Origin of the sequence: Longibacter sp. (assembly GCF_051155795.1) — a bacterium.
Classification (GTDB): Bacteria; Bacteroidota; Rhodothermia; order Rhodothermales; family Salinibacteraceae; genus Longibacter.
Map to the genome: position 1 here is coordinate 1 of NZ_DAXETW010000013.1, position 57671 is coordinate 57671.

43 protein-coding genes and 2 pseudogenes are annotated in these 57671 nt (G+C 63.8%); 31 read left to right on the top strand and 14 right to left on the bottom strand.

Features of this window, described 5'->3' with window-relative positions:
• Positions 1 to 1674 (top strand): annotated as a pseudogene (locus ACFCU0_RS02420) (glycogen debranching protein); the annotation flags it as partial.
• A gap of 139 nt (positions 1675 to 1813) precedes the next feature.
• Positions 1814 to 3508, top strand: a complete 1695-nt coding sequence (locus ACFCU0_RS02425; RefSeq protein WP_434972068.1) for a sodium:solute symporter — start codon at positions 1814 to 1816, stop codon at positions 3506 to 3508.
• A gap of 79 nt (positions 3509 to 3587) precedes the next feature.
• Here the strand turns inward: ACFCU0_RS02425 and ACFCU0_RS02430 are convergent, their stop codons facing one another.
• The gene (locus ACFCU0_RS02430) at positions 3588 to 4685 is read right to left on the bottom strand and encodes a glycosyltransferase (RefSeq protein WP_434972069.1); all 1098 of its coding nucleotides are present in this window, start codon (positions 4683 to 4685) and stop codon (positions 3588 to 3590) included.
• A 298-nt stretch (positions 4686 to 4983) separates the two neighbouring features.
• On the opposite strand from ACFCU0_RS02430, the gene ACFCU0_RS02435 reads away from it, so the two are divergent.
• The 15 genes and pseudogenes from ACFCU0_RS02435 to ACFCU0_RS02505 form a co-directional block, all read left to right on the top strand.
• Positions 4984 to 5784 carry a CDP-alcohol phosphatidyltransferase family protein gene (locus ACFCU0_RS02435; RefSeq protein ID WP_434972070.1) on the top strand — a complete coding sequence of 267 codons (801 nt, stop codon included), beginning with the start codon at positions 4984 to 4986 and terminating at the stop codon, positions 5782 to 5784.
• A gap of 100 nt (positions 5785 to 5884) precedes the next feature.
• Entirely contained in the window at positions 5885 to 6859 is a 975-nt protein-coding gene (gene ftsY / locus ACFCU0_RS02440) for a signal recognition particle-docking protein FtsY (RefSeq protein WP_434972071.1), read from the top strand.
• Positions 6860 to 7211: 352 nt separating this feature from the next.
• Positions 7212 to 8168 (top strand): methionyl-tRNA formyltransferase, encoded by a 957-nt coding sequence (gene fmt, locus ACFCU0_RS02445; protein ID WP_434972072.1) that lies wholly within the window; start codon positions 7212 to 7214, stop codon positions 8166 to 8168.
• A 195-nt stretch (positions 8169 to 8363) separates the two neighbouring features.
• Positions 8364 to 9644 carry a hypothetical protein gene (locus tag ACFCU0_RS02450; RefSeq protein WP_434972073.1) on the top strand — a complete coding sequence of 427 codons (1281 nt, stop codon included), beginning with the start codon at positions 8364 to 8366 and terminating at the stop codon, positions 9642 to 9644.
• Positions 9645 to 9693: 49 nt separating this feature from the next.
• Positions 9694 to 10689 carry an AAA family ATPase gene (locus ACFCU0_RS02455; RefSeq protein WP_434972074.1) on the top strand — a complete coding sequence of 332 codons (996 nt, stop codon included), beginning with the start codon at positions 9694 to 9696 and terminating at the stop codon, positions 10687 to 10689.
• Between the two features lie 57 nt (positions 10690 to 10746).
• Entirely contained in the window at positions 10747 to 11742 is a 996-nt protein-coding gene (hprK, locus tag ACFCU0_RS02460; protein ID WP_434972075.1) for an HPr(Ser) kinase/phosphatase, read from the top strand.
• Between the two features lie 663 nt (positions 11743 to 12405).
• Positions 12406 to 13437 (top strand): M23 family metallopeptidase, encoded by a 1032-nt coding sequence (locus tag ACFCU0_RS02465; RefSeq protein WP_434972076.1) that lies wholly within the window; start codon positions 12406 to 12408, stop codon positions 13435 to 13437.
• Positions 13438 to 13702: 265 nt separating this feature from the next.
• A complete protein-coding gene (locus ACFCU0_RS02470) occupies positions 13703 to 16297 on the top strand; it encodes a BamA/TamA family outer membrane protein (RefSeq protein WP_434972077.1) in 2595 nt (864 codons plus the stop codon).
• 182 nt (positions 16298 to 16479) lie between these two features.
• Positions 16480 to 17061, top strand: coding sequence for a Crp/Fnr family transcriptional regulator (locus tag ACFCU0_RS02475; protein ID WP_434972078.1), 582 nt, complete (start codon positions 16480 to 16482; stop codon positions 17059 to 17061).
• Positions 17062 to 17305: 244 nt separating this feature from the next.
• A complete protein-coding gene (locus ACFCU0_RS02480) occupies positions 17306 to 19108 on the top strand; it encodes an ABC transporter ATP-binding protein (protein WP_434972079.1) in 1803 nt (600 codons plus the stop codon).
• A 105-nt stretch (positions 19109 to 19213) separates the two neighbouring features.
• Positions 19214 to 20185, top strand: a complete 972-nt coding sequence (rnz, locus tag ACFCU0_RS02485) for a ribonuclease Z (protein ID WP_434972080.1) — start codon at positions 19214 to 19216, stop codon at positions 20183 to 20185.
• 203 nt (positions 20186 to 20388) lie between these two features.
• A complete protein-coding gene (locus ACFCU0_RS02490; RefSeq protein WP_434972081.1) occupies positions 20389 to 22362 on the top strand; it encodes an ABC transporter ATP-binding protein in 1974 nt (657 codons plus the stop codon).
• A 267-nt stretch (positions 22363 to 22629) separates the two neighbouring features.
• Entirely contained in the window at positions 22630 to 22965 is a 336-nt protein-coding gene (locus tag ACFCU0_RS02495; RefSeq protein ID WP_434972082.1) for an arsenosugar biosynthesis-associated peroxidase-like protein, read from the top strand.
• Between the two features lie 52 nt (positions 22966 to 23017).
• Positions 23018 to 24157 carry an arsenosugar biosynthesis radical SAM (seleno)protein ArsS gene (gene arsS, locus ACFCU0_RS02500; RefSeq protein WP_434972083.1) on the top strand — a complete coding sequence of 380 codons (1140 nt, stop codon included), beginning with the start codon at positions 23018 to 23020 and terminating at the stop codon, positions 24155 to 24157.
• Positions 24158 to 24253: 96 nt separating this feature from the next.
• A pseudogene (locus ACFCU0_RS02505) lies at positions 24254 to 24402 on the top strand (methyltransferase domain-containing protein); the annotation flags it as partial.
• A 90-nt stretch (positions 24403 to 24492) separates the two neighbouring features.
• Here the strand turns inward: ACFCU0_RS02505 and ACFCU0_RS02510 are convergent.
• Positions 24493 to 25305 carry a tetratricopeptide repeat protein gene (locus tag ACFCU0_RS02510; protein WP_434972084.1) on the bottom strand — a complete coding sequence of 271 codons (813 nt, stop codon included), beginning with the start codon at positions 25303 to 25305 and terminating at the stop codon, positions 24493 to 24495.
• Positions 25306 to 25629: 324 nt separating this feature from the next.
• On the opposite strand from ACFCU0_RS02510, the gene ACFCU0_RS02515 reads away from it, so the two are divergent.
• From ACFCU0_RS02515 to casB, 7 genes are all read left to right on the top strand, one after another.
• On the top strand, positions 25630 to 26634 hold the full coding sequence (locus ACFCU0_RS02515) for a metal ABC transporter solute-binding protein, Zn/Mn family (protein WP_434972085.1): 1005 nt from the start codon (positions 25630 to 25632) through the stop codon (positions 26632 to 26634).
• Between the two features lie 39 nt (positions 26635 to 26673).
• On the top strand, positions 26674 to 27408 hold the full coding sequence (locus ACFCU0_RS02520; protein ID WP_434972086.1) for a metal ABC transporter ATP-binding protein: 735 nt from the start codon (positions 26674 to 26676) through the stop codon (positions 27406 to 27408).
• A 103-nt stretch (positions 27409 to 27511) separates the two neighbouring features.
• Positions 27512 to 28369: a metal ABC transporter permease gene (locus ACFCU0_RS02525; RefSeq protein ID WP_434972087.1), complete on the top strand. Its 858-nt coding sequence runs from the start codon at positions 27512 to 27514 to the stop codon at positions 28367 to 28369.
• A 45-nt stretch (positions 28370 to 28414) separates the two neighbouring features.
• A complete protein-coding gene (locus tag ACFCU0_RS02530) occupies positions 28415 to 29632 on the top strand; it encodes a metal ABC transporter permease (RefSeq protein ID WP_434972088.1) in 1218 nt (405 codons plus the stop codon).
• Positions 29633 to 30076: 444 nt separating this feature from the next.
• A complete protein-coding gene (locus ACFCU0_RS02535) occupies positions 30077 to 31042 on the top strand; it encodes a rhomboid family intramembrane serine protease (RefSeq protein WP_434972089.1) in 966 nt (321 codons plus the stop codon).
• A gap of 138 nt (positions 31043 to 31180) precedes the next feature.
• Positions 31181 to 32350, top strand: coding sequence for a flavodoxin-dependent (E)-4-hydroxy-3-methylbut-2-enyl-diphosphate synthase (ispG, locus tag ACFCU0_RS02540; RefSeq protein ID WP_434972090.1), 1170 nt, complete (start codon positions 31181 to 31183; stop codon positions 32348 to 32350).
• 484 nt (positions 32351 to 32834) lie between these two features.
• On the top strand, positions 32835 to 33428 hold the full coding sequence (gene casB / locus ACFCU0_RS02545) for a type I-E CRISPR-associated protein Cse2/CasB (protein WP_434972091.1): 594 nt from the start codon (positions 32835 to 32837) through the stop codon (positions 33426 to 33428).
• 55 nt (positions 33429 to 33483) lie between these two features.
• Here the strand turns inward: casB and nadC are convergent, their stop codons facing one another.
• The 3 genes from nadC to ACFCU0_RS02560 all read right to left on the bottom strand — a co-directional run bounded on the left by nadC (position 33484) and on the right by ACFCU0_RS02560 (position 35933).
• Complete coding sequence (nadC, locus tag ACFCU0_RS02550) at positions 33484 to 34380, bottom strand: carboxylating nicotinate-nucleotide diphosphorylase (RefSeq protein WP_434972092.1); 897 nt, start codon at positions 34378 to 34380, stop codon at positions 33484 to 33486.
• 83 nt (positions 34381 to 34463) lie between these two features.
• Positions 34464 to 34883 (bottom strand): acyl-CoA thioesterase, encoded by a 420-nt coding sequence (locus ACFCU0_RS02555; protein ID WP_434972093.1) that lies wholly within the window; start codon positions 34881 to 34883, stop codon positions 34464 to 34466.
• 51 nt (positions 34884 to 34934) lie between these two features.
• On the bottom strand, positions 34935 to 35933 hold the full coding sequence (locus ACFCU0_RS02560) for an acetyl-CoA carboxylase carboxyltransferase subunit alpha (protein ID WP_434972094.1): 999 nt from the start codon (positions 35931 to 35933) through the stop codon (positions 34935 to 34937).
• A 374-nt stretch (positions 35934 to 36307) separates the two neighbouring features.
• On the opposite strand from ACFCU0_RS02560, the gene ACFCU0_RS02565 reads away from it, so the two are divergent.
• Both ACFCU0_RS02565 and ACFCU0_RS02570 read left to right on the top strand, forming a co-directional pair.
• The gene (locus ACFCU0_RS02565) at positions 36308 to 37795 is read left to right on the top strand and encodes an MATE family efflux transporter (protein ID WP_434972095.1); all 1488 of its coding nucleotides are present in this window, start codon (positions 36308 to 36310) and stop codon (positions 37793 to 37795) included.
• A 69-nt stretch (positions 37796 to 37864) separates the two neighbouring features.
• Positions 37865 to 38551, top strand: coding sequence for a sulfotransferase family 2 domain-containing protein (locus ACFCU0_RS02570; protein ID WP_434972096.1), 687 nt, complete (start codon positions 37865 to 37867; stop codon positions 38549 to 38551).
• 72 nt (positions 38552 to 38623) lie between these two features.
• Here the strand turns inward: ACFCU0_RS02570 and ACFCU0_RS02575 are convergent, their stop codons facing one another.
• The 4 genes from ACFCU0_RS02575 to ACFCU0_RS02590 form a co-directional block, all read right to left on the bottom strand.
• A complete protein-coding gene (locus tag ACFCU0_RS02575; protein WP_434972097.1) occupies positions 38624 to 41152 on the bottom strand; it encodes a patatin-like phospholipase family protein in 2529 nt (842 codons plus the stop codon).
• Positions 41153 to 41333: 181 nt separating this feature from the next.
• Complete coding sequence (locus tag ACFCU0_RS02580) at positions 41334 to 41849, bottom strand: DUF4442 domain-containing protein (RefSeq protein ID WP_434972098.1); 516 nt, start codon at positions 41847 to 41849, stop codon at positions 41334 to 41336.
• Between the two features lie 51 nt (positions 41850 to 41900).
• Positions 41901 to 43400, bottom strand: coding sequence for an alkaline phosphatase (locus ACFCU0_RS02585; RefSeq protein WP_434972099.1), 1500 nt, complete (start codon positions 43398 to 43400; stop codon positions 41901 to 41903).
• 243 nt (positions 43401 to 43643) lie between these two features.
• Entirely contained in the window at positions 43644 to 44492 is an 849-nt protein-coding gene (locus ACFCU0_RS02590) for a hypothetical protein (RefSeq protein ID WP_434972100.1), read from the bottom strand.
• A 312-nt stretch (positions 44493 to 44804) separates the two neighbouring features.
• Here ACFCU0_RS02590 and ACFCU0_RS02595 point away from each other — a divergent pair, with 312 nt between their 5' ends.
• The 4 genes from ACFCU0_RS02595 to ACFCU0_RS02610 all read left to right on the top strand — a co-directional run bounded on the left by ACFCU0_RS02595 (position 44805) and on the right by ACFCU0_RS02610 (position 48950).
• Positions 44805 to 46478 (top strand): M1 family aminopeptidase, encoded by a 1674-nt coding sequence (locus tag ACFCU0_RS02595; protein ID WP_434972101.1) that lies wholly within the window; start codon positions 44805 to 44807, stop codon positions 46476 to 46478.
• Between the two features lie 174 nt (positions 46479 to 46652).
• Positions 46653 to 46973, top strand: a complete 321-nt coding sequence (locus tag ACFCU0_RS02600; RefSeq protein WP_434972102.1) for a hypothetical protein — start codon at positions 46653 to 46655, stop codon at positions 46971 to 46973.
• Between the two features lie 86 nt (positions 46974 to 47059).
• Complete coding sequence (locus tag ACFCU0_RS02605; protein ID WP_434972103.1) at positions 47060 to 48382, top strand: FG-GAP repeat domain-containing protein; 1323 nt, start codon at positions 47060 to 47062, stop codon at positions 48380 to 48382.
• Between the two features lie 25 nt (positions 48383 to 48407).
• Positions 48408 to 48950, top strand: coding sequence for a nuclear transport factor 2 family protein (locus ACFCU0_RS02610; protein WP_434972104.1), 543 nt, complete (start codon positions 48408 to 48410; stop codon positions 48948 to 48950).
• A 46-nt stretch (positions 48951 to 48996) separates the two neighbouring features.
• Here ACFCU0_RS02610 and ACFCU0_RS02615 read toward each other — a convergent pair whose 3' ends face one another.
• Both ACFCU0_RS02615 and ACFCU0_RS02620 read right to left on the bottom strand, forming a co-directional pair.
• A complete protein-coding gene (locus ACFCU0_RS02615) occupies positions 48997 to 51102 on the bottom strand; it encodes a M28 family peptidase (protein ID WP_434972105.1) in 2106 nt (701 codons plus the stop codon).
• 49 nt (positions 51103 to 51151) lie between these two features.
• The gene (locus ACFCU0_RS02620; RefSeq protein WP_434972106.1) at positions 51152 to 51625 is read right to left on the bottom strand and encodes an NUDIX domain-containing protein; all 474 of its coding nucleotides are present in this window, start codon (positions 51623 to 51625) and stop codon (positions 51152 to 51154) included.
• A 412-nt stretch (positions 51626 to 52037) separates the two neighbouring features.
• Between ACFCU0_RS02620 and ACFCU0_RS02625 the strand changes: the two genes are divergently transcribed.
• Complete coding sequence (locus tag ACFCU0_RS02625; protein WP_434972107.1) at positions 52038 to 54413, top strand: S49 family peptidase; 2376 nt, start codon at positions 52038 to 52040, stop codon at positions 54411 to 54413.
• Positions 54414 to 54481: 68 nt separating this feature from the next.
• On the opposite strand, the gene ACFCU0_RS02630 is transcribed toward ACFCU0_RS02625, so the two are convergent.
• The 3 genes from ACFCU0_RS02630 to ACFCU0_RS02640 form a co-directional block, all read right to left on the bottom strand.
• The gene (locus ACFCU0_RS02630) at positions 54482 to 55837 is read right to left on the bottom strand and encodes an ABC transporter permease (RefSeq protein WP_434972108.1); all 1356 of its coding nucleotides are present in this window, start codon (positions 55835 to 55837) and stop codon (positions 54482 to 54484) included.
• Between the two features lie 241 nt (positions 55838 to 56078).
• Positions 56079 to 56930, bottom strand: a complete 852-nt coding sequence (hisG, locus tag ACFCU0_RS02635; protein WP_434972109.1) for an ATP phosphoribosyltransferase — start codon at positions 56928 to 56930, stop codon at positions 56079 to 56081.
• Between the two features lie 83 nt (positions 56931 to 57013).
• On the bottom strand, positions 57014 to 57277 hold the full coding sequence (locus ACFCU0_RS02640; RefSeq protein WP_434972110.1) for a phosphoribosyl-ATP diphosphatase: 264 nt from the start codon (positions 57275 to 57277) through the stop codon (positions 57014 to 57016).
• Between the last annotated feature and the right edge of the window lie 394 nt (positions 57278 to 57671).

Genomic DNA, 57671 nt, shown 5'->3' on the forward strand with positions numbered 1-57671 from the left:
ATCTACCCGATCATCCGGCGGTCGGCGGAGGCCGATCAGCATGCTCTCTACGACGCCGAAACGGGCCTTGTCCACGGCGAGTCGTCGTTCATGGACTGGCGCGAGCAGTCGTACCCCGACTGGATGGACCCGCGCGACATCTACCTGTCGCAGACGCTCAGCACGAACGTCGTTCATGCACGAACGTATGGGATTCTCGCCGAGATGGCCGAGGAAATGGGGCGAAATGGCGATCGCTGGCGGGAGATCGCCGGCTCCATTCGCGACGGCATTAACGAGCATCTCTGGCTCGACGATCAGGGCCTCTACACCGAGTTTCGCTACGGCCGCAATGCGTACTCGACGGTTCCGCGGACAGAAGCGCTGGGGTCGGCGCTTGCCATCCTGAGCGGGGTCGCGCCCGAGTCCCGTCGCGAGGGCATGGCGAGGAATCATCCTGTCGTGGAGTTTGGCGTGCCGAGCTTCTGGCCCTACATTCCGGACATTCCGCCCTATCACAACGCCGGCTACTGGCCGTTCGTCGGGGCGTACTGGACCTGGGCGAGCGCCGAAGCGGACAACACACCCGGGGTCGAGCACGGCCTCGGGACGATGTACCGCGCCGCCGCCCTGTTCCTCACCAACAAAGAAAACCTGGTCGCGCAGACGGGCCACTTCGAGGGGACGCAGATCAACTCGGACCGGCAATTGTGGAGCGTCGCCGGGACGCTGGCGTCCGTGTACCGCGTGCTCTTCGGCATGCGCTTCGAACGCGAGGGGCTCCGCATCCGGCCGTTCATTCCGGAAGGCTATACGGGCACGCGGACGCTCCGGGGGGTCACCTATCGAGAGGCGACACTGGATATCACCGTCCGCGGGCATGGATCCCGGATCGTGCAGATCACCCTCGACGGGGAGGCGCTCGACGAGCCGGTGATCCCGGCGGACCTGACCGGCGAGCATGAGGTCCGCGTGGTGATGAACGGCGGCCTGCCGAACGGGCAGATGCGCCTGGTGGAGAACCGCTACACGCCCGCTACTCCGGACGTGGAGCGCGATGGCGACAGGCTGATGTGGCCTGCCGTGGACGGAGCCGTCGCGTACCGCGTCGTCCGCAACGGCGAAACCATCGATACGGTGGAGGAGCCGCGGTTCCGTCTACCGTCGAGTGCACCGGGCGCGCTCCACGAGTATCAGGTTGCCGCAGCCGGGGAGGAGGGACTCGAGTCGTTTCTGAGTGAGCCGCTGCGCGTCGTGTCGGAGGATGCTGTCCGAACAATTCCTGCCGATGTGTTCGGTCAGGCCCTCGCGACGACCGATCCCGGGTTTACCGGAGATGGCTATCTGCCGCTATCGAAATCCGAGAATACGTCCGTGGAGGTCGACGTGACGGTGGAGGAGTCGGGCATGTACGCTATCGACGTCCGGTACGCGAACGGGCACGGCCCGGTGAACACGAGCAACAAGGCCGCGATTCGGACGCTCCAGCTGGGCGGGACACGAGACATCATCGTAATGCCGCAGCGGGGGGCCGGCGTGTGGAACGACTGGGGATACAGCAACCCGGTTCACGTACGGCTGCCTGCGGGGACCCACACCCTCCAACTTCGCTACACGGATCTCGATGAGAATATGAACCGCGAGACCAATGCGGCGCACCTTGACCACGTTCGAATCACCCGGGTCGGACTGTAGGGACGGTGACGTGATCGTGTGCTGATGCGTTAATGTGTTTTTCTGTTGATGCATGGGTACCGGTCGTCCTGCCGTTTCAGTCCGATAACCCGCATCCCTCATACCCCTTTCCTCACCCCTCGCCAAATCCCTCAGCAACATGGATCTTTCCCTCGGTGCGCTCGACTGGACGGTCATCGCCCTGTACTTCCTCATCGTCTTCGGTGTGGCGGGATGGGCGACCTGGACGGAGCGGCAGGGGGAAGAGTCGTCTGTTGATTACTTTCTGGCCGGGCGAAACGTCGGATGGTTCGTCGTCGGCGCCTCGCTATTCGCCTCCAACATCGGGTCGGAGCACCTCATCGGGCTTGCCGGCACCGGGGCCAGCAGCGGCGTTGCCGTGGGGCAGTTCGAGGTGATGGCTTCGCTCGTCCTGCTCCTCCTGGGCTGGGTGTTCGTGCCGTTCTACGTCAAGAGCGGCGTCTACACCATGCCCGAGTTTCTCGAAAAACGGTACTCCTCCACCGCACGGTGGTATCTGGCGGCGATCTCGATCATCGGCTACGTACTGACCAAAATCAGCGTCACGATTTACGCCGGCGGCGTCGTCTTCGAAGCAATCGGGGTATCGTTCTGGACGGGTGCGCTGATCGTGGTGGGGGTGACGGGCGTGTACACCGTCCTTGGCGGCCTGCGCGCGGTGCTCTACACCGACCTCATGCAGGTCTTCGTGCTTATCGGGGGGGCCCTGTCCGTGACCTTGATTGGCATCTCCGAACTCGGCGGATGGGGCGCGCTGACCTCGACCGTACCCGGCTCCTTCTTCGACATGTGGTTGCCGAGCGACGACCCCAATTTCCCGTGGACCGGCATTCTCTTCGGCGCGCCAATTCTGGGCGTCTGGTACTGGTGCACGGACCAGTTCATCGTACAGCGGACCCTGTCGGCGAAAAACGTGGACAACGCCCGCCGTGGGTCGATTTTTGCCGGATACCTGAAGCTGCTTCCGGTCTTTATTTTCGTGATCCCGGGCGTCGTCGCATACGCCCTCCAGCAGCAGGGGTCGCTTCAGCTCGAAGCCAGTGACCAGGCGCTGCCCGTGCTCGTCGGCACGCTGCTCCCGATCGGTCTGCGCGGCGTCGTGGTCGCCGGCCTGCTGGCCGCGCTCATGTCGTCGCTCTCGTCCGTCTTCAACTCCTGCTCGACGCTGGTCACGTGGGACGTCTACCGCGAGCTGAAGCCGGACGCCTCCGAGCGGCAGCTCGTCTGGGTGGGACGCATCTCCACGGTCGTGCTGACGATCCTCGGGTTGGCGTGGATTCCCTTCATGCAGAACGTGAGTGAACAGCTCTACACGTATCTGCAGAGCGTTCAGGGCTACATCGCGCCCCCGATTGCAGCGGTTTTTCTGATCGGAATCTTCTGGCGGCGGGTCAACGCGAACGGGGCCGTCACGACCCTGCTGTCCGGGCTCGTCCTTGGCGGCACGCGGCTCGTCCTCGAACTCATCAACGGAGCGGACAAGGACGGCCTTCCCGCCGGAACGTCCATCGAGTGGATCGCCGAGATCAACTTCCTTCACTTCGCCATTCTCCTGTTCGTCGTGTGCGTGGCTATTCTTGTCACGGTCAGCCTTCTGACGCAGGCTCCCGCGCCGGAGAAGGTGCGCGGGATCACGTACGGCACGGCGGAAGAAGGAGACGTCGGAGCAGACGAGGAAGCCGAGCCGGCGGCCATGGCCGCTGCAGACGCCGAGGAGGGAGAACTGAGCACCGCCGGGTGGCGACGCGTCGACCTGTGGCTCACGGTCGGACTCCTCCTCGGGGTTGCGGCGCTCTGGCTCTACTTCAGCTGATGCAGGACGTCGCGCCGGAATGACAGCCTCGTTCGGGGGGAACGGGTCGTTACTGCCCCAACGGGCGGGTGCGCCGCGATCAGCGCCGCCACGTGTCCGGGGGGCGGAGAAGCCCCAGCGGGACGAGAGACACGTGGTAGAGTGCTATGAACGCCTCGCCGACGACGAAGAAGGCAGCCAGATCATCCTCCCCGTACGTTCGTGCGGCTTCCCCGATCACGAGGCTGTGAAAGAGAAGCCGGGCGGAGAGAAGGCCGATGCCGAGCGACCCGAGCACCAGCGGAGCCAGCCAGAGTACGACGTGCGATCCGTGGTAGAGCGTCAGCAGGAAGCCGGTCACCCGGTCGTAGGCCCGGCCGGCGGAGACGTGGCGGCGCTTCTGTCGAAACCACGACCGCCAGCGTCGCGGCGCCGGGGTGGGGACGAATGTACCGGGCTCGACGAGGGGGCGAACGCGGGCGGCGCCCGTCCGGCGGACGGCCTGAACGAAGAGATCGTCGTCGCCGCTGAGCAGGCTCTCGCCACGGATGTCTGCGCGGGCGGCCTCGTAGACCGCTTTCGGCATGCTGAGGTTGCGCCCGACGGCCATGTACGGATGTCCGAGAGCCGCTGCGGCAGCCGTCAGAGCACCGGTATGCCACGTCTCGTAGCGGCTCCACAGGCCGAGAAGGCCCGACCCCGACACGAACGGACTGTACCCCATCCACACCGTCGGCGTGTCGCTCGCAGCGTGGGCGACGGCGATGCCTTCTGCCCAGGTCGGAAGGGGCCGGCAGTCGGCGTCCGTGTGCGCGATCAGAGCGTGCGATGCGGCCTCGATTCCCTCGGCCAGGGCGGCCTTCTTGTTTGGCCCCGTCGGGCCGCTTCGTGTCAGGACGCGGGCGAATGGCCGATCCTGTGCCCAGGCTCGGAGCACGTCACCGGTCGCGTCCGTTGATCCGTCATCCACCAGCAAAACTTCGATGGACGGGTGCGTCTGTGCCGCTAGCGCCTCGAGAAGGGAGTTAACGGCTTCCTCCTCGTTATGAAGCGCAATGACGATCGAGAGTGGCGGCGTGTCGACCGGCCCATCGCTCTCCGGAAGGGGTCGGTTCCGTCGAGACCGCTTGAGACCGACAACGATCGCGGCGATATAAACGAGCTGGACGAAGAACGCGAAGACAAAGAAAAGCGTCACTACACGAGCCGGAACGGTGGGCGGGGAACGAGGTGGAACCGAGCCGACCGTAGGATAGCTATCGCCGGCGCCAGAATCGACCCGACGGGTCGTGAAGCGAGGGTTAGCCGAACGTATTTCCGGTGGATTTCGCCGTAGGAGCCCGGTCTACCGTTGGCGAATAAACCCTCGCATCGATACGTTGTATGCGATATGTGCAGACCGGATAGACGCGCCCTGCGCATTTCACTCACAACCTGTTCTTGGCCGTGCGGCACGGTTCCGCACGCGGCCTTTCTGTCGATTCCGCTCGGCCTCCATGTCCATCCCGCATATTCAACGCTGGCCCGACCTGGGGAAATTTTGGACGATCCCCAATGCGCTGAGCCTGTCGCGCCTGGCGCTCGTCGTGCCGATCACGGCGCTGCTCTGGCAGGATGGATCGCTCAACTGGCTGTTCGGCCTCGTGATCGCCGCGATCCTTACCGACTGGTTCGACGGGCGCGTCGCACGCTGGCTCGACACGGAGTCCGAGTGGGGGAAGGTGCTGGACCCGATCGCGGACAAAATCGGAGCCATCGCAACGGTCTCCGCTCTCACGTTTCGATCGGCCGATCCGACGCTTCCGTTCTGGTTCTTCGGGGCGTTGATGTCGCGGGACGTGTTGATCCTCGCGGGAAGCCTTCTGATCGTTCGCCGCTCCGGCCACGTCGCCGCGAGCGTTTGGGCCGGCAAGGCTGCGACGTTCTGGCTTGCCGTGACGGTGCTGGCGGCGGTCCTGAAAGCGGATCCGCCGGTGCTGCAGTTCTGCGTCTGGATGACGACGGCGCTGCTTGTCATCTCCTTCTTCGTGTATCTCGTGCGGTACCTGAACGCTGCACGTCGCGAGCCCCCGCTCCCCAACCCGCCGTCCCTGTCCGGGATTCATGCGCAGGATACAACCCGGCCTGCCGGACACGTTTCGCTCGATGCGGCGTCGGACGACATGGAGCCTCTGCAGGACCCCCCGGACGATCTAACCGATCCGGCCAGTCGCTCCGGCGACGGCGAACCGGGACGAACGCCGGAAACGCCGGCCGGGACCGATGCCGGCCCTGCGTCACCGTCGTCCCATTCCTGAGCGCGGCCTTTTCCTGAGCGCGGCCTTCCGGTCGGCCGCATCCCTCGTCGATCGCGCTGCGACCGCTTTTTTTCGGACTTGTTTGCTAACTGCACCGCTTATGGGCATTCTCGACCGCTTTATCAACCGCAATGATGAGGAAGAGCAGGAAAAGCTTGATGAGGGGCTGGAAAAGACCCGGTCGAGCTTTTTCGGCAAGATCGACCGCATGGTTCGCGGCAAAGATGAGGTCGACGCCGAGGTCCTGGACGAACTCGAGGAAATCCTCGTCACGAGCGACGTGGGCGTGAAGACCACGCTCGACATCATCGACCACGTCGAGGCTCGCGTTCAGGAGGACCAGTACGTCTCAACCAAGGAACTGAACCGCATCATCCGCGACGAGATCGCTGCGCTGATGCTGGACGACAGCCGGGAGCGCCCGGCCGACTTCGACGCCGACCTTCCGAACAAGCCGCACGTCATCATGGTCGTCGGCGTCAACGGTGTCGGGAAAACGACGACGATCGGGAAAATGGCGTATCGCTACAAGAAGGCCGGCAAAGACGTCGTCCTGGGCGCGGCGGATACCTTCCGCGCTGCTGCGATCGAACAACTGGACGTCTGGGCGGAGCGCGCCGGCGTGCCGATCGTCAAGCAGAAGCACGGAGCGGATCCTGCCGCCGTCGCGTTCGACTCCGTAGAGGCCGCCCGGGCCCGGGATGCCGACGTGGTGATCGTGGACACGGCCGGTCGACTCCACACCAAAGGCGGGCTGATGGACGAGCTGTCCAAAATCAAGCGCGTCATGGGGCGCAAAGTGACCGGCGCCCCGCACGAAGTTCTTCTCGTCCTCGATGCCTCCACCGGCCAGAACGCGATCCGACAGGCTGAAGAGTTCACCGAGAGCGCAGGGGTGACGGGACTCATCCTGACCAAGCTGGACGGCACAGCCAAAGGCGGCGTCGTCATCGGCGTGTCCCATCAGTTCCAGGTGCCCGTCAAATACATCGGCGTCGGCGAAGACATCGACGACCTCCAGGTGTTCGACCGCAAGGGCTTCGTAGAGGGGATGTTTAAGGGCGTAGAGGTATAGGCGAATCGAAGGTTTCCAGGTGTTGATGGGTTGGCGTACAGATGTTTTGGTATGTTGATATGTCAAGCTGTTTGGGTGTTCTGTAGTTGGTGTTTTGTTTGTTGGATTAATGTTTGACGGATGGCTCCACCCGGGAGGGCACTGACTCGCGGAATCGTTGGGGGCCAACGATCCAATGCCCAACGATCCAACGCCCAATGATCCAGCGCAACCGTCCGAATCCGCGTGACGCCCCTCCCCGGCATGCTAGAGTAGGTTAGGGCGATCTCCTCAAGAAAAGCCGCCAACCCCGGCCCCCCGTCCCTCTCTCCCTTTCCCCCTCTCTCCCTTTCCCCCTTTCCCCCGTCCCGCCATGCGTATCATCTTCATGGGCACACCCGAGTTTGCGGTGCCGTCGCTCGAACACCTCTGTGACGCCGGGTACACGCCCATTGCGGTCGCCACCGGTCCCGATCGGGAGCGGGGGAGAGGACAGAAGGTGTCGCCGACGCCCGTCAAGAAGGTCGCGATGGAGCGCGGCATCAACACGATCCTCCAGCCAGAGTCCGTCAAGGACGAGGCCTTCGCTGCGTCGGTCGCGGACCTGCGCCCGGATGTGATTGCGGTTGTGGCCTATCGCATTCTTCCGCCGTCGGTCTACTCGACGGCGTCGATGGGGGCGTTCAACTTGCACGGATCGCTCCTTCCCCGATACCGGGGTGCGGCGCCGATCAACTGGGCGATCATGAATGGAGAAACCGAGACGGGCGTGACGACCTTTTTCCTCCAGGAAAAGGTGGATACCGGTGATGTGATCCTGAAGCGCCGCATGCCGATTGAGGAGAACGAGACGGCTGGCGAGGTGCACGACCGCATGATGGTTCTCGGCGCCGAGGCGGTGGTGGATACCGTCCGTCAGATTGATGAGGGAACGGTGGAAACCTCGTCCCAGGACGACACGGCGGCGACGCCCGCACCGAAGATTTTCACCGAGGACTGCGAGACGTCCTGGTCCCGCTCCGCCCCGGACGTTCACAACCACATTCGCGGCCTGTCGCCCTACCCCGGGGCGTGGACGCTTCACGGGGGTACCCGGCTGAAGCTGTACCGCTCCCGCGTCGCCGGATCCGATTCGGACCTACCGGAGAATGGCGTACCCACAGACGCTGCGCCGGGGACCGTGCTCCGGGCGGACGATCACCTGGTCATCGCCTGCGGTGACGGCGCCGTCGAGATCATGGAACTGCAGCAACCTGGTAAACGCCGTCTGAGCGCGACCGATTTCCTGAACGGGTACGACCTGTCGCCGGGTGATCGCCTCGGACATTGAGGCGTGATCCGATGTGCACGTCCGGCCTCGAGACGGGGAGCGAATCGAAACAATCGCGTGCTGCTCCGCGCGCCGCGGTAGGACGCGTCGGCGTAAAGGTTGCATGTGAGCCGGATGCCGTCTACCCTACTCTTCCATACCAGCCGGCGGCTCCTCGCCCGTCCGGTTGTTGACCTGCTCGAATGACTGCCCTCCATGCATAACGCTGCCTCCCCGACGTCATCCCTGCCCCCGTTCGTTCGCACCCCGTCGTCGAAATCTCCGGGACGGGGTGTAGAAGCCGCGCCCCGGTTGCTCGAGGCATGCTTCGGCTCGGCGGAAACAGCGATTCGCCAGGCGACGGTCCCCGGCGTGGTAGATGTCCAGGCCGCCCAGACGCACTACTCGACCGGCTTTGCGCTCCTCATGCCCATGTCGGCGTCCGTGACCGTTGCATGTCGGCCGTCCGACGCCACCACCTCCCGCATCGTGTTTGCCGCGGACGCCGGCCCGTGGACGGCGGCGTCGGGTCCCGACGATCCGCCCGGTGCAGATGCTCCCGCGTGGCACCGTCTCCTGCATCACCTGCTGTACGGCCATGAGGAGGAGATCCCGCCCGGCTGGACGCCATCGGCGGACAACAATCCGCCGCCATCCTACGACGTGGCCGTGGTGAGTGGTATCCCCGGCTCCGCACAGGACGCCTACTTCGCCGCGCTGGCCCTGGCGGTCGCCCGCGCCCTGGAGCGTGCGCCGCAGAGGCCCGGGACCGACGAATCCGGCATCTCCCGGGTCCGGTCGGACGTGCTGCCGGCACTGCGAGGCGCCATCGAGACGGCGATGGATCGCCCGACCAGCATCGCGTCGCTCATCGCCTCCCACGCCGGTGGCGACGCCCCCTTCACACTTGTCGATACGGGAACGTTCGAGTTTTTACCGGTGCAGACGGACGCACGCGAGGCACTGGACTGGGCAGTGATCGATCCCGGTCGGCCCGCACCCCGCCCCCCCGAGTGGCATCGGGACGTGCGAAGCCGCGCCGACGAGGCGCTCGCCATCCTTCGAGAGCGAGGGTTCGACGGTCTCCGATCGTTTCGCAACGTGGAGCATCGCGACCTGAAGCGTGCGCTCGACCGTCTCCCGGAGGAACTCCAACCGGTGACCCGCCACCTCGTCACCGAAAACCGACGCGTGCAGAAGCACGTCGCCGCGATGCGTCGTGGCGACTGGCAGATGATCGGCGCCCTGCTGCTCATGTCGCACGCGTCGCTCCGGGACCACGTGGAAGGGACGACACGACTGGCCGACGAGGTCATCGAGGCCGTGGAATCCATCACGCTCAAGGGCGTCTACGGGGCCTGCATGACGTCGCGAGACGGTCTCATCCTCGTGACCGGCCGGCCCCATGCCCTTGACGATCTTCTCGGCACCATCCCGGACGCCGTTTCCCGTGCCGCGGACGACGCGGGGGCCGACCTTCACACGCTCCGGCCGTAAGCCGCCCCTTCTCGATCCCTGTTTTTTATACCCGGCCGTTTCATTGTCCATGCCCGACTTCGACCTGTCCTACGTGAAAGACCGGATCGCGACGGAAAGTGCGTTCGTCGACGATCTGATAAGTGAGATCAGCCGCGTCGTCGTTGGGCAGCGCTACATGGTGGAACGGCTCCTGATCGGACTGCTCGGCGACGGCCACGTTCTGCTTGAGGGCGTGCCCGGTCTCGCCAAGACGCTGACCGTTCGAGCACTTTCCGACGCCATCGGCACCGGCTTTCAGCGAATCCAGTTCACGCCCGACCTCCTCCCGGCCGATCTCCTCGGCACGCTGGTCTACAACCAGAAGGAGGGAAGCTTTTCCATCAAGAAAGGGCCGATCTTTACCAACGTTATCCTCGCCGACGAAATCAACCGGTCGCCGGCGAAGGTTCAAAGTGCCCTTCTGGAAAGCATGCAGGAGCGTCAGGTCACCATCGGCGACACCACGTTTGCGCTCGACGACCTGTTTCTCGTTCTGGCGACGCAGAACCCGATCGAGCAGGAGGGAACCTACCCGCTCCCGGAAGCCCAGGTGGATCGCTTCATGCTCAAGATCCGCGTCCAGTACCCGTCGCGGGACGAAGAGCTCGAAATCATGCGTCGGATGGCGAGGACCGGCGAGCAGCCCGACATCCGACCGGTCGCCCGACCGGCGCAGATCCTGAATGCACGCGACGTGTTGAATGAACTCTACATCGACGAGCGCGTCGAGCAGTATATCGTCGACCTCGTCCTCGCGTCACGCGACCCCGCCGGGTTCGGCATGCCGGATGTCGAGCCGCTTGTACAGTACGGCGCGTCCCCGCGTGGCAGCATCAATCTGAACCTGGCGGCCCGTGCCCACGCCTTTCTGCGGCACCGGGCGTACGTCACGCCGGAAGACGTCCGTGCCGTCGCACCGGACGTGATGCAACACCGAATCGTGATTACCTACGAGGCCGAGGCGGAGGACGTCACGTCTGCCGAGATCGTCGACCGCATTCTCGACGCCGTCGAGGTCCCGTAGAAGGGCTTGACCCGGAACTGTCTCGTCGCTGCCGTTCCTTGACCGATTGACGCCGTCATGTTTCAGAAAGAATCGATTACGGTCGACTTTATGATCCGGAAACTCCGCGATCGCGTGGAGGTGGCGGTGGAATCGGTTAACGCCGTCGACGCGGATCGCGAGGTGACCGAGAGCAACCTTCACCGGCCCGGACTCGCGCTGGCAGGCTACGTCGACCTCTTCACGTTCCAACGCGTGCAGATTCTCGGCAACACGGAGCACCGGTACCTTCGCCATCTCGACCCGGCAGACCAGGAACAGGCGTTTCAGAACATCACGCAATTCGACCTGCCGTGTATTATCGGCACGGACGCCAATGAGCTTCCCACGCGTCTGGTGGATCTCGCGACGGATGCGGGGATCCCAGTGTACCGGACCGAGCTCCCGACGGTCGAGTTCATGGCGTCGCTACGGGCTTTTCTCGAAGACCAGTTCGCGCCGCAGTGCTCCGTTCACGGGTCGCTCGTGGACGTCTACGGCATCGGGCTTCTTCTCATCGGGAAACCGGGAATCGGAAAAAGTGAGGTCGCCCTGGACCTCGTCGAGCGGGGCCACCGGCTCGTTGCTGACGACGTCATCATCGCCACGAAGCGGGATGAGCAGATCCTGATGGGGGCCGGGACTGACCTCGTTCAGCACTTCATGGAGGTACGGGGGCTCGGGCTCGTCGACATCCGCTCGATGTTCGGCATCCGTGCGATTCGCTTTCAGAAGCGGATCGAGGTCGTGGTGAACATGCAGCTCTGGGATCCCGATAAGGAGTACACGCGCATCCACATGGTCGAGGATACCCACGAGATCCTGGGCGTGGATCTACCGATGGTGCAGGTCCCGATCACGCCCGGCAAAAACATCACGGTGATCTGCGAAGTGATCGCCATGAATTATCTCTTGAAGCATTACGGCTACGACCCCGCAGAAGTCTTCGGCGAGCGCCTGCGCGCCCGGATCCGCGACAACCCCGAAGGCGCGTCGCGACGTCGCGTAGAATATTTCGAGCAGGACTTTGAATGAGAAGGCATGCGTCCATTGTCGTCGGATAAATGCGAGATTTGGCGCGGTTAGTGATCATCCGATTGACTCCGTGAAGGTACCGCGAAAGGCGGGGGCTACATGCGCCCGTGGTTGAATTTTATAGCCGTGGTATGGTAGTTGCGACCTGTATTCCTGCAGTTGCAGACGGACCGCTTGGCCCAGCGTGTCGCACCACGACGTGTCTCATCGTGTCGGGAAACAGGATGAGCCGGCGTACAGGCGACCTTTTCGTATCCGTCGCTGCACTCGGCAGAGATCTATGCCTAATACTGGTTACAGATCTACGTGGATCGGTCGAGGACGGGTGATTTTTACTTTCGGTTTCGATCAAATGGTGCTCGCCCGTTGACTTATGCACTCGCTCCGGCTATCTTGGCGATCCGGATCAAATGCATACCTGGTTTAAGCGCATCGCATTCCGGTTTCTCGCTTTTCATTGGACCGCTCTCGTTACAGCCCACGGTGCTCCTTAAGCGCCTGGCACGAGAAGTACGGTTTGAGCGACGGTGAAAGCTACCGGTCCGCGATCCGTTCTCCGGACGGCGCCCATCGGTCGGCATTGAGCCCCGGCACCCTGCACGACGAGGTACGGCCCCCACGCATGTGGCACCGCGTCCACGCTACTGAACGTCTCCTCCTTCTATGAAGCAGAATACGCAATACCGCTACGACCCGGAAACCTGCTCGTTTGTCGAGATCGAGGAGGACCGGCGCGATGTTGTACGGAAAGTCGGTGTTGTTGTAGGTCTGGCTCTTGTCCTCGCCCTCGCCGCGGCCTGGATGATGGATCTGCACCTCATCCGAACACCGGAAGAGCAGGCGCTCCGATCCGAAAACGAAGTCCTGGAGCGACAACTCTCCCGCGTAAGCACCCAGATGTCGGCGCTGTCCGAAGAGCTGAGCCGCCTCTCCGAAAAGGATCGCAAGTTGTACCGGACGTTGCTTCAGATCGAACCCATTTCCGAGGACGTTCGGAAGGTGGGTGTTGGTGGGTCGGATGCTCACCGCGAGTTCGATCGCTTCGGAACACAGACCGCTGCCCTCCTCCGCGAAACGGCCTCCACCCTCGACCAGCTCGAGCGACAGGTGAGTCTGCAGGGCGCCAGCTATCGCGAGCTGACCCGCTTTGCCGAGCGTCGCGACCAGCGCCTGCTTGAGCTTCCGGCCATCCGCCCGACGGAAGGCCCGATCGTGTCCGGATACGGAATGCGACACCATCCCATCCTGAAGGTGCGGAAGATGCACGCCGGCGTCGACTTTCTCGTCCGCACGGGCACGCCCATCGTTACGACGGGAAATGGCATCATTCGGCGCGCGGAATACAGCCCAACGTATGGCAATTACGTCGACGTTCATCACAAGACCGCCGGGTACGTCACTCGGTACGCGCACCTGTCGGAGATTGAAGACGGGATTCGCCGCGGGGTGACCGTCAAACGCGGCGAGCGCATCGGCTACAGCGGTAACACGGGCCGGTCGACCGGTCCCCACCTGCACTACGAAGTCCGAGACGACAAGGGACGGACGCTCGACCCGATCGATTTCTTCGTACCGGACATGTCACCGGAGAACTTCTACCGGCTCGTCGAGCGAACGCAAGAGTACCAGAACCGCTTCGCGAGTCGGAAGGACGACGCCTCCGGGTCCGGACTTGCTCTCGACGCCGGCGGATGAGCATCCTCTCCGGTCCTGATAGGTAGACGAACGCCCCGGTCTCGATCGGGGCGTTTTCTTATGTCTGCACGTGCACATCCGGCGAGCCAGGGGCACAGACACACGCATCTTCACGCGGGTTCGGCGGAGCAATCGGCACGAAAGACGTGCTCGTTGCGTTACGTCGTCCCCGGCTGCATTGCCCGCACCGGTTCGTGTCTGTCCTGAACCCGTCGTTGTCCCGCCTCACGTCGGCTCGGGAGGGTTCGCTTCGGTTTCCCCGCGTATGAATTCGTTTTCCGTGGTTCGTCGACTGTCGCATGGTCCCGTCCGATGGCTGCTTGTGATCGGCATGGCCGTGCTCTGGGCTTTCGGTGCTGCAGCTCCGGTGACCGCCCAGGAAGACGCCGCCGCGGCGCAACCTGGCAGCGTCGCCCCCGTCGTTCGGAGCGTCTCCATCACGGGCAACTCGTTTTTCTCGGATAGCGAACTGAAACGACGCATCCGAACCGAGCCGAACCGCCGCATTCTCAGCATCCCCGGCCTGACGTGGTGGCGCTGGATCTACCAGCTTGGCGATTCCGGCGTCCTCGGGAAGCGCGTGGGCCGTGCGCTCAAAGAGAGCGGGGAACCGCCGGCGGTCCTGGACTCGACGTCGTTGAGCGATGACGTTGAACGGCTCCGTCTATTCTACGAACAGCAGGGCTTTCGCGATGCGGCCGTCGCGGTCGAGGTACGATCGACAGAGCGTCCCGACCGCGTGCGCGTCCTTTTCCGCGTCGACGCCGGCCGGCCGACGTATGTCCGCCAGGTTCGCTACGATGGCCTCGACATGCTGGCGGCGGCCGAGAAACGGCGGCTCGTGGATGATGCGGTGATCGAGCCCGGCTCCGTTTCGGACGACTCCCTGCTCGTTTACCGGGCGGATGACGTGCGATATTCAAAGCCGAAACTGCTCGAGGAGCGCGGGCGCCTGCTGACGTTTCTTCGGAACGAAGGATATGCTGCCGTTTCACGCGACAGCATCCGGGCGATCGTGTATCAACCCGCGCCGGACAGCTTCGACGTCACCTTTCGCGTTCGACCCGGGGAGCGCTATCGATTCGGATCGCTCTACGTCGGGATCGAAGGTGTGGAGCCGGAGGCGCCGCCCCGGACCGACACCCTGGACGTGGAGACCAAAGGCGTCGACCGAAGCATCGCCCCGGTCATCGTGGACATCCGCGAAGACAGCCGCATCGGGACGGGCGTCGTCCGCCGGGCCCTCCAGTACGAGCCGGGGGATGTATACGACCGCTCGAAGGTACTGGCGACGAAGCGGCGCCTTGAGGGGACGGGCGTGTTTACGTTTACGAACATCTCCACTGCGTTCGAAGACACGGTTCACGTGCGCGGAATCGAGGACCCGTTCCTGCCGCTACGCATCGATGCCAGAACCCGAAACCGCCATCGCGTCCGCGCGGAAACCTTCGTCCTGCAGCGCGACCCGACCGGAGATCCGACGACGACGGCCATTCAGAACGAGTTCGGCGTGGGAGTGGGATTGACGTACGAGAACGTCAACGCCTTCGGGGGGGGAGAAACGTTTCGTGTGAACACGTCCGGTTCCGTGGCGACGGGGCTCGACTCGACGATCGTCACGTCGGCTCAGTTCGAGGCGACGACCTCGCTTACGCTGCCTTACCTGCTGCGCCCGTTCCGTTTCTTCGAATCCGTTTACGACCTGCTGAATGCCCGGACCCGGCTTTCGCTGAGCTTTCTGACGGCTCGCCGCAACGACCTCGGGCTCCTCATTCGCGGGCGGGGCAGTGCTAGAATGCGTCTGGAGATGGAGCATACCCCGACGCTCGTTTCGCTGGTCGATGTGGTCGACGTCAGTCTGAGCAACCCGGACGCCCTCCCGCAATTCGAAGAGCGGTTCTTGCGTCGCGTTTTCGGCGATCCGGACGGCGGGGGGGGCATCACGGACCCCGTCCAGCGGACGCAGATCCTGGAGGACTACACCCAGCCGCAGGTGAATACGGCGCTCCGCTACACGCTGCGATCCGCGACGGCCAACCCGCTCCGCCGTGAGCAGGGGCACGTATACGAAGCCTCCGCGGAGGTGGGCAACCTGATCCCGCTCGCGCTGGACCGGTTCGCCTTTACGCCGGGTCAAGTTGAGTACAGCCTGCCGGGGCTGTTCGGGTCGAGCAGCGATTCCACCACGTCCGACGCAGCCGATGGGTTGCAGGGGGGCCGCCTGATCTACCGTCCCTACGCTCGCGCAACCCTCGACATCCGGCGCTATCACCCGCTGAGCCGCGGGACGACGTTCGCCTATAAGGTGTTCGGCGGGGCATCCATTCCGATTGCCGACCCGGACCGCGTTCCGTTTGACCGTCGGTTCTTCAGCGGCGGCGCGACGAGCGTGCGCGGCTGGGAGCTCCGGGCCCTGGGCCCCGGGGGCGCCTCCCTCGTGGCGGGTGACGGCAATCAGACGGCGACGGGGGACATTGCCAACATCCTCGGGGGAGACATCAAGTTTGAAACCAGCGCCGAACTCCGAACGGTCGTCTTCCGCAACATTCTCGGGGGGAACTGGGGCTTTGCGACGTTCGTGGATGCCGGGAATGTGTGGTTCGGGCCCCGCAATCCGGGGCTATCTGGCGATACGAGCCGGCCCGGGACCGACGGGCGCTTCCGTCTCCCGGAGGCCGTCGGCGAACTGGGCGTCGGGTCCGGCCTCGGCCTTCGCATCATGTGGGAATACCTCGTGGCGCGCCTCGACTACGCCTGGAAGATTCACGACCCGTCACCGGCAGAAAACGACGTGTTTCGCCGCAGCTTCGGAACGCCGGAAGCCCGGGTGCTTCATTTCGGAATCGGACACACGTTTTGAGGATGGTGGATGGTGGATTTCGTACCGAGGAATGGGACGGGGGCTTTCGGCGAGGAAGGGGTCCGATCCAGTACAAACGGGCCGGTGGGGTGGCTGAGGGAACGGGGAGACGCGGAAGATGTGTTGTGAGAGAACGCCATCTGCATTCATTGCTTCCTTTGCTCAACGGGTCGCCTTCGTCTATGTCAACCTTTCGAAATCTGGTGCGCGCCAGCGGCCGCGTAATGCGTCGCCTGTTTCGCCGCCGAATCGATGCGCGGACGCAGGAGATCGTCGATCTCGTGCAGGAGGTGTCGGCCTTCGAACACTGCTCCACCGCTGCTCTTTACGCGCTGGCCGAGGCCATGCACCGGCGTTCGTACCGGCGGGGCGAGGTGCTCTACTATGAGGGTGATCCCGGCCTCGGGCTCTACATTATCGAGCAGGGACGTATTCAACTCCGGTCCGAAGCCGAGCCCGGCGTCGCCCAACCCCTGCGCGACCTTCAACCGGGGGAGGCGTTTGGCGTGCTCTCCATCCTTGGCGATTTCGAGCGCCTCGAAACAGCAGAGACGCTTACGGAGGCACGCGTCCTGGGCTTCTTCCGGCCTGACCTTAAGAACATCATCAAACGAAACCCCTCCGCGGGCGCCGAAATCATGATGGCACTGTCCCGGTGGATTGGAGGGCAGCACCTGGAGCTCGTCCGGGTCGTCTCCGAACACAGCGGTCGCGACGTCGCCCTTCAGAACTACGCCGACGCCGCTACCGCCGTAGGGAAGTAGCCTTGCTACGTCTGTACGCTTGAAGGTGTGTATGTGGGTATGCTCGTAGGTGGCGATCGGGAGCGTGAGTGAACCCCCCCTGAACCTTGAACACTGAACCCTGAACCTACCTTCCGCATCTCGTCACGATCGGGTTCGGGCGGGTGGGACCTGGATCAGCCGGTCGGTGGTTTCGTAGCAGCACTCGACATTTTGGCCCTCTCCGCTTCCGTAAACGGGCTTCTTTGAACCTACTTTGATCTCCATGGGACCGCTATCCCGCCTGAACCACTACTTCTGGACGTACAAGTGGCTTTTTATTCCGGGGCTGCTGTGCACGATGGCGTCTGCCGGTTTCCAGATCAGCGTCCCGAGTGTCGTTCGTCAGACGATTGATTCCATTCCTCGCTTCGTTCAGGTCTATGGCGTGTTCGAGGGGACGGCCGTCCACGCACAGATCTACAGCTACCTGTTCGGGACGCTGCTGCTTTTTGCCGGGGCGATCATCGGTCTCTCGGTGATCAGCGGCCTGTTCATGTTTTTAATGCGGCAGACGGTGGTCGTCGCGTCCCGCCACATCGAGTACGACCTGCGCAATTCGCTGTATGACCATCTGCAAACGCTCTCGCCTCGATTTTACCAGGAGTACTCGACGGGAGACGTGATCACGCGGGCCACGGATGATATCGAGAAGGTCCGGCGCTACATCGGGCCGGCGATCATGTACGTCACCCGCTCGCTCGTGATGGTGCTCACGGCCGTCTCGGTCATGTTCATCATCTCGCCGAAGCTCACGCTCTACGCGCTGATCCCGATGCCGCTGCTCGCCGTATCCGTCTTCTTCATGGCGCGGATGGTGCACTGGCGCAGCGATCGCCTCCAGGAGCAGTACTCGAAAGTGACGAGCCGAGTACAGGAGGCTCTGGCCGGCATTCGCGTCCTGAAAGCCTATACGCGCGAAGACGCCGAGTCGGAGGCCTTCGATTCGGAGAGCGAGGAGTACAAGCGTCGGAACCTCGACCTGGCTCTCGTCGAGTCGGCCTGGCGTCCGGCGTTTCTCCTCATGGTCGGCATTTCGACGATCATCGTCGTTTGGATGGGCGGTCGTCTCGTGGCGGAGGGGACCATTACGATCGGGAATATCGTCGAGTACGTGCTCTATGTCAGCATGATGACGTGGCCGGTCGCCTCGCTCGGCTTTGTCATCACGATGATCCAGCGCGCCTCGGCGTCCGTCAGCCGCCTCCACCGGATTCTGGACACCACGCCTGACATCGCCGACGGACCGCAGACCGACGAGAGCATCACCGAGGTGCAGGGTCGGGTCACGTTTCGGAATGTGTCGTTCTCCTATGACGAGGAGCAGGAACCAGCGCTTCGAGACGTTAGCTTCGACCTTCTCCCCGATCAGACGCTCGCTATTGTCGGCCGGACCGGAGCGGGGAAGAGCACGCTCGTCGAAATGATCCCCCGCCTTCTCGAGCCATTGGAGGGTCGCGTCGAAGTCGATGGCCGAGACGTTCGATCGATCCCGCTCGAAACGCTCCGGGAGAGTATCGGCTACGTGCCGCAGGACGTCTTTCTGTTCAGCGACACCGTCGCAAACAACATTGCCTTCGGAAAGCTCGACGCCGAGGACCGCGAGATCGTCGAGGCCGCGGGGGAAGCCGATCTCCTAACCAACGTGGAAGAGTTCCCGAACGGGTTCGATACGTTCGTCGGCGAGCGGGGCATCACGCTCTCGGGTGGACAGAAACAGCGGACCTCCATTGCACGGGCCCTCATCCGCGACCCGCGCATCCTGATCTTCGACGACGCCCTGTCCGCGGTCGACACGGCAACGGAGCGAAATATCCTGCGGTCGCTCCGCGAGCGACAGGGAAGCCACACGCTCGTGATCGTTAGTCACCGGCTGAGTGCTGTCCAGGAAGCGGATCTTATCCTCGTCATGGACCAAGGAAAAATCGCCGAGCGTGGCACCCACGAGGAATTAATGGCGGAGAATGGCGTCTACGCGGACCTGTACGAGAAGCAGCTTCTGGAGGAAGAGATCGAAGCGTACGGGTAAGGGGGGACTGCAAGGTTCAGGGTTCAAGGTTCAGGGTTCAGCGGTCGGGGCCGTCCTTGAGAATCCACTCACGTACGCGCATCCAGACACGCCCCTGCGTCCCCCATGGAGTCGACTGTCATTCCCCTGGGCACCGCCGGTGCGATTCCGACGCGGGAGCGGCACCTGTCCGCGGTTGCGGTGCAGCGAAAGGGCCGGCTGTTGCTGTTCGACTGCGGGGAGGGGACGCAGTACCGTTTTCTTCATGCCGACCTTAACCGGGCGCGGGTGGATGCCGTCTTCATCACGCATCTGCATGGCGACCACCTGTACGGTCTCCCGGGCCTGGCGGCGACCATCGGCCAGTTGCAGCGAGACCGGGCCATGACGGTGGTTGGACCGACAGGGCTTCAGCGGTTTATGGCGGCTGCGGCCGGTGTCTCGGAGCAGGAGATGCCGTACGGGCTGGATGTAATCGAAGTGCAGCCTGCGTCGATGCAGGACGCTGTGTCCGTGTACGAGACCGACGAGTTCGTCGTCACAGCACGCCCGCTTGTGCACCGCGTGCCGACGGTCGGCTATCGCCTTGAGGAAAAACCACGGCGGGGCCGGTTTCATCCTGAGCAGGCCCGGGCGCTTGGCGTCACGGACCCTCACGACTACGGCCGGCTGCACCGAGGCGAGTCGGTCACGCTCCGGGACGGCACGACGGTCGACCCATCCCAGGTGGTCGGGCCGGTGCGACCGGGCGTTTCCTTTGCCTACTGCACCGATACCCGTCCCTGCGACGGCGGCCGGGCACTGGCAGACGCGGCGGACCTGCTCATCCATGACGCCACGTTCGCGCACGATCTGGTCGATCAGGCACGGGAGACCGGCCACTCAACCGCCCGCGAGGCTGCGTGCGTAGCGCGCGATGCCGGCGTGAACCGGCTCCTTCTCACACACCTGAGCGCGCGATATGAGGATGCCTCTGACCTTGTCGACGAGGGACGTTCCGTGTTTCCCTCGACGGACGCGGCGGTCGAGTTGCGCCGGTACGTTCTCGACCCGCGGGAGAAGTGGGGGGATGCTCCCACCGAGTCGGCATCACCGTGACGGCAACCGTGCCGCATAACCGCCTGCTTGCAGCCGGTGTCCGTTTGACGATCCCGTCCGGGACGCTGAACCCGTAATCAACCCGAAACGAACAAGGAGCGGACCGCGACCCACGCAACATGGACCGGAGGCTGTGAGTTGACGATTCCCTGTAGGCCCTGATGCCCTCCGCGCCGCGTTCTCCGTCCGTCCCGAACCGTACCTTGGCTTCCCCCAGCACCTCACACTCCAGCGACACCGACGAACGGTCCGGAACGGACACGACCGACGTGGACGTCAGAGAGATCGAGTCCACGAGCGATGCGGATGAGCATGATCCGTATGCGGACGAAAAGCCAAAAGATGACGGGTTCAAGTTCGACGGCCGCCTGATTCGCCGAATCGCGGACTACCTCAAGCCCTACACGGGCTGGGTTGCCCTGGCCCTCACCATCACGCTCGGCGCGTCGCTACTGGGGCCCATTCGTCCGTTGCTTGTGCAGCGCGCGATCGACAATTACATCGTCGTTGGCGATCTGGAGGGGTTGCAGACGATCATCCTTCTGCTGGTTCTCGCCCTGACCGGGGAAGGCATCCTGAAGTTCGCGGAAAACTACCTGACGCAGTACATCGGGCAACATGCCATCTACGACCTGCGGACGGCGGTTTTTCGTCACATCCAGAACCAGCCGCTTCAGTTCTTCGACCGGACGCCCGTCGGAAAACTCATTACACGGACGACGAGCGACGTCGAAGCGCTGAGCAATGTGCTGTCGTCGGGTCTTGTGGTTGTCATCGGCGATCTCCTCCGGATCGTCTTTATCGCCGCCCTGATGTTCTATATGAACTGGATGCTGGCGCTGATCACGCTCTGCGTGATGCCGCTGATGGTGTGGATCACGTTCTGGTTCCGGAAGCGCGTCCGGGTGCAGTACCGCGAGGCACGAAACCAGGTCTCCCGCCTGAATTCCTTCATTCAGGAGCACGTCACCGGCATGTCGATCGTGCAACTCTTTAACCGGGAGGAGGAGGAAATGCGCCGGTTCGAGGCGATCAACGATGAGCACCGGGGCGCGTGGATCCAGACGATCTTTTACTATGCCATCTTCTGGCCGTCCATCCAGATCATCTCCAACCTCGCCATTGCAGGCGTGCTCTGGTTCGGTGGTCTTCGAGCGATAGCCGGCAGCGCACTCACGCTGGGCGTCCTGTTCGCGTTTATCCAGTACGCCCGGATGTTCTTCGAGCCGATCCGCGACCTGTCGAATCAGTTTGACACGTTGCAGAGCGCGATGGCCGGAGCCGAGCGGATCTTCAACCTGCTGGACGACGACCGAAGCCTGCGGGACGCGGACGATCCGGTGGAGCTCGGCAACATCCAGGGTGCGATCGAATTTGAGAACGTATGGTTCGCGTACGAAGAACATGACGGGCAGCCGGACTGGGTCCTCCGGGACGTGTCCTTCCGTGTGGAGCCGGGGGAAACGCTGGCTCTGGTTGGAGCCACCGGGGCCGGCAAGTCGACCATCATGAACATTCTGCTCCGGTTCTACGAGGTCCAGCGCGGGCGCATCACGATCGATGGCGTCGATATCCAGGACCTGTCGCTCAAGGACCTGCGCCGGCACATCGGCCTCATCCCGCAGGACGTCTTCCTGTTCAGCGGGTCCGTCGAGCGCAACCTGACGCTCAACGATCCGGAGGTGACGGATGAGATGATGCGGAAAGCCGCCGCCGTCGTGCAGGCCAACGACTTTATCGAGAAACTGCCCAACGGTTACCAGCAGGACGTGAAGGAGCGCGGGGCGTCACTCTCGCATGGCCAGCGCCAGCTGCTCGCGTTCGTCCGGGCGCTCATTTACGACCCCGAGGTGATGGTTCTGGACGAGGCCACCTCAAGCGTCGACACGGAAACCGAGGAGTTGATCCAGGAGGCGCTCGAGCGGCTGACGGAAGGACGAACCACGCTGGCGATCGCGCACCGCCTCTCCACCGTTCAGGACGCTGACAAGATTCTTGTCCTGCACAAGGGCCAGGTCCGAGAGCGCGGAACGCACCACGAACTGCTCGCGATGGACGGTCTCTACCGGAAGCTGCACGACCTTCAGTACGCCGCCGACACCCAGGTTCACGGCGACGGCGAGGCGACGCGGGACATCCCCGCGGCACCGGCCACCCGCGAAGAGAGCCGTGCGTAGACCCGACACCGAGCGGGCGTCTCGACCGGGCGCCTCGAGCGGGCCTCTACCGCGCCGTGCATGTCTTGCGTCGCGCTTCCATCGATCGGTGCCAGCCTGCGGCCGTGCCTGTGGTGAGCACGACTCGGTCACAGTCTGAACTGGACAGCGGGAGGCCCGGACGGTATGTTGCATCGGGACGATGAGAGAGCGGCGGCTGTAACGTTTGCGCCCGCCAGTTCACAAAACGTCGTCCTTCCGCCATACCTCTTTTTCGCTGCTCGACTTATGTCAGACACGTACTACAGGCCGGACCACCTTCCGCGATTTGGCGACATTGAAGAAGGAAGTCCCGAGCTCGCCAGCAAGTTTTTCGAGTACTATGGCTCCGTCTTTGAGGACGGCGCCCTGACCGCCCGGGAGAAAGCCCTGATCGCGCTTGCCGTCTCCCACACGGTGCAATGCCCCTACTGTATCGACGCATACACCGACGAGTGCCTCGAGAAGGGAGCCGACCTCGAGCAGATGACCGAGGCGGTGCACGTCGCGACCGCCATTCGAGGCGGCGCATCGCTCGTTCATGGTGTTCAGATGCTGGATCAGGTGAAGGAGAAAATGATGTAGACGGTTGCCTCCCTCTTCGCCCCTGCCTGTGCGACTCTCGCTTCGCTAACGCATGTCTGAAGAACCCTTTATTCCACTCGACGTCATCGTTGGAGACGGTCACACCGAACGCGTGGACGGCCCACGGCCGACCACCAGCCTGCGGTATCGCCGCGAGCCGCTATCGAGCCCGTCTGAGCAATTCCGTGCCCTTCATGCTGTGGATGTCGACGGCGGCCCGACCGGGACCGGCAAGTTCAAGGCCGACCTCGCAGCCTCCGGCTGGGAGGACTTCCGACCGGACGAACTGGAGATTTTCCAGATCAATCTCGGGAAGCTCTGCAACATGACGTGCCGCCACTGTCACGTCGACTCCGGGCCGGACCGGACGGAGGAAAATATGGACCGCGAGACGGTCGACGCGTGTCTCCGGGCGATCGATCGCTCGGGTGCGCATACGGTGGATCTGACGGGCGGCGCGCCGGAGTTGAATCCCCACTTCGAGTATCTCGTCGAGGCATGTGTGGACCGCGGCCTCGATGTGATCGACCGGTGCAATCTCACGATTCTGACGACGCGACCGTATCAGCACCTCCCCGAGTGGTTCGCGGACCGCGGTGTCGAGGTCGTCTGCTCGCTACCGCACTACCGGGAGTTCAACACGGACGCACAGCGCGGGGAAGGGACCTACCGCAAGTCGATCCAGGCGCTGCACGCCCTCAACGAAGCAGGCTATGGCTACGACGATCCGGACCGGGTACTGACGCTCGTGACGAATCCGGTCGGCGCGTTTCTCGCCGGCAATCAGGCATCCCTCGAGGAAGAATGGAAGGAAGCCCTGCAGCGAAACCACGACGTCACGTTCGACCGCCTGCTTGCGCTCAACAATATGCCGATGTCTCGCTATCTGGAGTGGTTGCTCGAGAAGGGGCAGACGGAAGCCTACATGCAGCGCCTCGTAAACGCATTCAACCCCGGGACCATCGCCGGCTTGATGTGCCGCAACACGCTGTCGGTGGCGTGGGACGGGACGCTCTACGACTGCGATTTCAACCAGCAACTGGAAATGACGATGGACCTGCCGAACGGTGTGCGGCCGCAAGTCGACGACTTCGACCTGCAGGCATGGAAAGAGCACTCGATTCGGACCGAGCGTCACTGTTACGGCTGTACGGCGGGCGCGGGAAGCGGCTGCGGCGGCGCCATCGAATAAACCTGTACCAGATCTCCCAGACGTCCCCACCGTCCACGCCGGCGGGCAGACCTGGTACGGCGAGTCCCTGCAGGCGAGCCGTGACCTGGTGACGAGCGCGTGCTGAAGCCTGGGGGTGACATGGACGCTGCCGACATCTTCGCCGACCGGCGGTTCCCGATGCTCTTGTCCACGAGCCGGTGTTGCAGGGCGAGTGCATCGGCGGCGCCATGTACACAGAGGATTTCCGTCGGCTGATGCTTCGTTCGTAAAGAGCACCCACGTTACGACATTCGAAATCGACACTCCCCAATTCGCATTTTACCCTTCGACATTCGCCCTTCGCATTTCGCCCTTCAATAAAGCGCCATGTCGAAGCTGCGTCGGTACGACTGCGTCACCTCGTGGGCCGGCCCGAGGAGTGTGAAAAGAGCGATGCATCCGCGCCGGGGGCCGTCGTCGTCGTAATGGCGATTGACCTGCACGGCTTCGATGAGGTGCTCGGCTGCGGCCTCAAAGTCCTGCTGTGCAAGCGCGCGGGCTCCCTTCAGATACGGCTCTCGGGCCGGGTCGTCGGGCAATTCATCGGGAGTGCTGGCAATACCGACGAGATGAGCCACGGTCTGAACCGCTTCCCGCGTCTGGCGGAGCGTCGGTTCGGCAACGTCGGCGGCATTGGCGAGCATCTCTGCCCGCTCGGGGTCCTGAAAAATGAGCGCCCGGGCCATGATGACCTTCGCTTCCGGATGATCGCCGTTCTGCTCAACGACCCCTTCGAGGAGCGTGACGGCCTGGTCCTCGTCGCCGTCATCCAGCGCCTGCCGGGCCTCGCGAATGAGGTTCTTGGTCTCATTCGGCAGGTTTTCGTCCAACCACTTCTGCACCGCATGACGTGGGAGGGCGCCCGTAAACTCCGCCTCCACGGTGCCGTCCACGAACAGCTTAACGTTGGGGATGCCTCGGACGCCGTACTTCCGGGACGCGGTCGGGTGCTCGTCCGTGTTCACTTTTACGAGCGACCACCCCTTGCTGGTGTCGGCAAGTTCTTCCAGCGTCGGGCCGAGCTGCCGGCACGGCCCGCACCAGGGGGCCCAGAAGTCGACAAGAATCGGCTCGTCGTAACTGGCATCGATGACGTCCGTCTGAAAATCCTGTACTTCGTAACTCATGGCTCGATGATATCCGTCGAACGGGAGAGGAGGCACGACCGCCGCGGACGCCCTGTGTGATTCGCATCAACGAAAGCGTTCGGGTCTCGCGCCATTCACCCGTATAGACGCCCGTGTCCCTGAATATTTCCCGATTCGTGGACGCTTTGCAATCCCATCATGTTGGACCCGATACCCGGGGATGCAGGCGTCGTGCTACCGTGTTCCGGCACTACACGGACGGCCCGTTCGCATTTCGGTTGGGGAAACACTTTTTTTAGGCAGGCCTAAAATAGGACGTTCTGCCTCCCGGCATCCTTCCCTCGACGCTCGAACACCGTTTCCATGCCTTCCTTTTCGCCTCGTACAGACCGTTGCCGATTGGTCGTTGCGACGTTGCTCGCCGTGCTCGTCGCATGCATCTTTGTGCTTGCGGGATGCGCTACGGAGGCGGGCACCGATGCCGATGGTCGTGTCCGCGTGGTGGCGACGACCAGCATCCTGGCCGATCTTGCTGAAAATGTGGGCGGAAACGCCGTTCGTGTGGACGGATTGATGGGACCGGGCGTCGACCCGCACCTCTACAAAGCCAGCGAAGGCGATGTGACGGCGATGGCGTCGGCCGATCTCATTGTTTATAATGGCCTGGATCTGGAGGGGAAAATGACAAGCGTGTTTGCGGAAATGAAGCGCCGCGGTCAGCCGACGACGGCCCTGGCCGCCGATGCGTTTCCCGACTCGATGCTGTTGTCGTCGCCGGATTACGCCGGAAACTTCGACCCACATGTCTGGATGGACGCTGAGCTGTGGACCCGTGCCGCCGAGCACCTGGCGGATCAACTCGCACGGATCGACACCGCCCGAGCCGACGCTTACCGGAAGCGAGCAGCCACGTATGCCGACTCGCTCCGTCGACTCGATGAGGCCCTCCACGCCATGGTGCAGCGCGTGCCCCAGGATAAACGCGTGCTGATCACCTCGCACGATGCGTTCCGGTATTTCGGTCGCGCCTATGGGTTCGACGTGCGTGGCCTCCAGGGCATCAGTACCGCCACGGAGGCGGGCACAGCCGATGTTCAGAATCTTGCATCCTTCGTTGCGGAGCGCCGCATTCCTGCGATCTTTGTCGAGTCCAGCGTTCCGAGACGGGGGATTGAAGCCGTGCGCGAGGCCGTACGGGCGAAGGGCTTCGGTGTCGCGATCGGTGGCACGCTGTACGGCGATGCGCTCGGCAGCCCGGGAACCCCGGCTGGAACGTACACCGGCATGCTACGAAGCAACATGTCGACGGTAACCACCGGTCTCGCAGCCGCTCCTGTCGCGAACGCTGACGCTACCGCCCGCCCGTAGACGCTCTCGATCGTTCACGTTACGCCACCGATCTGCCGGATGACCGCTCAGCCTGCGCTTACCGTCCGCGATCTCACTGTCGCCTACCGCGAGCAGCCGGTTCTGTGGGACATCGACCTGACCGTGCCTGAAGGGACGTTGATGGCGGTGGTCGGCCCCAACGGAGCCGGTAAGACGACCCTCATCAAAGCCGCGCTCGGACTGATCGACGCAGCCGCCGGGGAGGTGCGCATGTTCGGACAGGCCTACGACGACGTCCGCGATCGGGTGGGGTACGTGCCGCAGCGGGGGTCGGTCGACTGGGACTTTCCGACGAGTGCGCTCGACGTGGTGATGATGGGGCTGTACGGCCGCCTCGGCTGGTTTCGTCGGCCCGGCGAGCGAGAACGGAAACAGGCCCGTCGGGCTCTGGATCGCGTGGGCATGCTCGACTACGCGGACCGACAGATCAGTCAGCTCTCCGGGGGACAGCAACAGCGCGTGTTTCTCGCACGGGCCCTCGTCCAGGAAGCCGACCTCTACTTTATGGATGAACCGCTGCAGGGCGTGGACGCTGTCACCGAACGCACAGTCATCGACCTGCTACGCGAACTGCAGCAGGATGGCACCACCATGCTCGTCGTCCACCACGACCTTCAGACGATCGAGGAGTACTTTGACGCCGTCATGCTCCTGAACGTCCGATGCGTCGCGGCCGGACGGCTCGAGGAAGTCTTCACCCAGGATAACATCCAGCGCACCTATCGCGGCACACCGGCACCACAGGAGGATTGAGATGGGAAAGGAGGAGATGGGGAGAGGGGATGGGGTGTGTGGTTTGAGGAGGGGGAGTGCACGTCGAACGCTGAACCTTGAACGCTGAACGTTGAACCTAACCATGCTCGATTACACGCTTCGGACGGTGGCGCTGGGGGCAGCGACGCTGGGGGCCGTGAGCGGGGCGCTTGGCGTCTACGCGCTCCTTCGGGGGCAGAGCCTCATCGGCGACGCCATGTCGCACGCCGCCCTGCCCGGGATTGCCGTGGCCTATCTCGTCACGCAGTCGAAGCTTCCCCTCGTGCTGATGGCCGGCGCAGCAGCGACCGGGTGGTTGGCGACACTCGCCGTCATGACCGTCGTTCGGCGATCCCGCGTCAAATACGACAGCGCGCTCGCGATCGTGCTGTCGGTGTTCTTCGGCGTGGGCCTGATGTTGTTGACGTACATCCAGGGCCTCCCGGATGCCGGGCAGGCCGGGCTCGACACCTTCCTGTTCGGTCAGGCCGCCGCGCTCATCACCTCGGACGTCATCACGATGGCCGGGCTCGGAGCCGTCGCGCTTAGCGGCGTTGCCCTGTTCTGGAAAGAGTTCAAATTGCTCGCCTTCGACGAGGCCTTCGGGCAGAGTCTCGGCTTTCCAATGCGCGCGGTCGACGTTGGCCTCACGACGCTCACGGTCATAGCGATCGTGATCGGGTTGCAGGCCGTTGGCGTCGTCCTGATGAGTGCCATGATCGTGGCACCGGCGGCCGCTGCCCGTCAGTGGACGGCCCGGCTCGGGGTGATGATGCTGCTGTCGACCGGCTTCGGCGCAGCGGCCGGCGTCGCCGGTGCGCTTATCAGCAGCTCCGCCGCCAACCTTCCGACGGGCCCGACGATCGTCCTCTGTGCGACCGTTATTGTGGCTGTCTCCATGCTGTTCGCCCCGCATCGCGGCCTCGTCTTTCGGTGGGTGCGCCAGAGGCGGCGCATGTAGTACTGCCTCGCCCATCGCCGCCTTCGAACCCGCTTTACCCCCTGCATGACCGCTGCACAGTTCGACATACAACTGGTTGCCGTCATCACCGCCGCCGCGTGCGCGCTGCCGGGCTCGTTTCTCATCCTGCGAAAGATGGGGATGATGACCGACGCGATCAGTCACGCCATCCTCCCCGGAATCGTCATCGGATTCTTTCTGACGGAGGACCTCGGCTCGCCGCTGTTGATTGTCGCTGCGGCTGCAACCGGAGTCCTCACCGTTTTCCTCGTGGAGATCGTACGGGATACCCGTCTGGTCAAAGAGGACGCCGCCATCGGCCTCGTTTTCCCGGCCCTCTTCAGCATCGGAGTGGTCCTCATCAGCCGCTATGCCGGCGGGGTTCACCTCGACGAGGACGTCGTGTTGCTCGGCGAACTCGCATTCGCACCGTTCGATCGGCTCACGATCGGCGGCGTGGACCTCGGTCCCCGGGGCGTGTACGTCTCCGGGAGCGTCCTTGCACTGGGTGCGGCATTCATCGGAGCCTTCTACAAGGAGCTGAAATGCGCGACCTTCGACCCGGCGCTCGCGACGGCGCTGGGGCTGCTGCCGGGGGGGCTGCACTACGGACTCATGAGCGTCGTATCGATGACGGCGGTCGCGGCGTTCGACGTGGTCGGCTCGATTCTCGTCATCGCACTTTTTGTGGGACCACCGGCCGCTGCGTATCTGCTGACGGATCGATTGCCCGTCATGATCGGGGGCAGTATGGGCATCGGGGCCGTGTGCGCGATCGCCGGGTACTGGGTGGCGCACGCGCTCGATGTGTCGATCGCCGGTTCGATGGCCGGATGCGTCGGCCTCGCGTTCGCGCTATCGTTCCTTTTGGCCCCGGAGCGCGGGGTGGTCGCCCGGTGGCGCCGGCGTCGGCGTCAGCAGTGGGAATTCGCCGCTCAAATGCTGCTCGTCCACCTCTTTCACCACGAGGGCACGGTCGACGAAGCGGTTGAGAATCGGTCGAAGCACCTGCAGGAGCACTTTGGCTGGACGGCGCGCGCCGCGGGGCAGACCGTCGACGCCGCCCGGACGCGGGACTGGATTTCGTTACAGAACGACCGGCTGCACTTGACCCGTTCCGGCCGGAGAGAGGCAAGGCGCGTTCTTCGGCGTGGGACCGGCGGTGCCCGGGCCGAGGCGCCCGTGGGAAGCATGGCCCACGCGTCGCTGCGGCCCCCGTCCGATGGCGCGCCGCCCGATGAGATACAACACACGACATCGTGACGCTCTCCCGGAGCGAGCGGGGAATCACCGCCCGTAGCCGAGGTGTACGGTCGATACCATGTCAAGGACATCCACCCGAAATGTATGGGCTACGAAGCTCACGGTCGTCTCCGCAACGGCTCACGTCCCCGTGATGTGGCGTTGATTCGGGTCGCCAGGTGCCGCAGGCGCTTGGCCACCTGCGTTTCGGTCTGTGTCCGGATCGCTTTTCCGTGATCGAACCACTGACCGTCAACGGCCCGGCGCGGTAACCGATCGGTGCGCTCGCCCGTCGTTTTAGCGACGGGCACGGCCTTCGATTATGCCTCTTCGGCCCGTGCTTTCGAACAAACCTTCTACCGTCTTCGGGGTATTATTCATTTGCGACCGGGAGCGCTCGATCCTCCATTTTCGCGCTTCCGCGCATATTTTCCCTGGACGGCCGACATATAAGCCCCTACCGTCGTGAATCAGCTTCAGTCCTGGTACTATCGGCAGCCTCCGGCGCTGCGCGTGATTCTCGCGATCAACGTGACCGTTTACGTGCTCGCGCAGTTTCTCCGCGTTCTCTGGCCGGGTGGGTTGGCGTTCATGCTGGATCATTTTGCGCTCCACGCCACGTTTCCTGATATTCTGCTCCAACCGTGGCAGCTGGTCACGTATAACTTTATGCATACCAGCGGCGGATTTGGGGGTCTGCTGCACATCGCGTTCAACATGCTGTGGCTGTTCTGGATTGGCCGGGAGTACGAGGAGATGCACGGCTCCGAACGGACATGGACGCTCTACATTCTGGCCGGAGTCGGCGGAGGCCTCGTCTCGCTGCTGTTGATGCCGCTTGGAGTTTTTGGAAATCCGAACGTCCCGATCGTGGGCGCCTCGGCCTCCGTGCTCGGCGTGCTGATGGCCGTCGCGATTCTCTACCCGTACAAGCAGATTGCCCTTCTCTTCATCGGCGTCGTCCGCTTGATCTGGGTGGTCATCGGCTTTCTCGTGATCGACATCCTCATCAACCTCGGAAGCAACAGCGTGGCGCTGACGGCCCACTGGGGGGGGGCTATCAGCGGATATCTCTTCGCGAAAGCTGAGCGCGGAGGGGTCGACCTTACCGGCTGGACGCGTATCTTCCGGAAGGGTTCTGGTAAACGGTCAGGTCGTCGGGGCCGTCGCAAGGACGAGTCGCTCGGGCTTCTCGGACGGCTGGAGGTGTGGCTCGGCGGCAATCCCAACCCGGAGGCCGACACCGGATCCCCGTCCTCCCCGTCTGCCTCGTCGAGCAGCGCCGCGCGACCTTCCGGGGGCTCCACCAGCACGCGAACGTCCACCCGGGAAGAGGAGATTGACCGTATCCTGGAGAAGATCAGCGAGAAGGGGTACGACGCGCTCACGGATGAAGAGAAGCGCACCCTGTACGAAGCTTCACAGGATTGATGACCGGCTCTCCGTCGACGCCGCGTTCCTTTACCAAATCGCTAAACCCTTTTGGGAGCCTTTCTGTAAAGGAGCCGTATTGCAGACGATAACCACCTGTAGCCTCCCCTTCGCCCGTATCGACCGACTGGTTGTCCTATGGAACGTCCCCGTCGCGAGTCCCGCCCCGTCCAGGTTGGCGACGTACAGATCGGCGGCAACGCGCCGATCTCTGTGCAAAGCATGACCGTATCGAAAACGCACGAGGTGGAGACCTGCCTGGAAGAGGTGCACCGGCTTGCGGATGCCGGTGCCGACGTCGTTCGCGTCGCCGTTCCTCGCCCGGAAGATGCCGACGCCCTCCCCGACATCGTCCAGGGCAGCCGTGTCCCAATCGTTGCGGACATTCACTTCAACCATCAGTACGCCCTTAAGGCGATTGACGCCGGGGTAGCCAAGGTGCGAATCAACCCGGGGAATATCGGAAAGCCCGAGTGGGAGCGCGAGGTGCTGCTCGCTGCCAAAGAGAAAGGCATTCCGATCCGCATCGGCGTGAACTCGGGGTCGCTCGAAAAGGATCTGATGGACAAGTACGGCTATCCGAAGCCGGAGGCGCTTTTTGAAAGCGCGATGCGTCACGTCGAAATCTGCCAGAAGAACGACTTTGAAGACATCGTCATTTCGGTGAAGCACAGCGATGTCTTCTATATGATTCAAGCGTACCGCATGGTCGCGGAGCGGACGACGTACCCGCTCCATCTGGGCGTCACGGAAAGCGGATCGCTTGCCACGGGCACCGTCAAGAGCTCCGTCGGTATCGGCACCCTGCTTGCCGACGGGATTGGCGATACAATCCGCGTTAGCCTCGCGACGGACCCCGTCGAAGAGGTGAAAGTTGGCCACCGCATCCTCAAGTCCCTTGGTATCGGTCGCCCCGGCGTCAACATCATCGCGTGCCCGACATGCGGCCGGCTCGTCGGCGATCTCTTCACGATCGTCGAAGAGGTGGAAGAAGCCGTGGCGGCCCAGAATTTCGATAAGGACCTGAACGTGGCGCTGATGGGTTGTGCGGTGAACGGACCCGGCGAAGCGTCGGGGGCGGACCTTGGCGTTTCTCTCGGGCGCGGGCGAGCCCACCTGTTCAAGCGGGGCGAAGTGGTCGGGACGGTCGATGAAGACGAGATCGTGGATGCCGTCCTGAAAGCCATCGAAGAGTGGGATGAAGACGACGAGGCGGCCGGGGACGGCGTTTCCGACGAGCTCCCGGAATCGGCTGGAGATGGAGAAGCCGGGACGAACGTGAAAAAGCCTGACCTGCCGACGTCCTGAGCTACCGCCTCGCCGCTCTGGCCCCGGCAAACGACGTACGCGAACATGACGGCTGCCTTCCTTCCGGGGAAGGCAGCCGTTCTTTTTTTGCCCATAAGCGGGTGCTCTATCAACCGGATCGACGTGTTTGCTGACGCAAATGTAACGTTCGAGAAGTAGCCGCGCTGCGCTGTCGTGTTCTCCGCTTCGGTGTCGTCTACGATACCGAAGGCCCCCCACGCCCGAGGTCATCCCCGCGCCCTCGTCGCTGTACCAGGTACAGCACCCCCGCGTTGTCCCGCTACCGGATATGATTCGGAACGGATGTGACTGGAAGGAGACGATCGGGCCTGCCCCTGTGCAACGTGTGCGCGGCACGACATCCCCCTCTCGTGCCGGTCAACGGACCGGTACCGCCGTCCACGCCGGGTCGTTTTCGATCCCGGTGATCGGCGATCGTGCGGTGCTGACATTGCTTTCCTCGAACGGTTCATCCCTGCCCCCCATGAGCCTGCGCTCCTCAACTATTTCCGCTGCTCCCGACACCACACGCTCCGATTATGCCTCAGATACGGCGGCCGAGCGGCACGAGTCCATGGGGGCGGCGATCGCCACGTGTGCATCCATGCTTCGGTCCGCAGACGATCGGCTAACGTCCGAAGAGATAGAAGCCCTTCGCGGCTTGTCTCTGGATGCACCGGACGCGCGATTGCTCCATCGCGTCCTCGGCCCGCTCGGACTGGCCGACAGCCCGGGGTGGATCGGGCAGCGCCAGTGGAATCGGAACTGGGCAGCCCTCCTGAAAGGGATGGCGATGTGCGCCGGTCTGCACGATCCGACGGTCCCGCTGGGCGAAGCACTCGCCCGGACCGACTGGCCCGAAGATCGCTTCACGCAAATGATGGAGGCGCGAAACGGGCAGCTGCCGACGTTTATCGAGTGGGCGTCGCGCCACCTTGCCGGGGAGAATCAGGCGGTCAACTGGGACGACGTCCGCCGTCTTCTCTTCAAATCCGGAGACCACGCCAAGCAGTTGCGTCTCCGGGTCGCCAACGACTACTTCCGGACGGTTTACGCCATCCGCAGGCGGTCGATCTGAATCAACCGGACGGTCGCGGCTGCGTGGTCAAGAATACGGACGGGGCGAGCTCGTGCTACTGCACCGTCATCTGCATGGAGATATCCAGCGCCGTTACCGAATGCGTCAGGGCGCCGGAGGAAATGGCGTCAACGCCGGTGGAGGCGATGGCCGCCACGGTGTCGAGCGTGACGTTGCCGGACGCTTCCGTCCGGCAGTGATCGTCGACCAGTGAAACGGCCTCCTGCAGCATGGAAACGTCCACAGAACCGTCCGATCGGGCCGCGGCCATGTTGTCCAGCAGGATGATATCGGCACCGCCGTGATCGATCACCGCGCGGACCTCGTCCAGGGTCCCCGTTTCGATTTCGATGTAGAGGTCGTCGCGGCCGTTCTGCGTGCAGTAGTCCCGGGCCGAATCGAGCGCCGGGCGCACGCCACCGGCAGCGGCGATGTGGTTGTCCTTGATCAAAATCAGGTCGTATAGCCCGACACGGTGATTCGTACCGCCGCCGAGGCGGACCGCCCACTTGTCGAGTCGCCGCAGGCCAGGGGCGGTCTTTCGCGTGTCCAGAATGTCGGGCGAATGCGGCGCCGCGGCGTTCACCATGTGACGCGTCGCGGTGGCGATACCGCTCATTCGCTGCAGGATGTTCAGGGCGAGGCGTTCGGCCACGAGGAGTCCCCGCGCCGAACCTTGCACCGATCCGATCTCCACCCCGGGTTCGACAACGGTGCCGTCAGCAACGGACCACAGGCATCGAGTGCCGGCATTCACGTGGGTAAAGACGCGTTCGGCCACGGCCAGCCCGGCGACGACGCCGGGAGCTTTGGCGCGAATGGTCGCTCGGCCTTCCCGGTCCGGGGCGACGGTCGCCTCCGTCGTTACGTCCCCCGGTCCCACGTCTTCGACCAGAGACCGGCGGATCACGTCATCGAGGGCGTCGGAGGTAAGATAGGGAGGGAGTTGCATCAGGACAGATGGGAAGGGGAGAGGTCGTTGGGCCGTGCGGGCCGATGGTCGTATCCGTCCGGCAGCCCGTCGATGCGCATGCGTCAGGACGACGCAGAGAGGTGCGGGAGAAAGGCCTCGCGGACCGGCTCCGGAATGCGGACGGGGCGGCGGCGCTCTGCGCTCATGAAGCAAAGATCGGTATGGCCCGTGGCCAGGAGCGTATCGGTGTCTGCGCGCCGAACGACGTAGTCGATGGGCACCCGTACCTGGGGCATTTCCGGGAACTGTGCCTCCACGATGACGACGTCGTCGTACTCGGCCGATTGCTTATAATCGACCGTTGCGGAGACGACGGGCATGATGATGCCATTACGTTCCAGGTCGCGGTACCGAACGCCGAGGTCCCGGAGGGCTTCGGTGCGTGCCGCCTCGAAATAATCGAGGTAGTGGGTGTGGTAGACGACCCCCATCGGATCGCACTCGCGATACCGAACGCGGTGTTCGTACTGATAGGTGTACATGCAGCGTCGAAAATGACCGTGGAGAGGCCGGAGAAGCCGTTTCAAGGCGGCTTATGCCGGCGTTGCTTCCGTCGAGTAGGCCCCGATGCCGTCCAGTTTCTCGATCCGCTGATCCAGGAGCGTTTCCGTGTCTAATTCCGTCAGCGAATCTAGCGCGGAGGCGATGGCGCGGCCCGTGTGGTCAAACGTCTGATCCGGGTAGCGATGGGCGCCGCCGACCGGCTCGTCTACGATCTCATCCACGATGCCCACGTCGAGCAGGTCGGTCGCGGTGAGTTTCAGCGCGCGGGCAGCGTCCTCCTTATAATCCCATGAGCGCCACAGAATCTGTGAGCAGCTTTCAGGGGCGATCACCGAGTACCAGGCGTTCTCGAGCATCAGAATGCGGTCGCCCACGCCGATTCCCAGCGCACCGCCGGAGGCCCCTTCGCCGATAATGACGACGACGATCGGGACGGGCAGTCGGGACATTTCCATCAGGTTGCGGGCGATGGCTTCTGCCTGGCCGCGCTCCTCGGCCTCCAGGCCGGGATATGCTCCGGGTGTGTCGAGGAGCGTGATCACCGGCTTGTTGAACTTCGCCGCCATCTCCATGAGGCGGGCAGCCTTCCGGTAGCCTTCCGGGTTGGGCATGCCAAACCGCCGAAACTTGCGTTCCTTCGTATCGCGGCCCTTCTGGTGCCCGAGAATGACGACCGATCGGTCGCTCCCGCCGAAGCGACTCCCCTTGAATTCTGCGAGGCCCCCGACAATGGCGCGGTCGTCGGCGTATTTTCTGTCGCCGTGCAGTTCAACGAAGCCCTCCGTCAGCGCTTCGATGTGATCGAGCGTGTACGGGCGCTGCGGGTGACGCGCAATCTGCACCCGCTGCCAGCGCGTCAGGTTACGGTAGATCGACGTCCGCAGTCGTTCCACACGCTCCTCGAGCGCGCTGATCTCGTTCGAAAGGTCCTCGGCATTGTCCTTGTTCAGCTCGCGCATCTCGGCGAGCTTTTGCTCGAGCTCGTAGAGCGGTTTTTCAAAGTCGAGCAGGTAGGTGTCTTCGGCCATGACCGGTCAGGAAGGTGAGGAAAACGCAAGTGCGGGCCGTTTCGACCCGCTGTCCACGCAACGGTAGCCCCAAGATGAGTGTTCAGAGGCGGAAAGGCAACGGATCTGCCCACGGGAAGGTCATCGGCGACCTTGATTCGGTGATTCTTTGCCACAACCGTACGATCGAGTGCGAGTACGCGAACGGGGCGGGGAGACGCCCCATGACGGGTCAGGTCGCGTGATATTCTTGCAGGGCGGTGAACGTCGCATTTACGAGAACGTACACGGAGGCGCTCTATCGGCCCGGTTCGCCAACGACCCGAGTCCGTGGCTCTTCTGCCCGCCGATAGTGGTTCTCCCGGTTTACCCGTTTTCGACAAGCCCTCCTCCACGTGTCTGATCGTCCCGACGCTTTTTCACCCGCGGAAACGGGGGCATCGCCCGGCGTTTCTGGCGATCAGGACGGGGCGTCGTCCGGGCAGGATCGGACCGGTGCGGCTCCGACGTGCGGAAAACGCACCGAGCAGGACTCGGCCTGGAGCCGCTTCTGGGGCGAAATCCCTCCGACACTCCGCCTCGCGGGACCCGTCGTCGCCGCTCAGCTCGGGCAGATGTCGATGGGCTTCGTGGATACGGTGATGGTCGGGCGCCTCGGCCCGGACGCCCTCGCCGGCGTCGCGCTGGGCAACACGCTCTTCTTCTTCCTGCTCATCCTGTGTACCGGGATGGTGCAGGCGGTCAGCCCGATGGTCTCGCAGGCGGTCGGGGCAGGGAAGCCAGACACGATCGAACGCAGCGTCCGGCAGGGGCTCTGGCTCGGCATCATGCTGAGCGTGCCCGTAATGACGCTACTCTGGTTCATCGAGCCCATTTTGCATCTGCTCGGCCAGACGGATGTCGCAGTAGACGGCGCCTCGGCGTACCTGCGGGCGATCATGTGGGCCTTTCTGCCGGCCTGCTGGTTCACGGCGCTACGCAGTTTCGTAGAAGGATTGGCTCGCCCGCTTCCGGTAACGCTGATCACCATCTTCGCTGCGTGCCTGAACGCCGGTGCCAACTACGTCCTTATGTTCGGTTCCCTGGGGCTGCCCGCTCTGGGGCTGGTCGGTACCGGGCTGGCTAGCACTATCGTCTTCTGGACGATGTTCGCGCTTCTCGGTCTCCTCGTCGTCCTCCGCAGACCGTTTCGCGAGTACACGATCTTCGGGAAGTTGCGCATTCCCGACCCGGAGACGCTCCGCGAACTGGTGGATATCGGCTGGCCGATGGGCGTGGCCCGGGGCATCGAAGCCGGCCTGTTCATGATCACGGCCCTCATGGTAGGGGCGATCGGGGCAACGTCCCTGGCCGCGCATCAGGTTGCCATCCAGTGCGCTGCCTTCACGTTCATGGTGCCGATGGGCGTTGGGATTGCCGGACAGGTCCGGGTCGGTCACGCCGCCGGCCGGAAAGACCGGGCCGCCACCCGGAGGGCCGGGTACGCCTCCATCAGCATCGCGACGACCTTCATGGTGATCACAATGGTCGTCTTCTTGATGGTGCCGGAATGGATTGTGTCGCTGTATCTGGACATGGATGCCCCGAAAAACGCTGCCGTCATCCCCCTCGCCGTCCAGTTGATCGGTATCGCGGCCATCTTCCAGGTGGTCGACGGACTCCAGATTGCGGCCGCCGAGGCGCTGCGCGGATTGAAGGACACCAGGGGGCCGATGGTGATCGGCTTTTTCTCCTACTGGGGCATCGGCCTGTCCCTCGGGTACCTGTTCGGCGTCCACCTCGGGTTCGGTGCGCCGGGCCTCTGGTGGGGACTGGTGGCCGGCCTCACCGCCGCGTCCATCTGGCTCACGATCCGGTTTCACCGGCAGACGGCACCGCTGTAAACCGGAGACACACCCGTTGTCCTCCTCTCTTCTCCTGAATCCACTTCTCACGAACCCGCTGATCGCGGCATGATCATCAGTCACAAGCACCGGTTCATCTACGTCAAGACGCGAAAGACGGCCAGTACGAGTATCGAGATCGCGCTGTCGAAGTACTGTGGGCCGGAGGACATCATCACGCCCATTGACGAGAGCGGAGAGGCCAGGCGTAGAGAGCGAGGCTATCGTGGCCCTCAGAATTACAATGTACCGATGAAATACTACGATCGATTCGACTGGGCCGCGTTGTTGCTGCGAGGCCGGCGCAAGCAATTCTACAATCATCGGACGGCGGGCTTCATCCGCGACCACCTCGAGCCGGGGATCTGGCAGGACTACTACACCTTCTCGTTCGAGCGCAATCCGTTCGATAAAGCCGTCAGCTTTTACTACTACAAGACCCGCCCGCCGCGACCGGACTTCAACAGCTGGATTCACGAGTGCCGGGAGAGTCGTCTGACGAACTGGCCGCTGTACACGATCAACGGCCACGTACAGCTCGACTTCCTCGGGAGGTACGAATCGCTGGACGAGGGCCTGGCGCGCGTGAGGGATGAAGTCGGGCTGCCCGGGGATATCGAGCTTCCGAAGGCGAAGGCCGGCTTCCGGCCGGACCGGTCGCCGTACACGGACCTCATGGATGAGGCGGCCCGGGAGCGTATCGAGCTCGTCTGCGCCCGCGAGATTCGCCTGATGGGATACGCGTTCGCCGATTGATGCCGCGGGCAGGATGCCCGTAAGACACCCTGCCTGTCGTGTCTGGCCCGCCGCCCGTTCTGCGGCTGGCGTCTACCGGATGAACTTACCAATCCAGTACAGCAGGCCGTTCACATCGGAAATGCCCACCGACGTCTGGTGCTCGTCGTACCGGTTGTTCGACGGATGGCGAAACAGGGATGGAAGCAGGATGCCGAACCGGATCTTGCCGCCCAGAACGTACAGGCCGGCATTCAGGCCGGTATAGCGTGAGCCGTTTCCGGTGCCGGTTGTTGCGATGCCCTGCGTCACGCCGACCTCGATGCTGCTCAGAATCAGGCGGCGTGCTCCGGTAAAGATGGGCTGTTGCAAGCCGATCCCGGCGAGAAAAAGTCCCGGCTGACCCTCGTACTTGTTGTAGCCGAGAAGCAGCGGGACGCGCGGCATGCGTCGCGGCCCCGGGTAGAACCGCGGGCGGTAGGACATGCCCCAGCCTTTTCGCGCAACGGGAAAGATAACTTCGTTAGGCGCCACCGTCCGCCAGAGCAGCCGTCGGGAAATCAGGGGGGCGTCTACGCCGCGTCGTCGGGCCCGTTCGACCGGCATCGACGAGCTGTCCCATGACAGGCCGGTTCGCTGTTCGATGGCGATGTTGCGCTGCAGAAAGTAGGCGAACGTAATCGCTTTTCGCGCACCGCGTTCATATCCGGCCCGTTCGATGGCCTGTTCATTTTCCAGAAGAATCTCGAGCGCAGACTCCAGGATGCGAGTCAGCGCCTGGCCGGGCTGTCCGCGGAGTTGCTGGAGTAGGCCGCCGTTTGCAATCGCGTCGCAGCGAAAGGCGTCGGCCGTGACCCGAGACGGACGACGTGCGCCGGGAGAGGCCGCCCGTTCCGCCAGGCAGGCTTCGCGTTCCAGTGCCAGGAACGTAGCCGGCTCGATGAACGCGTCGAGCGTTGCAAAGAGGTACCGGAGGCCCGCTACGGAGGACCGGTTGGCGGGACCGACGTCGCTCTCCCACTGGCTCACAGCGCAGGAGATGGTGATGGAGATGTTCTCGTGGACCGCGTAGGGCGAGCAGTTTCGTCCGTCTCCGAACTCGTCTGCGTGTAGCGAACGCAGAAACGCCTCGTCGGCATCGTCCATTGTGGGCGCAAGGGCCTCGATCAAAGCGAGGACGCGTCGGCCGATCTGGTCGGTGTCCGAGCGGTCGGGGACGGACTGTGCGGCCACGAAATGTAGTGCATCGTACAGACCGACGAAGAAGTCGTGCTGTCGAAACAGGTAGCTCAGGAAGGCCCCGAAGCTCTGAAGGCTTTCTCCGGTGAAGGCGTGGTAGCGCGACGACTGCTGGATGCGGCCGCGCTCATCTTCGGTAAGGTCGCGCGCGAGCAGCTCCATCTCGTACTCGCGTGCGGTCGTCACGGCTTTGTTAATAAACGAGCGGTACGACGCCACGCTGATCCGGTCGCGGGTGTCCCGAACCATCGGGGCGGCGGGTGCCCTGCGGGTTTCTTTGCGCCGGTGGTTCTGGTTGACGAGAAGCGAGGATACGGGAAGCGTTTCGGTGGCACCGTCCTCGGCGGCGGGTCGGCGGACCTGCATCCGGAGTTCGGTCTCTGTTTCAGGCGGCATGCCGATCGGCCGCGGATTGTACAGCGCGTCGGAGAGGCCGAGCGGGTTGTTGTCGAAGACGCCGCCGTCGATGAAATAGCCGGTTTCCCGGGACGCGCCGGGCGACGGGAAAAAGGAAATCCGGACCGGCGCGAAGGCGATAGGAAAGGCGCTGGACCCGAGGGCCACCTGCACCATCGCCTCGACGCCCAGCGAGTCGTCCGGGGTGGGAGACAGGTCGGGGAGGAGAAGTTCTCCGTACTGCTGGGGGTCCCGTCCTGTGAAGTCGAACGGACGAAAGTGCATGCTGGTGCCGGCGGCACCGGGCCCCGTTTCGAGCCGCGCAATGCTCGCGTATCGGATCGTGCGGACGGGGTCAAGGTCCGGCGCCAGGGGAACGCGGCCGAGCGCGTCGATCCTCGTGAGCGTAAGACCCACCGGCACCTCGCAGTCGGGGCGCCCCGGGTGGCGCATGGCCTGCTTCAGGCGGGGGGTGACCTCGGTGTGGAAGAACTCCCGGGAGAAGACGAGTTCCGGAATCTCGGGATCTGCCGGGCGGGTCTCCGGGAATAGCTGCTCGACGCCGACCGGGATCCAGATGCGCCAGAACAGGCTTTCCCGGGGCGTCTGCTCAAGAAACGAGGCGTCGCACCACGAGACCGCCGCCAGAAGAGCGTTGATGTTGCCGGCTGATGCGCCGGTGGCGGAGACGAGGTGGTAGTCCGGGACGTCGAATGCAGACGTCAGCGGCTGGCGCTCACGGGAGAGGCGCATCACATGCGTGAGGCCGTAGCTGAAGCCGCCCTGGTACGACCCTTTGCTTACGCCGCCGCTCACCGTCAGCGCCAGGCCCTGCTCAGCATCGCCGGCACCGCGGACGGTGCGGAGGCCTATTTCCTGCGCGGCGACGGGACATGTGCCCACCCAGAGCAGGCTGACAAGAACCCACGCGATCCACGCGCGCGGGAAGAGTGAGACGCGGACACGATCCAGTGGGAGATACGGCATGACGCTCCGGGCGCCAGGACAGGCAACGAGAGGTCGGCCGGTGTTGCACGCCGGCCGTGCGGGCGTCCTGGCGGGGGCAGGTGATCGACCGCTTTACCGTAACTACCGAAGGACAGACGGGGAAGAGCAAAGCCGAACGGCGCCCGTTTGATGCGCCTTTTCCACCCGGCAGATGTCCCGGTCAGCTCGACAAGCCGGGAAGGCGGGATTCGGGGATCCATGCCCACTGCAGCGCCCCCGAGACGGGGGGGCGGTCGCCGTCGGCGTGGAGGGAGACGTCCACGGTAATTTTGCCGATCGGGCGCGCAGCGATCCGGGACCGATCATCCGCATCCAGGGAGGCCTCGGCCGTGACCATGCCCCGCGCCATGCGGCTGAAGTTGACGCTCATCGACCGGAGCAAAGGGACGGCCCCGTCGGACAGATTCAACGCCACCACGAGCCCGGTGGCAGCTTCAGCGAGAAGAGCGAGCGCAGCGGCGTGAGGCGTCCCAACATGGTTGTGCACTGATGAGTGGTCGGGTAGCGCTACGACGACTCGCTCAGGCGTGTAGGTCTCGATTCTTACGCCCGCGGTGGCCATGAACGGAATGGTCTGACCGATCGCCTCGGTAACCTTCGTCGGGTCGGGCGCGCCATTCGCTGCACCATGAGCCTCGAAGATGTCACGAAACGGGTTCGGCCGGGGATCACTCACGGAATCGGAAGGCGGGGAACGGGGGAGACGCGAATGCCGTCGGTGAAAGAATTAGTCCTCGGATCCGACCGACGGACCGGATGCTTCCGCCGGTGTCTCGGTCTCATCCTCGTTCCGGAGGTCCGCCGTCAGAGCGTCCAGATCGAGGTTCATCAGCGAGGAAAGAAGGTCGCCCACCTCCGTGTTGTCAATGTTGCCCTGAAAGAGGTTGTGCCCGGGGCCGTAGGCGTACAGGTTGACGTCGACGGCGGTATGGCCACGGGTTGTCCAGCCGATGACGGCGCGTCGTTCCATCATGTCTGAAACGACGAAGTTGAGCGCGTACGAATCGAGGCTGGTGCCGATGTTCGTGCGCTCGGCGTCGGTGGCATCGTCGATGCCTGCGATGTCGGACAGGACGGACGTGACGACGTCAACCGAGTCGGCGCGGGTCGCATCGGCTGGCAGCGCCTCGTGGCCCTTGGAAACGGCGTCGAACATGGTTCCTTGCGATCCCCGGACGCGGTGCAAGACCTCTGGGTGCCAGGCGTACACGCCCTCGACGGAGCCGTCTTTCTCGATGTCACGACCGAGGGACAGGCCACCGGTCTCATGGTCGGACACGCTGACGACCAGCGTGTTGCCGTCGGACTGAGCCTGTTCAAGGGCCACCGCGACGGCGTCGTTGTAGGCGAGAATGTCCTGGAGATGCGCGGCGGCATCGTTGCTGTGGCCGGCGTGATCGATCCGGCTTGCTTCGATCATGATGAAGTATCCATCCTCATCATCGGAGACCAGTTCAAGCGCTTTCTCCGTCATCTCTGCCAGGCTGGGCTGCGCATCCGGGTTGCGGTCGATCTCGTAGTCCATGTGGCTCATGCTGAAGAGTCCGAGCACCGGCCCGTCGGACACGTCCATCAGCCCGGCGCGATCGCTGACGAATCGGTAGCCGGCATCCCGGGCTTCGGCGACGAGGTCACGGTCGTCCTTACGCTTGCTCCCCTCCGTGCTTTTCGGTACGAAATGCCGCTTGCCGCCCCCGAGAATGACGTCGGCTCCGCTCATGATCTGTTGCGCGGCGATCTCGTTTTCCATCCAGCGGTTGGGCACGTGCGCGGAGAATGAGGCCGGCGTGGCGTGCGTGATTCGGCTCGTCGCCACGAGCCCGGTGGCCATGCCCCGGCGTTCGGCAGCCTGCAGCAGCGTGCCCAGTGGCCGCTTCAGCGTATCGACGGCAATGGCACCGTTGTACGTCTTGACGCCGGTAGCGTACGCGGTCGCACCCGCGGCCGAGTCGGTCACCCGGCTCGACGTCGAGTATGTGCGAACGCTTCCGGTCTGAATCGAGTCGAGCGCAAGCTGGTGGACGCCCCGGTAGTGGCGGAGGTAATCTCGCGCCATGGTGGCGCTCGCCGGGCCGAAACCGTCCGGTACGAAGAGGATCACATTTTTCGGCTCCGACGCCGGTGGACCATCCGCCGGTTGCGCCGCGACGGGGGGCGTCACCGGCAGGAGTCCGAGGAGAAAGATAAGGGCACCGGTGATGAGGGTGCGGCGCGTCGGGTGGGTCATGGATCGACAGCAGTGAGAGCCGGGACAGAAACGACACATCCGGTCAAATTGCGGCTCGGTGCGTCAGTTCCCGGGACGAAGGGCGTGAAGAGAGGTTGCAGCCGCAATTATCCCGCTGCCGTTTGAATCATAACGCAAGGGTAACTGGGCGACCGGATTCACGGCGCCGAAGCAATCAAGAACGGCGCGACACTCCGGTCGGGGGCATCGCGCCGCTGAGGGTAGGCAACATGTCGTTCGGGGTCATTCCGCGTCGCCCGACGCTGCCGGGTCGACCATGATCTCGCGGTCGGTCGTGTTCAACGGCCCGGGGACGACGTTCCCTTCTGCGTCCAGGAGTTCAAGACGAACGATGTACGTCCCTTTCTCCAGGCCCTCCACGAACGAAGGCGTCCATTCGGTCAGCGTCGTGGTCGCAAGCACCTCCTCACCGCCCTTCTTCCGGATCTCGTATCTGGCCGAGTAGCCGTCGGGGCTGAGTTCGACGTTGTGAAGGTAAAAGTCGAGCATGATGCGCTGAGCACCGGCGCCCGTGTACGAGCCCTTCGGTCGACTGTAGATGATCGTCGGCTGCTCCGGGTCGAGCGGAAATTCGCCCGTCTCCTCCCCGACGTAGAAGTTCACGAAGTCCATCGCACCGGCGCTTTTGACGCTTTCATGGTACGAACGGCTTGGAAAGACGACGGCGGAGTGCGCCCCCGGCTCGAGCATGCCGATGTTGAACGGTTCGCCGGGTTCATAATTCGCGTGGTACGGGCCTCCGTCGACAATGATGTGGACGTGTTGGCCATTTGTCGAATTGGCGATGCGCTCCGCCCGCGGCGTCTCCGTTTGCACCTGCGTTTCGAACGATTCGACGTCAACCGTGACCATGACGTCTTCGCCGGTGTCAACCACCTCACCGTTCTCTGGGACACGGAATGCGGCCGTCGCGCCGGAGATTTTCGGCGAGCGCTCTCCCTGCTCGATCACCACGTCCATGGCGGTACCTGCTTCAGCCGCCGGATCCGTGTCGTTTTCCCCGCCCTGCTCGGAGTCTGCGGACCCGCCGCACCCGGTAAGGGTGAGAAGAAGGGCGAGACCGACAGCCACAAGTGGAACGGGTACAGACGTACGAAAAGGCATTCGCATAACGGGGATGGTGTTAGTTGGGGACGGGTGACTCCCGCCGGGTAAGCACGACGGCAGCATGAAAACGTACGGACGGTATCGCCCGGCTGTCAAGATCACTGCCCCGTTTCCGATCGCAGTCACGATGATGTGACAGTTGGCCGCGGCAACATCGGAGGTCGGACGACGAAGCGAGAGCGAGACATGGGCATGCGCCACCCGCCAATGGAACCCGAGGATTGACGGGGACCGTATCACGCCGTCCGCATCTGCCTGCACATCCCGTCGTCCTGCATGGATATGTTCGTTCGCTCTACCCCCGCTCGCGCGCTGTACACCGCGCTGTTCATCGTCCTTGCTGCGTTTCACGTCTCCTGCCGCGCCCAGCCCGCACCGGAGGACCGGCCCACGCCGCCCCACCCGGAGATTGACGTTCAGCATTACGACTTCCGCCTGACGCTGGCCGACACGAGCGACGAGATCACAGGAGAGGCCACGATTCGGCTTCGTGCCACCACCGACACGCTCACGGCGATTCGGCTGGACCTCGACGATCCGCAGACGGTCGACGGGATGCGAACCGGCATGGAGGTGACAGCCGTCGAGGAGGATGGCGCCCCCGTCACGTACCGACAGGAGACGGATCATCTGGTCATCACTCCGTCCGATGTGCCCGAGACCGGCGAGGAGCGCGCGTTCACGATCCGCTATACCGGCGTGCCGGCAGACGGGCTCATTATCGGAAGCAACCGACACGGGGATCGCACCTTTTTCGGAGACAATTGGCCCAATCGCGCTCGGCACTGGCTTCCGGTCGTCGACCATCCTGCCGACAAGGCGACCGTGGCGTGGACGGTTGATGCGCCCGCCCGGTACGACGTGGTCGCCAACGGGGAACGCCTGGGAGAGACGTCCGGCGACGGGCGCCGGGTGACCCGGTATCGGACGGAGGAACCGCTCCCCACCAAGGTGATGGTGTTCGGCGCGGCGCAGTTCGTCGTCGATTCCCTCGGCGTGCAGGGCGACATTCCGATGCAGAGCTGGGTGTATCCCCAGGATCGCGTTCCGGCCACGAAGGATCTGCAGGTCGCCCCGCGCATCGTGCGGTTCTTCGAGGGAAATATTGCTCCGTATCCGTTCGCGAAGCTGGCCAACGTGCAGTCGACCACGCGGTACGGCGGGATGGAGAACGCAGGCGCGATTTTTTACAGTGAAACGGCGATGGCCGACGGGCAGTCGTCCACCGGCCTCGTGGCGCACGAGATCGCGCACCAGTGGTTCGGCAACACGGTCACGGAAGCCGACTGGCCGCACCTCTGGCTGAGCGAGGGATTTGCTACGTATCTCGAACAACTGTACCTCGAGTACGCTGAAGGAGCGCCCGCCATGCGAGAGTCCATGTCGACCGCCCGCAATCAGGCGCTCGCTTTCCAGCGCCAGCATCCGGACGAACCGCTCGTCGATACGACCTTCACCGACCCCGTCGAGTTACTGACCACAAACCCCTACCGGAAGGGGGCCTGGGTTCTCCACATGCTCCGATTTGAGATTGGCGATGAGGCGCTCTGGTCAACGCTTCAAACGTACTACGAGAGACACAAGCCCGGGAATGCGACCACGGCCGACTTCCAGGCCGCGGCTGAAGACGTTTCGGGGAACGACCTCGACGGATTCTTCGAGCAGTGGACCCGGCGCGCGGGGTATCCGATCCTGGACGTCGTATGGCGCTACAACGACGCGGCCAGCTCGGTTACGCTCACGGTAGAGCAGGTGCAGCGCGCGGAGCCGTTCGCGTTTCCGCTCGAGATCGCCCTCGCCGTCGGTGACACGGAGGACCTGGCCGTGCTTGACGTGACGAAGAGAAAAGAGACGTTTACCGTGGACGTGCCCGCTGCCGTCTCGTCCGTGACCATCGATCCGCACACCTGGTTTTTCGGTGAATGGGAGATCCGGTCGGACACGCGATAAGCCGCCATTCGGGTGACGCGACGTACGAAGGGGTGGTTGGTCCAAGGACGGTGGTTTCTCTCTGGCGGGTGTAACCTTCGGGTCGACAGGTACGTGTGGCGGGGTGAAGGACGGAAGGGAGACGATCCCGAGGTTCCGCTCCCGCCACTTTCCCGACTGAGATATTTCCCACCGATGACGTCTTCCACGAACTACGCTCCCCGCCGGGCCTTCGCCAGCTCCGCTCGGCACATGCGCTCGCGCCCGTCGAGCGACGACGCTGATTCGACAATCGATCTTCTGCCGGATGATCTGCTTCCGGGGATGATGGCCACGCGGCAGGCGCGTCGCCGGACGATGCAGAACAAGGCGATCCTTACGAGCCTGGTCGGTCTGGCCCTTGTCTTGATCGTCGCTGTCTCGACGGCCTTCGCCCTGACCGATTCTCCGGGCGAACCCTTCGCTGTCGAAACGGAAGCGGAGATCGTGACCATGCAGGATCTTCCGAGTACCTGACAAACGGCGGCGTGGAACGGTCCGCGATCCTGCGGCGTGCATCCGGTGTCGTCCCCATCCGCTCTCGCCGCCGGTGCTTGCTGACCATGCCCGACCGCCCCTCGTCTCTTTTTCTGATGCTGCTGTCGATCATCGGCGGCGTACTGGTGTTCGCCTCCGCGAGCCGGCACGCCGCCGACGCGCGTTCTGAGCCGTCCGACCTGGATACGACGCTCTTCCGCGACGCAACCGTGGAGCACCTCCCGACGTCGGCGCTCACGGGTCTCAGCATGGATGCGGCCACGGCCGACGTGAACGGGGACGGGGCACTGGACGTGGTCGTCGCGAACGAGTTTCGCCCGAACATTTTGCTGCTCGGCGACGGGACCGGGCATTTTCGAGACGCCTCAGACCGGCTTCCGGCTCACGAGCGAGACAGCGAGGACGTTGCTATTGCCGACTTCGACGGCGACGGCGACCTGGACATTGTCGTTGTCACGGAAGATGACACCGTCAACGAGTACTACACGAACGACGGAACGGGGCATTTTGACGACGCCGGCGATCGCTGGCCGGTCGAAGGGACGTCCAACGCGGTGATCGCCGCGGATCTGAATGGGGATACCTTTCCGGATCTTCTGGTTGGCAACAACGGCCAGAACCGGGCGCTCGTGAACGACAGCACCGGTGGCTTTACCGATGAAACAGACCGGCGCCTTCCCGCCCGCGAGGACGTCACGCAGGACCTCGAGATGGGCGACGTGGACGGGGACGGGGATGCCGATATCATCGTCGCGAACGAGGACCGAAACCGGCTGCTCCTCAACAATGGCCGCGGGGAATTTGAAGACGCGGATCCAGCGGCGCTGCCGATCTGGGACGTACCTGAGGAAACGCGGGAAGCGGACGTCGGGGATGTCGACGGGGACGGCGACCTCGACCTGATTTTTGCGAACGTCCGCCTCTTCGTCGAAGACGCGCGGCGCCAGAATCGGCTCCTCTTGAACGACGGCAGCGGTCGCTTCCAGGACGGAACCAACGTACGGCTGCCGATCGATGACCAGAGCTCCCTGGATGCTGACTTCGTCGACCTGGACCTGGACGGCGACCTCGACATCGTCACGAGCAACGTCCTTTTCGACGGTGAATCCATCAAGAGCGCCCCGTTCGGGCTGTTTCTGAACGACGGCGGCGGCCGCTTCTCGGACGTCACCCGGCGCGCCCTAACTGAAGTCATTACGGGAAGGGGACTGGATTCCGAAGCGGCGGACTTCGACGGCGATGGCCGTCCCGATCTCTACCTCTGCAGTCGCGGAACCGTCGATCGCCTGCTTCTCTCCGTCGTCCCGCCAACGCCCGATTCACTGATCGACGATTCCGTCGATGCAGCGACGCGCGACACCTCCGCCGATACCCTCTCTTCCAACTGACACGCGTATGAACGCGCCCGACCCCTTGCCTCCCCGACCTCGCTCTCGCCCCTCGTTTGCCCTCTGGTGCGGATGTCTGGCCCTTCTGGTCGGAGCCGGTCTTGCTTTCCCCGCACAGGCGGAGGCAGCGCCGGATGCGGTCCAGCAGGAGGCCGCCCCCGTGGATACCGCCGAGGCGGCGGTCAAGGCTGCCATCGAGGGACTGTTCGACGCCATGCGGAACGGGGATGCCGAGGGTGTGCGGGACGCGTTCCACGGGGACGCGCGCCTGTTCACCGCGACGGGCGATTCGCTCCGGTCCGGCGAGGTCGAGCGATTTGCCGAGGCGGTCGGTGCCCCTCGCGACGCGGTCTGGGACGAGCGAACCTACGATGTTCGCGTCGACATCGACGGGCCGATGGCGTCCGCCTGGGTCCCCTATGCGTTCTACCGCGGAGATACGTTGAGTCATTGCGGGATCAACGCCGTTCAGCTCGTCCGGTACGAAGGCCGATGGAAGATTCTTCAGCTCGTCGACACCCGCCGTACCGACTGTGATCTTCCGGCTTCCGTTCGGTCGCCGGAATAGTAGAAAACGGGAACGTCGGCCGGGAGCTGGGTCGCCATCCGTGGCGTCAGTCGAAGCGCTGTGTCGCGCGTTGGAGGCGTCCGGTCAGGTCCGACACGGCATCTACGTACAGCTTGGTCCATCGCGCCAGACCGTCGGCTGTGCCGGCATCAATCTCGTATCGGAGTCCGGGAAGCATCCACGAAGCGTACCCACTGAACGGGTCCGGGGAGGCGTAGAGAGACCGCTTCAGCGGGTGTCCCTGCAGGCCGGGCGCGTGAAGAAACGCTTTTTCGAGCCCGATCATGTCCTGGTTTAACTCGTCCGGGACCGTCCCCGCGTTCTGTGCCAGCGCCGCATCCCGAGCTCGCACGAACGCGTCGGCGGCCGTTTCGAGGGAATCGATGGCCGCGTGGAGACGGTCGAAGTCCGTGGTCGCGCCACCTTCATTTGCGTGTTCGGTGAGGTCGTGCAGGTGGGCACGCAGGTCCGTGGCGTAGCGGACGACGTCGTAGGGCAGCACGTCCGCGTTGGCGAGACGCAGCGCCAGGATGCCATCGATGCTCGCAAGGGCGGGCCCGTGGACGAACGTGGTGTCGGCAAAGCGCTCGTACCACGCAAAGTTGTCGTACGCGCTGTGATAGATCGGAGAGGCGCTCTTCATGCCGGCCCCGAGGGATGGCACGCCGGCGAACGTGTAGAAGCCGACGTGATCCGATCCTCCGCCGAGATTCCCGAGAAGCTGGCCGTCGCCATCCTGACGTGTGCGTGCCCGATCGCGGACGCTCAGCGTGTCGGCGGACGGGTGCGCCACAGCAGCGGCTGCGTCCAGGAGCGGCTGTTTCAGCGAGGGCGCGGATGCGCCGCTGAACCGGTCGCCGGAGACGGCGGCATCGGCATTGATGTACGCGACGCCGCCGTCGTGAAGCTGGTCGTGGAATTGCTCGACCCACTCCGTTGACCCGAGGATGCCGTATTCTTCTGCATCCCAGTGACCGATGAGGATGGATCGTCGCGGACGGCACCCGGCGTCCGCCAGTTTCCCCAGCGCTTCCGCAACCAGGAGAAGCGTCGCCGTTCCACTGTTGGGGTCGACGGCACCGAACGTCCAGGCGTCATAGTGCGCGCCGAGAACGACCCACTGGTCCGGATGGTCGGTCCCCTCAATGCGCCCGATGACGTTCGACGCGCGGACCATCTGCTTTGGCTGGTCAACGCGAAGGCGTACCGTGAGACCCGCTCCGCCGGTGACGCGATACGTGAACGGCAGGGCGCCCTGCCATCCGTCCGGCACGGCTCGACCGGTCATCCGCTCGAGAATGTGCTGCGCCGACGCGTGGGGGAGGGGCGTCACCGGAATCGCCGGCAGGTCAGCTTCGTCCGGATCCAGGCGCTCAGCCCCCTCACCATCCGGCAGGGACGGGCCGGCCGGCGTCAGAGGGTCGCCCGAGAGAGGCGTCAGGACCGATCCCCGCTGGATGGTGCTTTCGCTGAGGTAGCGGCCGTCCGGGTAGGGGAGGCCATCGGCGTAACCGCCGTCCGCCGGGTCGGTGTACATGATCAGACCCGCGGCGCCATATTCCTCCGCGTACTTAGCCTTGTACCCGCGGAAATTGCCGCCATAGCGGGCAAGCACGATTTTGCCCTCGACGGAGACGCCGTTTTCGGCCAGCCATTCAAAATCCTGTTTCCGCCCGTAGTTGGCGTAGACGACCTCCGCGGTAACATCTCCGGACCCGGAATACGCATTCCATGCCGGCGTCAGATCCGGATGCGCGGAGTATGGATCGGATGGAAGGACGTATTCCTGCCGGTTCAGGGGCCGGCGTATGGGAGTGACGAGGGCCACGTCCACGTCGTGCGCGGCAGTCGGAGACGGCATGTAGAGATCGTAGGGGTATCGCTCCACCGTGAGTCCGGCCCCGACCATGACACTGTCGATGTAGGCAGCTACCCGCCGGTTGGCGGCCGAACCGGCCGGATGCGGCTCCCGGGTCAGCGCTTTCAGATGGCGACGGAATGCCTCGGCGGACGGGACCTCGTTCAGCGCCGCCTCGCACGTGCGCTGGGCGGACGTCGCTTCTGCTGTGAAGCCGGTCAACGGCTGTGCGGCTGCATCTGGCGCGAGCAGCAAAACGAGCAGGGTGATTGCGTAGCGGACGATCGTCGGCATGGCTGTGTATCGGGGAAAGGACGGAAGGGGGAGCGCGGTCGACGCCGGGTCAGTGTGCGTCCGGTGGAATCAGGAGCGCGTCGGGGATCGGGCCCAGCGCCATCTCTGCGGTCAGGCGGGCGAGACGCTGCTGCTCCGGCCACTCCAGTCGTCGGCAGGCCGCGGTCGGAGAAAACCAACGGTACAAATCGTGTTCGGCATTCAGGTCGATCGACGGGTGGGTCAGCTCCGCGCCGAAGGCCGGTGTGAGATTGATGCGATCCGATTGCCACTCGTAAAACGTGTTTACGGAGGGCAGCGTCCAGAACCGGTGGGGCTCACAGCCGGTCTCCTCCAGAAGCTCGCGCCGCGCCGTTTTCCATGCCGCTTCTCCCGGTTCGATGCTGCCGCCCACCATGCGCCAGGTCCTCGCGTACGACCTTCCTTCTGCGCGTCGTAGGAGCAGGAGTTCAACCCCGGACTCGCGGTCGGGCGTGAGGCGGTACGGGTACACGTCAACAACGCGAACGGTGGCTTCGGGCATCCGGGGAGGTGAAGAGAGACTGGCAGGGAAGGCAGGGCAAAGCGGCGTTCCGCCCGTGGGCGTCCTTCGATTTTAAGCAGGTGCCGGCGGACAACAATAAAGCCCGGCGCTCGCCGCCGGTCAAACGGAGCGATCTGGATGCTCACGGATGGAGAATCGGCGCGTTTTCTGGCCGGGGTCGGAGCCGAATCGCGTGACAGACGCTGCGGTCGTGTAACCTTGATCGATGTCCCGCGTACGGACCGCAGATGCCCGGATTCATGATTTGGGCGTCGGTTCGCTCATCTCTCCACCTTCGTTCTTGGGAGCCGATATGGACGTGACTCTACGCAGGATCTGGCTTGTATGTATTTTCTTGGCGGGGGGGCTGATGCATGCTTCGTCGGCTGTAGCACAGACCGGCTCCCCCGATATGGCAGGATATTACGAGCAATCGTTCTTCCTGTCCGCGCCTCCGGCGGCGTTCGGGGACGGGCTTTATGGAACCGCGAACCCTGCCCTGGCCGGTATGATCGGGTCCGGCACGTCGTTCATCTGGAGCAGTGACGGCACCGACGCGGCGAGCATCCAGGACTGGGGCGTGTTCTCGAACTTCGGCGGCCTTTCCGCGAGCTATGCCCGGCTGAACCGGGGCGCGCTCAACGTCAACGCCTATCACATCGGGGTCAGCGGCGGGACGCGCAGCGCGAGCTTCGGGCTGGCGTATCAGGGGTTCAGCGGGGACGCGACGGCGCTGGGGCGATACAACCGCCTCGTCACGGGGACGGTGCTGCGCCCCTCGCGGTACCTCTCCGTCGGTGCCATCGGCAACGTCGGCCTCGAGACGGACGACTGGGAGGTGGTCGGCGAAATCGGCGTGCGACCCTTCGGGACATCGCGGCTGACCCTCTTCGCGGATGCCGCCGTGACCGACGGGGAGGCGGTGCGCGATGCGCCGTGGAGTGCCGGCGGCGCGCTGGAGATCGTCGACGGCGTGCAGGTATTCGCCCGGTTCTTCGAGAACGAATCCCAGACCGTCGGTCTCCGCATCGATCTTGGACGGACGGGCGTCGAGTCGTCATCCGGGATTGACACGAATGGCGACTACACCGGGCAGGTGAGCCGGGTGCGCGTCGGAGAATTTCAGCCGAGTGCGCTCTACCGGGCTGCCGCATCCGAGCGGCAGCGCATCGATCTGGAGCTGACCGGGCCGCTGCCGTACCGGAAGTCGCGCCTCGCGACCTTCTTCGGGGAAGGCCCACCGCGCTACTACGAGGTCCTGCGGACGATCCGACAGGCAGCGGAGTCCGGCACCGTGCGTGTCATCACGCTGAATCTGAGCGGCGTGCAACTCGGCACCGCGAAGGCATGGGAACTGCGGCGGGCACTTCGGACCGCAAGTGACCGCGGCATTACCGTGATCACCTATCTCGAAAATGCCGGGATGACGGACTATTTCCTCGCCAGCGCAGCGGATGTCGTCGTTCAAGACCCGCGCGGAACGGTGATGCTTCCGGGCTACGCCCTGAGCCGGACCTACCTCGACGGGACGCTCGACAAGCTCGGGCTGGAGTTTGACGAGTGGCGGTTCTTTGAGTACAAGTCGGCCGCTGAGACGCTGTCGCGAACCGGTTTCTCGGAAGCCGACAGCACCCAGCGGGCCGAATACCTGGAGGACGTCTACGCGACCGTGGTTCGCGGCATTGCCACGGACCGCGAGCTGTCGCGGGACTCCCTGAATGCGTTGGTCGATGAGAAAACGATCCTTACGGCGCTGGAAGCCCAGACGGCCGGGCTGGTCGATTCACTGGGCCGCTGGCACGACCGCGACGAGTTCGTCGATGATCTCCTGGATCGCGGCACGCGAACGGTTGACCGCGACGACCTCGATGAAGTGGCGACCGCGACGCGGGCGTGGAGTGAGCCGGACAAAATTGCGGTCGTCTACGGCATCGGTCCAACGTCGATGGAGTCAGGCATTGAGGCGCGCACCTTGCACGAATCCATTCGAAAGCTGAAGGACCGCGGGGACGTCGCGGCGGTCGTCTTTCGGGTCGACTCCCCTGGTGGTGACGGCATGGCCTCCGACCTCGTGGCGCAGGCACTGAAGGAGGTCGCTGCCGAGAAGCCGGTCGTCGTGTCACAGGGTCAGGTGGCCGGCTCCGGGGGATACTGGATCTCCGCCTATGCCGACAGCATCCTAGCCACACCCACGACCGTCACCGGCTCGATCGGCGTGATTGGCGGATGGCTGTACGCCGACGGCTGGAGCGAGAAAACGGGTCAGACCTACGATGTCGTGCAGGAGGGCGAGCGAGCCGACCTGTTCACCGGATATCAGCTGCCGCTCATCGGAACGCAGATCCCCGCCCGGCCCCTGCAGGAGGAAGAGCGCGAGCGCGTCGAGGACCTGTTCGAGTCCTTCTACAGTGAATTCGTTGCGCTCGTGGCGGAGGGGCGCGATACGACCGAGGCGCACATTCGCGAGGTCGGAGAAGGGAGAATCTACTCCGGGCTAGACGGGCAGCAGATCGGCCTGGTGGACGAGATCGGCGGCATGCTCGACGCCATCGACCTCGCGCGCCGGGCCGCCGACGTGACAGCAACCCGCGTCGAGATCATTGAGGTCAATCCGGCCTCCGGGTTCTGGAACGTCGGGCGGTTCCTGCCGGGACCGCTGCGCCTGCTTTTTCAGGGATCGGAGGAGGAAGAGCACCTCCCGCCCGCGGACGCCTTCATCCGGACCGTGCTCCGGCATCAGCCCGCTCCGGTCGTGATGATTCCGCCGGGTCTGTACCCCGTGAAGTGATGAGAAGGGATGAACAGATATGGGCGTCTGGCATCGAGACGCGGGACGGCCGGGGGGCGGCAGAACGGTTACGTACTGCGAAGCGCCTCGGCCGGCTCGATGCGCGCAGCGCGGCGGGCGGGCACGACGCCGGCGAGCAGGCTGATGAGGACGGCGCCGGCAAAGATCACCGCCATGGTGAGCACGGATGTGCTGAACACCGTAATGGGAGGCACGCCGAGCGAGTCGAGATACATGTTTACGGCGGCGTCGAGCCCCAGCACGATCAGGCCGCCGAAGATCAGCCCGGCGATGCCGCCGAGGGCGCCGAGGGACGCGGACTCGATGACGAAGAGGCGCTGCAGGTCGTTCGCGTCCCCGCCGACGGCCATCATGACGCCAATCTCCCGGTATCGCTCGCGCACGTTCATCATCACCGTGTTGGCGATGCCGATCGTCGCGACGAGCATGGCGATGAAGCCAATGATGCCGAGGGCGAGGTCCATGATGAGGAAGAGCTGTTCCAGCCGGTCGAACTGCTCACGGAAGCTGGTGGCGTACACGCCCATTTCCTCGATCTCCTGTCGCACGCCGGGGAGAGCGCTCGCGTCGGTCAACTGGACGCGAACCGCCGAATACCCGTCCAGCGCGTCCGCATTTCTAAAGAGGAGGTCCAGCGTGGAGAAAAACGTGATTTTGTCCAGCGTCTGCGCGTACTGAACGGGCACGAGAGCTCGCGTGAAGCCGGTGAGCGGCTGCTGGTCTTCCTTGATGATGCCGGCCACCGTCGCGTCGTAGCTGTGTTGCCCCATCGGCAGAGCATTTAGCCCGCCGCTGAACATCTGCGCGAGGTTTTGCATCTTCGACAGGTTAAACGCCGCCGTAATGATTTCGACGGATTGCCCGACGGCCCCCTCCGGCGTGTCGAATCCGAGGCGTTTCGCCATGGACGGGGTGATCATCACCTGAGCCGCGTCCGGTTTTTCGAAGAACGTGCCGTACTTGGGGAGATAGAGTTCGATCTCTTGAAACTCCATCGGGATCGCCTCCGCGTTGATCACGATCTCTCGGCCGTTGGCGCGGAGCTTCCCGGGGAAATTGTCTTCCGGGTAGGCGGCCAGAACGCCGTCCAGCTGCTCGATTTCCTGGACAAGACTGTCCGTGAGCGGTACCTGTCCCGTCATGCTCGCCGTGTCGGCCACCTGCGTCGCCACGCGTCCGGGCCCTGTGAGGGCGGGAATCTGATTCGACGTAACCCGGAGCGTGTTGTAGAGCTCCAGCGCGTTGAACTCGCGCTGCGCGTTCTGCTGCAACCCGGAGCCGTAGGCCAGGAGCGTCATCAGCGCGGCGACACCAATCAGCACGCCGATGACGGTGAGCACGCTACGGGTGCTGTTGCGGCGGAGGTTGTCCCAGGCCAGCTTGAACAGGTCGGCGACGCGCATGAGGGGACGGGGAATCGTGCGGGGAGAGGGGAGAGACCGTGCTTCGGCTGCCCGAACTCACACGCTCGACGGTATCTTCGGTTGAGGGCGAATCCCCGTTCAATTTCGAATTTCCCGTTCCGATTGCCTCACGGCGGCGCCCGCGCGGGTGGACGGGGCAAATGCAAGCACCCGACCGGAACATCAATGTCCGATCGGGTGCGAGGAGCCGGGCTACATGCGACGCTCGAAAGCGGCGGACTCAGATGCGGCAGGTGCGAATATCCGTGATGATAATACCTTTCGCGCCGATGGCCGTCAGTTCGTCCATGATCCGATTCACCTCCGCCTGTTTAGCCATCGCCTTCACCGCGACCCAGCCGTCTTTGCTGAGCGGGGAGACGGTCGGCGACTCGATCCCCGGGGTGATATCGCGCGCTTTTGCGAGGTGCTCTTTCGGGAGGTCGTACTCGACGACGATGTGTTCGCGGGCGACCAGGATGCCGCGCACGCGCTCGGCAAACAGGCGAGCGGGCTCCAGGCTGGCGATGTCGTTATTCTGGGCAATCAGGATCGCCTGCGTGTTGAGGATCGCTTCGCCCGCCGTCGTCAGGCCGGCCTCGTCGATTGTCCGGCCGGTCTGGACCACGTCGGCAATAGCATCCGCTACGCCGAGCTGAATCGAGATTTCGACAGCCCCGTCGAGGTGGACGACCGTCGCGTCGATGCCGCGCTGCTCGAGGTCCTGGCGGACGAGATTGTCGTACGAGGTGGCGATGCGCGTCTGCTTCGTGAAGGTGTCCGGCGTCAGACCGCTTTCTTTCGGGACGGCGTAGCAGAACCGGGCTTTTCCGAATTCGAGCGGCATGAGCTGCTTTACATCTGCGCCGCTGTCGTGCAGGAGGTCGAGCCCGGTGACGCCGAGCTCGACGATGCCGTTGCTCACGTACGTGGCGATGTCGCGAGGACGGAGAAAGATGAACTCCACGTCGTTGTCCGCATCACGGACGGACAGCTCGCGCCCGCGCCGCTTGGCGTGATATCCGGCTTCGTCGGCGAGGGTGACGGCTCCGTCGGACAGGGCTCCTTTGTTCGGAAGGGCGATCTGCAGCATAGGAAAGGAAAGAGGGAAAGGCTCGAGGGAGGAGGGCAGTGCGATGTGGGTCCGTGCCGGGGTGAGATTCCACCGGTCGGCGCTTACAGGTGCTCGTACACGTCGTCGAGGTCGATGTCGCAGGCGATCATCATGCACTGAACGTGATAAAGCAGCTGGGAGATCTCTTCAGCCGTTCGCTCGCGGCCTTCATGCTGGGATGCCATCCAGACCTCACCGGCTTCCTCCAAGATCTTTTTTCCGATCGCGTGCGCACCGGCGTCCACCGCCTGAACCGTTCCGGAGTCCGGATCGCGGCGGTCCACTTTGTCCTGTAGCTCGGCAAAGAGCTCTTCAAATCGTTTCATGCGCGACTCCTGGCTGGATGATTGATCAGAATGACTGAACCGTGGCGGGAGTGGAGATCCCCGTGCATCAGCGCCTTCAAGTTAGCTATTTACAGAATAGGCGGCATGCAGCGGTTCGCACAGCCCCACAACGGCGTTTGTCTCAGAATTCGCATGGGCTATCGGTTCTGAGTTCTGAGTGCCGGGTTCCGAGTTCTGGGTTCCGAGTTCTGGGTTCCGAGTTCTGGGTTCTGGGTTCTGGGTTATGGGTTCTGAGTGCCGGGTTCTGGGTTATGGGTTTCGGCGGACCTCGATCGTCCCCTTGGACACAGATACGCACACACGTACATACTTACATACGTACATACCTTTACACGTTCACACTTTCAAACTTTCACACCTCTCCCTTCCGGAT

What these genes read in the sequence shown, in the direction of transcription:
- ACFCU0_RS02425 (WP_434972068.1), top strand. Translation starts at nt 1,814, where the DNA reads ATGGATCTTTCCCTCGGTGCGCTCGACTGGACGGTCATCGCCCTGTAC.
- ACFCU0_RS02435 (WP_434972070.1), top strand. Translation starts at nt 4,984, where the DNA reads ATGTCCATCCCGCATATTCAACGCTGGCCCGACCTGGGGAAATTTTGG.
- ftsY (WP_434972071.1), top strand. Translation starts at nt 5,885, where the DNA reads ATGGGCATTCTCGACCGCTTTATCAACCGCAATGATGAGGAAGAGCAG.
- fmt (WP_434972072.1), top strand. Translation starts at nt 7,212, where the DNA reads ATGCGTATCATCTTCATGGGCACACCCGAGTTTGCGGTGCCGTCGCTC.
- ACFCU0_RS02450 (WP_434972073.1), top strand. Translation starts at nt 8,364, where the DNA reads ATGCATAACGCTGCCTCCCCGACGTCATCCCTGCCCCCGTTCGTTCGC.
- ACFCU0_RS02455 (WP_434972074.1), top strand. Translation starts at nt 9,694, where the DNA reads ATGCCCGACTTCGACCTGTCCTACGTGAAAGACCGGATCGCGACGGAA.
- hprK (WP_434972075.1), top strand. Translation starts at nt 10,747, where the DNA reads ATGTTTCAGAAAGAATCGATTACGGTCGACTTTATGATCCGGAAACTC.
- ACFCU0_RS02465 (WP_434972076.1), top strand. Translation starts at nt 12,406, where the DNA reads ATGAAGCAGAATACGCAATACCGCTACGACCCGGAAACCTGCTCGTTT.
- ACFCU0_RS02470 (WP_434972077.1), top strand. Translation starts at nt 13,703, where the DNA reads ATGAATTCGTTTTCCGTGGTTCGTCGACTGTCGCATGGTCCCGTCCGA.
- ACFCU0_RS02475 (WP_434972078.1), top strand. Translation starts at nt 16,480, where the DNA reads ATGTCAACCTTTCGAAATCTGGTGCGCGCCAGCGGCCGCGTAATGCGT.
- ACFCU0_RS02480 (WP_434972079.1), top strand. Translation starts at nt 17,306, where the DNA reads ATGGGACCGCTATCCCGCCTGAACCACTACTTCTGGACGTACAAGTGG.
- rnz (WP_434972080.1), top strand. Translation starts at nt 19,214, where the DNA reads ATGGAGTCGACTGTCATTCCCCTGGGCACCGCCGGTGCGATTCCGACG.
- ACFCU0_RS02495 (WP_434972082.1), top strand. Translation starts at nt 22,630, where the DNA reads ATGTCAGACACGTACTACAGGCCGGACCACCTTCCGCGATTTGGCGAC.
- arsS (WP_434972083.1), top strand. Translation starts at nt 23,018, where the DNA reads ATGTCTGAAGAACCCTTTATTCCACTCGACGTCATCGTTGGAGACGGT.
- ACFCU0_RS02510 (WP_434972084.1), bottom strand. Translation starts at nt 25,305, where the DNA reads ATGAGTTACGAAGTACAGGATTTTCAGACGGACGTCATCGATGCCAGT.
- ACFCU0_RS02515 (WP_434972085.1), top strand. Translation starts at nt 25,630, where the DNA reads ATGCCTTCCTTTTCGCCTCGTACAGACCGTTGCCGATTGGTCGTTGCG.
- ACFCU0_RS02520 (WP_434972086.1), top strand. Translation starts at nt 26,674, where the DNA reads ATGACCGCTCAGCCTGCGCTTACCGTCCGCGATCTCACTGTCGCCTAC.
- ACFCU0_RS02525 (WP_434972087.1), top strand. Translation starts at nt 27,512, where the DNA reads ATGCTCGATTACACGCTTCGGACGGTGGCGCTGGGGGCAGCGACGCTG.
- ACFCU0_RS02530 (WP_434972088.1), top strand. Translation starts at nt 28,415, where the DNA reads ATGACCGCTGCACAGTTCGACATACAACTGGTTGCCGTCATCACCGCC.
- ispG (WP_434972090.1), top strand. Translation starts at nt 31,181, where the DNA reads ATGGAACGTCCCCGTCGCGAGTCCCGCCCCGTCCAGGTTGGCGACGTA.
- casB (WP_434972091.1), top strand. Translation starts at nt 32,835, where the DNA reads ATGAGCCTGCGCTCCTCAACTATTTCCGCTGCTCCCGACACCACACGC.
- nadC (WP_434972092.1), bottom strand. Translation starts at nt 34,380, where the DNA reads ATGCAACTCCCTCCCTATCTTACCTCCGACGCCCTCGATGACGTGATC.
- ACFCU0_RS02555 (WP_434972093.1), bottom strand. Translation starts at nt 34,883, where the DNA reads ATGTACACCTATCAGTACGAACACCGCGTTCGGTATCGCGAGTGCGAT.
- ACFCU0_RS02560 (WP_434972094.1), bottom strand. Translation starts at nt 35,933, where the DNA reads ATGGCCGAAGACACCTACCTGCTCGACTTTGAAAAACCGCTCTACGAG.
- ACFCU0_RS02570 (WP_434972096.1), top strand. Translation starts at nt 37,865, where the DNA reads ATGATCATCAGTCACAAGCACCGGTTCATCTACGTCAAGACGCGAAAG.
- ACFCU0_RS02575 (WP_434972097.1), bottom strand. Translation starts at nt 41,152, where the DNA reads ATGCCGTATCTCCCACTGGATCGTGTCCGCGTCTCACTCTTCCCGCGC.
- ACFCU0_RS02585 (WP_434972099.1), bottom strand. Translation starts at nt 43,400, where the DNA reads ATGACCCACCCGACGCGCCGCACCCTCATCACCGGTGCCCTTATCTTT.
- ACFCU0_RS02595 (WP_434972101.1), top strand. Translation starts at nt 44,805, where the DNA reads ATGGATATGTTCGTTCGCTCTACCCCCGCTCGCGCGCTGTACACCGCG.
- ACFCU0_RS02600 (WP_434972102.1), top strand. Translation starts at nt 46,653, where the DNA reads ATGACGTCTTCCACGAACTACGCTCCCCGCCGGGCCTTCGCCAGCTCC.
- ACFCU0_RS02605 (WP_434972103.1), top strand. Translation starts at nt 47,060, where the DNA reads ATGCCCGACCGCCCCTCGTCTCTTTTTCTGATGCTGCTGTCGATCATC.
- ACFCU0_RS02615 (WP_434972105.1), bottom strand. Translation starts at nt 51,102, where the DNA reads ATGCCGACGATCGTCCGCTACGCAATCACCCTGCTCGTTTTGCTGCTC.
- ACFCU0_RS02620 (WP_434972106.1), bottom strand. Translation starts at nt 51,625, where the DNA reads ATGCCCGAAGCCACCGTTCGCGTTGTTGACGTGTACCCGTACCGCCTC.
- ACFCU0_RS02625 (WP_434972107.1), top strand. Translation starts at nt 52,038, where the DNA reads ATGGCAGGATATTACGAGCAATCGTTCTTCCTGTCCGCGCCTCCGGCG.
- ACFCU0_RS02630 (WP_434972108.1), bottom strand. Translation starts at nt 55,837, where the DNA reads ATGCGCGTCGCCGACCTGTTCAAGCTGGCCTGGGACAACCTCCGCCGC.
- hisG (WP_434972109.1), bottom strand. Translation starts at nt 56,930, where the DNA reads ATGCTGCAGATCGCCCTTCCGAACAAAGGAGCCCTGTCCGACGGAGCC.
- ACFCU0_RS02640 (WP_434972110.1), bottom strand. Translation starts at nt 57,277, where the DNA reads ATGAAACGATTTGAAGAGCTCTTTGCCGAGCTACAGGACAAAGTGGAC.